This window comes from Agromyces sp. NPDC055520, assembly GCF_053619715.1.
Genome location: NZ_JBSHJY010000003.1, coordinates 112,153 through 168,284, shown reverse-complemented (window position 1 = coordinate 168,284; position 56,132 = coordinate 112,153). Strand labels below are relative to the sequence as shown.

General features: G+C 71.0%; 51 protein-coding genes (2 of these 51 only partly in view). 23 read left to right on the top strand and 28 right to left on the bottom strand.

Annotated features, from left to right (window positions below; genetic code table 11):
• Together ACWGST_RS03345 and ACWGST_RS03340 are read right to left on the bottom strand one after the other, a co-directional pair.
• Nucleotides 1–852, bottom strand: the 5' portion of a protein-coding gene (locus ACWGST_RS03345) for a phytoene desaturase family protein (RefSeq protein ID WP_452045224.1). 585 nt of this gene lie to the left of the window's left edge; the window shows 852 of its 1,437 coding nt (coding positions 1–852); the start codon lies at nucleotides 850–852; the stop codon falls past the left edge of the window.
• 4 nt (nucleotides 853–856) lie between these two features.
• A complete protein-coding gene (locus ACWGST_RS03340; protein WP_452045223.1) occupies nucleotides 857–1,597 on the bottom strand; it encodes an NUDIX hydrolase in 741 nt (246 codons plus the stop codon).
• Between the two features lie 64 nt (nucleotides 1,598–1,661).
• Here ACWGST_RS03340 and ACWGST_RS03335 point away from each other — a divergent pair, with 64 nt between their 5' ends.
• Entirely contained in the window at nucleotides 1,662–2,510 is an 849-nt protein-coding gene (locus ACWGST_RS03335; RefSeq protein WP_452045222.1) for an MBL fold metallo-hydrolase, read from the top strand.
• A 175-nt stretch (nucleotides 2,511–2,685) separates the two neighbouring features.
• Here the strand turns inward: ACWGST_RS03335 and ACWGST_RS03330 are convergent, their stop codons facing one another.
• On the bottom strand, nucleotides 2,686–3,258 hold the full coding sequence (locus ACWGST_RS03330) for an NADPH-dependent F420 reductase (protein ID WP_452045221.1): 573 nt from the start codon (nucleotides 3,256–3,258) through the stop codon (nucleotides 2,686–2,688).
• A 101-nt stretch (nucleotides 3,259–3,359) separates the two neighbouring features.
• On the opposite strand from ACWGST_RS03330, the gene ACWGST_RS03325 reads away from it, so the two are divergent.
• Nucleotides 3,360–3,881: a MarR family winged helix-turn-helix transcriptional regulator gene (locus tag ACWGST_RS03325; protein WP_452045220.1), complete on the top strand. Its 522-nt coding sequence runs from the start codon at nucleotides 3,360–3,362 to the stop codon at nucleotides 3,879–3,881.
• Between the two features lie 54 nt (nucleotides 3,882–3,935).
• Here the strand turns inward: ACWGST_RS03325 and ACWGST_RS03320 are convergent, their stop codons facing one another.
• Entirely contained in the window at nucleotides 3,936–4,880 is a 945-nt protein-coding gene (locus ACWGST_RS03320) for a cytochrome b/b6 domain-containing protein (RefSeq protein ID WP_452045219.1), read from the bottom strand.
• A 145-nt stretch (nucleotides 4,881–5,025) separates the two neighbouring features.
• On the opposite strand from ACWGST_RS03320, the gene ACWGST_RS03315 reads away from it, so the two are divergent.
• Both ACWGST_RS03315 and ACWGST_RS03310 read left to right on the top strand, forming a co-directional pair.
• Complete coding sequence (locus tag ACWGST_RS03315; RefSeq protein ID WP_452045218.1) at nucleotides 5,026–5,646, top strand: ClpP family protease; 621 nt, start codon at nucleotides 5,026–5,028, stop codon at nucleotides 5,644–5,646.
• A complete protein-coding gene (locus ACWGST_RS03310) occupies nucleotides 5,643–6,275 on the top strand; it encodes a ClpP family protease (RefSeq protein ID WP_452045217.1) in 633 nt (210 codons plus the stop codon). Before ACWGST_RS03315 ends, ACWGST_RS03310 begins: the two co-directional genes overlap by 4 nt.
• Here ACWGST_RS03310 and ACWGST_RS03305 read toward each other — a convergent pair.
• Together ACWGST_RS03305 and ACWGST_RS03300 are read right to left on the bottom strand one after the other, a co-directional pair.
• Nucleotides 6,257–6,673 (bottom strand): helix-turn-helix domain-containing protein, encoded by a 417-nt coding sequence (locus ACWGST_RS03305; RefSeq protein WP_452045216.1) that lies wholly within the window; start codon nucleotides 6,671–6,673, stop codon nucleotides 6,257–6,259. The two genes, ACWGST_RS03310 and ACWGST_RS03305, sit on opposite strands and share 19 nt — an antisense overlap.
• Nucleotides 6,674–6,937: 264 nt before the next feature.
• Nucleotides 6,938–7,576, bottom strand: a complete 639-nt coding sequence (locus ACWGST_RS03300) for an NAD(P)H-binding protein (RefSeq protein WP_452045215.1) — start codon at nucleotides 7,574–7,576, stop codon at nucleotides 6,938–6,940.
• A gap of 74 nt (nucleotides 7,577–7,650) precedes the next feature.
• Between ACWGST_RS03300 and ACWGST_RS03295 the strand changes: the two genes are divergently transcribed.
• Both ACWGST_RS03295 and ACWGST_RS03290 read left to right on the top strand, forming a co-directional pair.
• The gene (locus ACWGST_RS03295) at nucleotides 7,651–8,124 is read left to right on the top strand and encodes an NUDIX domain-containing protein (protein WP_452045214.1); all 474 of its coding nucleotides are present in this window, start codon (nucleotides 7,651–7,653) and stop codon (nucleotides 8,122–8,124) included.
• Nucleotides 8,125–8,150: 26 nt separating this feature from the next.
• Complete coding sequence (locus ACWGST_RS03290; RefSeq protein ID WP_452045213.1) at nucleotides 8,151–9,077, top strand: hypothetical protein; 927 nt, start codon at nucleotides 8,151–8,153, stop codon at nucleotides 9,075–9,077.
• Nucleotides 9,078–9,102: 25 nt separating this feature from the next.
• Here the strand turns inward: ACWGST_RS03290 and ACWGST_RS03285 are convergent, their stop codons facing one another.
• Both ACWGST_RS03285 and ACWGST_RS03280 read right to left on the bottom strand, forming a co-directional pair.
• Entirely contained in the window at nucleotides 9,103–9,297 is a 195-nt protein-coding gene (locus ACWGST_RS03285) for a hypothetical protein (protein WP_452045212.1), read from the bottom strand.
• Between the two features lie 73 nt (nucleotides 9,298–9,370).
• Nucleotides 9,371–9,973 (bottom strand): class I SAM-dependent methyltransferase, encoded by a 603-nt coding sequence (locus tag ACWGST_RS03280; protein WP_452045211.1) that lies wholly within the window; start codon nucleotides 9,971–9,973, stop codon nucleotides 9,371–9,373.
• 209 nt (nucleotides 9,974–10,182) lie between these two features.
• Here ACWGST_RS03280 and ACWGST_RS03275 point away from each other — a divergent pair, with 209 nt between their 5' ends.
• Nucleotides 10,183–10,995, top strand: coding sequence for an EI24 domain-containing protein (locus tag ACWGST_RS03275; protein WP_452045210.1), 813 nt, complete (start codon nucleotides 10,183–10,185; stop codon nucleotides 10,993–10,995).
• Here ACWGST_RS03275 and ACWGST_RS03270 read toward each other — a convergent pair.
• Nucleotides 10,920–12,065 (bottom strand): epoxide hydrolase family protein, encoded by a 1,146-nt coding sequence (locus tag ACWGST_RS03270; protein WP_452045209.1) that lies wholly within the window; start codon nucleotides 12,063–12,065, stop codon nucleotides 10,920–10,922. The two genes, ACWGST_RS03275 and ACWGST_RS03270, sit on opposite strands and share 76 nt — an antisense overlap.
• A gap of 61 nt (nucleotides 12,066–12,126) precedes the next feature.
• Here ACWGST_RS03270 and ACWGST_RS03265 point away from each other — a divergent pair, with 61 nt between their 5' ends.
• Nucleotides 12,127–13,086 (top strand): helix-turn-helix transcriptional regulator, encoded by a 960-nt coding sequence (locus tag ACWGST_RS03265; RefSeq protein ID WP_452045208.1) that lies wholly within the window; start codon nucleotides 12,127–12,129, stop codon nucleotides 13,084–13,086.
• A gap of 131 nt (nucleotides 13,087–13,217) precedes the next feature.
• The gene (locus tag ACWGST_RS03260; RefSeq protein ID WP_452045207.1) at nucleotides 13,218–16,475 is read left to right on the top strand and encodes a glycosyl hydrolase family 95 catalytic domain-containing protein; all 3,258 of its coding nucleotides are present in this window, start codon (nucleotides 13,218–13,220) and stop codon (nucleotides 16,473–16,475) included.
• Nucleotides 16,476–16,482: 7 nt separating this feature from the next.
• Here the strand turns inward: ACWGST_RS03260 and ACWGST_RS03255 are convergent, their stop codons facing one another.
• Complete coding sequence (locus ACWGST_RS03255) at nucleotides 16,483–17,676, bottom strand: hypothetical protein (RefSeq protein WP_452045206.1); 1,194 nt, start codon at nucleotides 17,674–17,676, stop codon at nucleotides 16,483–16,485.
• 115 nt (nucleotides 17,677–17,791) lie between these two features.
• Here ACWGST_RS03255 and ACWGST_RS03250 point away from each other — a divergent pair, with 115 nt between their 5' ends.
• From ACWGST_RS03250 to ACWGST_RS03230, 5 genes are all read left to right on the top strand, one after another.
• Complete coding sequence (locus ACWGST_RS03250) at nucleotides 17,792–19,927, top strand: galactose-binding domain-containing protein (RefSeq protein ID WP_452045205.1); 2,136 nt, start codon at nucleotides 17,792–17,794, stop codon at nucleotides 19,925–19,927.
• Nucleotides 19,928–20,153: 226 nt separating this feature from the next.
• Nucleotides 20,154–21,278, top strand: a complete 1,125-nt coding sequence (locus ACWGST_RS03245) for an ABC transporter substrate-binding protein (RefSeq protein WP_452045204.1) — start codon at nucleotides 20,154–20,156, stop codon at nucleotides 21,276–21,278.
• Nucleotides 21,278–22,198: an ABC transporter permease gene (locus ACWGST_RS03240; protein ID WP_452045203.1), complete on the top strand. Its 921-nt coding sequence runs from the start codon at nucleotides 21,278–21,280 to the stop codon at nucleotides 22,196–22,198. Before ACWGST_RS03245 ends, ACWGST_RS03240 begins: the two co-directional genes overlap by 1 nt.
• Complete coding sequence (locus ACWGST_RS03235) at nucleotides 22,195–22,992, top strand: ABC transporter permease (protein ID WP_452045202.1); 798 nt, start codon at nucleotides 22,195–22,197, stop codon at nucleotides 22,990–22,992. The genes ACWGST_RS03240 and ACWGST_RS03235 overlap by 4 nt, the downstream gene beginning before the upstream one ends.
• Complete coding sequence (locus ACWGST_RS03230; RefSeq protein WP_452045201.1) at nucleotides 22,989–24,068, top strand: ABC transporter ATP-binding protein; 1,080 nt, start codon at nucleotides 22,989–22,991, stop codon at nucleotides 24,066–24,068. Before ACWGST_RS03235 ends, ACWGST_RS03230 begins: the two co-directional genes overlap by 4 nt.
• Before the next feature lie 62 nt (nucleotides 24,069–24,130).
• On the opposite strand, the gene ACWGST_RS03225 is transcribed toward ACWGST_RS03230, so the two are convergent.
• Nucleotides 24,131–24,505, bottom strand: coding sequence for an ArsR/SmtB family transcription factor (locus tag ACWGST_RS03225; protein WP_452045200.1), 375 nt, complete (start codon nucleotides 24,503–24,505; stop codon nucleotides 24,131–24,133).
• Between the two features lie 100 nt (nucleotides 24,506–24,605).
• Between ACWGST_RS03225 and ACWGST_RS03220 the strand changes: the two genes are divergently transcribed.
• The 3 genes from ACWGST_RS03220 (at nucleotide 24,606) to ACWGST_RS03210 (ending at nucleotide 26,362) form a co-directional block, all read left to right on the top strand.
• The gene (locus tag ACWGST_RS03220; RefSeq protein WP_452045199.1) at nucleotides 24,606–25,544 is read left to right on the top strand and encodes a class I SAM-dependent methyltransferase; all 939 of its coding nucleotides are present in this window, start codon (nucleotides 24,606–24,608) and stop codon (nucleotides 25,542–25,544) included.
• A gap of 32 nt (nucleotides 25,545–25,576) precedes the next feature.
• Nucleotides 25,577–25,813 carry a hypothetical protein gene (locus ACWGST_RS03215; RefSeq protein WP_452045198.1) on the top strand — a complete coding sequence of 79 codons (237 nt, stop codon included), beginning with the start codon at nucleotides 25,577–25,579 and terminating at the stop codon, nucleotides 25,811–25,813.
• A 180-nt stretch (nucleotides 25,814–25,993) separates the two neighbouring features.
• A complete protein-coding gene (locus tag ACWGST_RS03210) occupies nucleotides 25,994–26,362 on the top strand; it encodes a hypothetical protein (protein WP_452045197.1) in 369 nt (122 codons plus the stop codon).
• 92 nt (nucleotides 26,363–26,454) lie between these two features.
• Here the strand turns inward: ACWGST_RS03210 and ACWGST_RS03205 are convergent, their stop codons facing one another.
• The 6 genes from ACWGST_RS03205 to ACWGST_RS03180 form a co-directional block, all read right to left on the bottom strand.
• A complete protein-coding gene (locus ACWGST_RS03205; protein ID WP_452045196.1) occupies nucleotides 26,455–27,390 on the bottom strand; it encodes an aldo/keto reductase in 936 nt (311 codons plus the stop codon).
• Complete coding sequence (locus ACWGST_RS03200) at nucleotides 27,390–28,943, bottom strand: ATP-dependent DNA ligase (RefSeq protein WP_452045195.1); 1,554 nt, start codon at nucleotides 28,941–28,943, stop codon at nucleotides 27,390–27,392. The genes ACWGST_RS03205 and ACWGST_RS03200 overlap by 1 nt, the downstream gene beginning before the upstream one ends.
• Nucleotides 28,944–29,005: 62 nt before the next feature.
• The gene (locus ACWGST_RS03195) at nucleotides 29,006–29,896 is read right to left on the bottom strand and encodes an alpha/beta fold hydrolase (protein ID WP_452045194.1); all 891 of its coding nucleotides are present in this window, start codon (nucleotides 29,894–29,896) and stop codon (nucleotides 29,006–29,008) included.
• 54 nt (nucleotides 29,897–29,950) lie between these two features.
• A complete protein-coding gene (locus ACWGST_RS03190; protein WP_452045193.1) occupies nucleotides 29,951–30,826 on the bottom strand; it encodes an LLM class flavin-dependent oxidoreductase in 876 nt (291 codons plus the stop codon).
• 146 nt (nucleotides 30,827–30,972) lie between these two features.
• Nucleotides 30,973–31,686, bottom strand: coding sequence for an NUDIX hydrolase (locus tag ACWGST_RS03185; protein ID WP_452045192.1), 714 nt, complete (start codon nucleotides 31,684–31,686; stop codon nucleotides 30,973–30,975).
• Nucleotides 31,687–31,814: 128 nt separating this feature from the next.
• Nucleotides 31,815–33,209, bottom strand: a complete 1,395-nt coding sequence (locus ACWGST_RS03180) for an amidase (RefSeq protein WP_452045191.1) — start codon at nucleotides 33,207–33,209, stop codon at nucleotides 31,815–31,817.
• 54 nt (nucleotides 33,210–33,263) lie between these two features.
• Between ACWGST_RS03180 and ACWGST_RS03175 the strand changes: the two genes are divergently transcribed.
• Nucleotides 33,264–33,911: a TetR/AcrR family transcriptional regulator gene (locus ACWGST_RS03175; protein ID WP_452045190.1), complete on the top strand. Its 648-nt coding sequence runs from the start codon at nucleotides 33,264–33,266 to the stop codon at nucleotides 33,909–33,911.
• 20 nt (nucleotides 33,912–33,931) lie between these two features.
• Nucleotides 33,932–34,942 carry an NAD-dependent epimerase/dehydratase family protein gene (locus ACWGST_RS03170; RefSeq protein WP_452045189.1) on the top strand — a complete coding sequence of 337 codons (1,011 nt, stop codon included), beginning with the start codon at nucleotides 33,932–33,934 and terminating at the stop codon, nucleotides 34,940–34,942.
• Between the two features lie 127 nt (nucleotides 34,943–35,069).
• Here the strand turns inward: ACWGST_RS03170 and ACWGST_RS03165 are convergent, their stop codons facing one another.
• From ACWGST_RS03165 to ACWGST_RS03145, 5 genes are all read right to left on the bottom strand, one after another.
• Entirely contained in the window at nucleotides 35,070–38,144 is a 3,075-nt protein-coding gene (locus ACWGST_RS03165; RefSeq protein ID WP_452045188.1) for a sugar-binding protein, read from the bottom strand.
• 132 nt (nucleotides 38,145–38,276) lie between these two features.
• Nucleotides 38,277–39,095, bottom strand: coding sequence for a carbohydrate ABC transporter permease (locus tag ACWGST_RS03160; RefSeq protein WP_452045187.1), 819 nt, complete (start codon nucleotides 39,093–39,095; stop codon nucleotides 38,277–38,279).
• Nucleotides 39,092–39,997, bottom strand: coding sequence for a carbohydrate ABC transporter permease (locus ACWGST_RS03155; protein ID WP_452045186.1), 906 nt, complete (start codon nucleotides 39,995–39,997; stop codon nucleotides 39,092–39,094). Before ACWGST_RS03155 ends, ACWGST_RS03160 begins: the two co-directional genes overlap by 4 nt.
• Entirely contained in the window at nucleotides 39,990–41,345 is a 1,356-nt protein-coding gene (locus ACWGST_RS03150; RefSeq protein WP_452045185.1) for an ABC transporter substrate-binding protein, read from the bottom strand. The genes ACWGST_RS03155 and ACWGST_RS03150 overlap by 8 nt, the downstream gene beginning before the upstream one ends.
• On the bottom strand, nucleotides 41,342–42,466 hold the full coding sequence (locus tag ACWGST_RS03145; protein WP_452045184.1) for a carbohydrate kinase family protein: 1,125 nt from the start codon (nucleotides 42,464–42,466) through the stop codon (nucleotides 41,342–41,344). Before ACWGST_RS03145 ends, ACWGST_RS03150 begins: the two co-directional genes overlap by 4 nt.
• Nucleotides 42,467–42,582: 116 nt before the next feature.
• On the opposite strand from ACWGST_RS03145, the gene ACWGST_RS03140 reads away from it, so the two are divergent.
• Entirely contained in the window at nucleotides 42,583–43,332 is a 750-nt protein-coding gene (locus ACWGST_RS03140) for a DeoR/GlpR family DNA-binding transcription regulator (RefSeq protein ID WP_452045183.1), read from the top strand.
• Nucleotides 43,329–44,654, top strand: coding sequence for a 6-phospho-beta-glucosidase (locus tag ACWGST_RS03135; protein WP_452045182.1), 1,326 nt, complete (start codon nucleotides 43,329–43,331; stop codon nucleotides 44,652–44,654). Before ACWGST_RS03140 ends, ACWGST_RS03135 begins: the two co-directional genes overlap by 4 nt.
• A gap of 25 nt (nucleotides 44,655–44,679) precedes the next feature.
• Here the strand turns inward: ACWGST_RS03135 and ACWGST_RS03130 are convergent, their stop codons facing one another.
• The 3 genes from ACWGST_RS03130 to ACWGST_RS03120 are packed head-to-tail and all read right to left on the bottom strand — an operon-like array spanning nucleotide 44,680 to nucleotide 48,258.
• Nucleotides 44,680–46,041 carry a serine hydrolase domain-containing protein gene (locus tag ACWGST_RS03130; protein WP_452045181.1) on the bottom strand — a complete coding sequence of 454 codons (1,362 nt, stop codon included), beginning with the start codon at nucleotides 46,039–46,041 and terminating at the stop codon, nucleotides 44,680–44,682.
• A 9-nt stretch (nucleotides 46,042–46,050) separates the two neighbouring features.
• Nucleotides 46,051–47,643 (bottom strand): carboxylesterase/lipase family protein, encoded by a 1,593-nt coding sequence (locus tag ACWGST_RS03125; protein WP_452045180.1) that lies wholly within the window; start codon nucleotides 47,641–47,643, stop codon nucleotides 46,051–46,053.
• A 21-nt stretch (nucleotides 47,644–47,664) separates the two neighbouring features.
• A complete protein-coding gene (locus ACWGST_RS03120) occupies nucleotides 47,665–48,258 on the bottom strand; it encodes a TetR/AcrR family transcriptional regulator (protein ID WP_452045179.1) in 594 nt (197 codons plus the stop codon).
• A 185-nt stretch (nucleotides 48,259–48,443) separates the two neighbouring features.
• Here ACWGST_RS03120 and ACWGST_RS03115 point away from each other — a divergent pair, with 185 nt between their 5' ends.
• Together ACWGST_RS03115 and ACWGST_RS03110 are read left to right on the top strand one after the other, a co-directional pair.
• Nucleotides 48,444–50,381, top strand: a complete 1,938-nt coding sequence (locus ACWGST_RS03115; RefSeq protein WP_452045178.1) for a S16 family serine protease — start codon at nucleotides 48,444–48,446, stop codon at nucleotides 50,379–50,381.
• A gap of 55 nt (nucleotides 50,382–50,436) precedes the next feature.
• Nucleotides 50,437–50,871, top strand: coding sequence for a DUF4190 domain-containing protein (locus tag ACWGST_RS03110; protein ID WP_452045177.1), 435 nt, complete (start codon nucleotides 50,437–50,439; stop codon nucleotides 50,869–50,871).
• 34 nt (nucleotides 50,872–50,905) lie between these two features.
• Here ACWGST_RS03110 and ACWGST_RS03105 read toward each other — a convergent pair whose 3' ends face one another.
• From ACWGST_RS03105 to ACWGST_RS03095, 3 genes are all read right to left on the bottom strand, one after another.
• Nucleotides 50,906–53,308 (bottom strand): hypothetical protein, encoded by a 2,403-nt coding sequence (locus tag ACWGST_RS03105; RefSeq protein ID WP_452045176.1) that lies wholly within the window; start codon nucleotides 53,306–53,308, stop codon nucleotides 50,906–50,908.
• 140 nt (nucleotides 53,309–53,448) lie between these two features.
• A complete protein-coding gene (locus ACWGST_RS03100; protein WP_452045175.1) occupies nucleotides 53,449–54,117 on the bottom strand; it encodes a hypothetical protein in 669 nt (222 codons plus the stop codon).
• Nucleotides 54,118–54,252: 135 nt separating this feature from the next.
• A protein-coding gene (locus ACWGST_RS03095) for a lamin tail domain-containing protein (protein ID WP_452045174.1) crosses the window boundary here: on the bottom strand, nucleotides 54,253–56,132 show its 3' portion. Its footprint extends 646 nt past the window's final position; the window shows 1,880 of its 2,526 coding nt (coding positions 647–2,526); its start codon lies beyond the right edge, outside the window; its stop codon occupies nucleotides 54,253–54,255.

Below are 56,132 nucleotides of genomic sequence, written 5' to 3'. Positions count from 1 at the left end.
CTTCGCGACGCCCGAGCCGTAGCGGTATCGCCGAAGCGCGCGCGCGTAGCGACCGGGCAGTTCGGCGCTGAAGAGCAGTTCGGGCGAGGTGTCGAGCAGCACGACGCGCGACCCCGTGACCTCGGCGAGCGAGTGCACCGGGGCATCCGTCACGATTTCGCCGCCGCGCGCCCGGAGCTCGTCGGCGAGCGCGTCGGCGATCGTCTGCGAGCCGCCGATCGGCAGGCCCCAGCCCGCTCCGTGCCCGTGCATGGCGATGAGCAACCCGGCCCCGGCCGACGCGAGCGAGGGCATGCCGCCCGCGGCGTGCGCGACGACGCCGCTGAACAGGGCGGGCGCGACGTCGCCGACGAACCGGGTGTTCCACGCCGCGGTGCCCTGCTCGAGCGCGCGCAACCCGAAGAGAACGGCGGCGATCGGGTCGCGCGGTACGCGTAGCAGCTGCGAGCCCGTGAAGTCGACCACGCCGCGGCTGCGGGCCAGGAGCGGGGCGATGAGACTGCGCCAGGCGGCACCGTCGGCCTCGAGACCGTCGACGGTGCGGTCGAGATCTCGCCAGGCGATGCCCGCACGACCGCCGTCGAGCGGGTGCGCGTACGAGACCTCGGGCACCACCCAGTCGACCCGATCGAGCAGGCCGAGCTTCTTGAACACGGGCGAGGCGAGACCGGCGGGATGCACGGTCGAGCACACGTCGTGCCGGAAGCCGGGCAGCGTGAGCTCGACGGTGCGGAGCCCGCCGCCGATCGTGGGCGCCGCCTCGAGCACCCGCACCGAGAGGCCGGCGCGGGCGGCGACCACCGCGGCGACGAGCCCGTTGGGCCCGCTGCCGACGACCGTGACGTCGGTCACGGTCTCAGAACCCGGCGCCGAGGGTGTTGATGTAGATCCACGGCAGCCGATCCATCATGAGCCGGTGGCGATTGCCGTCGGCGTCGGGCCCGTCGTCGGGCACTGAGGGGTCGCGCGCCTCGCGCTTGTGCTCGGCGACGTACTCGTCGTCCTCCTGCCAGAGGATCATGCGGTCTTCGTCGATCACCTTGCCGACGAACGGCTTCACCTCGCCGCTGCGGAGTTCGGCGAGCGCCTCGTCGACGGATGCCGCGTGGCTGAGGCCGTTCAAGGTGACCCAGGTCGGCGGCCACAACGTCATGGCCCCCGCCGCGTGCCGGTCGAGCGCGTCGATCGGGCGCAGCCACGCGGCATCCATGACCTCATCGGGTGCGAGCCGCAGCTCGCCCTCTGGCACGCGCACGGCGAAGAAGGTCGTGGGGAGCCGCTTCTGAGCGCTCTCGGGCGGGGTCCAGTGCGAGAACGGCACGAGCTCGTCGCCGTCGAGCACGAGCCCGACCTCTTCGAACGTCTCGCGCACGGCCGCACGGCGAGCGGCGTCGATGCCGTCGAGCGGCTCGCCCGCGGCATCCGCTTCGTCGACCGCACCGCCCGGGAAGACCCACGCGCCCGCGAACGAACCACGATCGCGCGGCCGTTCGGCCAGCAGCACCTCGACGCCCCGTTCGCCGTCGCGCAGCAGCACGACGGTCGCAGCCGCACCGGTCGCGGCCGGATTCGTCAGTGACTCGAGCTCGCTGTCCATCCCCTCAGACTAGGACTCGACGGGCGCCCGCGCACCGGGCGCCGGGCGCCGATACACTTCCGGCATGGATGAGGCCGCCGGACCCGGCGAACGAGTGTCGACCTTCGCGCGCCGGGTGCTCGCGCCCAACGCCGGGCCGATGACGCTCGACGGCACGAACTCGTACGTGCTGCGGGCGCCGGATTCCGACGGGGTCGTCGTGGTGGACCCCGGCCCGGCCGACGCCGGCCACCTCGCCGCCCTCGCCGCCGCCGGCCGGGTCGAACTCGTGCTCGTCACGCACCACCACGCGGATCACACCGAATCGCTCGGCGCGTTCCATGCCATGACGGATGCCCCGGTGCGCGCGATCGACCGGTCGTACTGCCTGGCCGGGGCGCCGCTGGTCGGCGGCGAACGCCTCCGCGCAGCCGGGCTCGAGATCGACGTGGTCGTGACCCCGGGGCACACGGCGGACTCGGTGTGCTTCGCGCTGCCCGGCGACCGGCTCGTCGGCGGTGCCGACGCGAGCGGCGCCACCAGCACCGGCACCACCGGTAACGACATCGGCACCGTGCTCACGGGCGACACGATCCTCGGGCGCGGCACGACGATCATCGCCGACCCCGACGGCGCCCTCGGCCCGTACCTCGACTCGCTCGAGCGACTGCGTGCGCTCGGCGTGCCGGGGCCGGTCGGTGTGCTGCCCGGCCACGGACCGGTGCTGCCCGACCTCGCGACGATCTGCCGCGCCTACCTCGCACATCGCGCCGAGCGGCTCGACCAGGTGCGGGCGGCGCTTCGTGCACTCGGCGCCGACGCCGAGCCGGGCGCCGTCACCGACCTCGTCTACGCCGACACGGATGCCTCGGTGCGAGGTGCAGCCGAGGCATCCGTTCGAGCACAACTGGCCTACCTGCGAAGTGCAGGCTGAATGACCAACCCGCATCCGTCACAACTGGCCTACCTGCGAAGTGCAGGCTGAATGACCAACCCGCATCCGTCACAACTGGCCTACCTGCGAAGTGCAGGCTGAATGACCAACCCGCATCCGTCACAACCGGCCTACCTGCGAAGCGAGGGTTGACGCAGGAAACCGTCGCGCGGGGTTATGCGACGAGCGCGATGCCGGCGTCCCAGCCGACCTTCTCCTGCACGGCGAGGGTGAGCTGCAGGAACCCGACGGACTCGAGCTCGCGGGCGCGCGAGAGACGACCGGCGTCGACGGCGTTCACGCCGCCGGCCCGCACGACCTCGGCGAGCGCGAGCTTCGCGTCATCGTCGTCGCCCGCGATGAGCACGGTGGTGGGGTGGGCGCCGACGGTCTTCGCGGTGAGCGTCGCGGCGAAGTTCGTGTTGAAGGCCTTCAGCACCTTCGCATCGGGCAGGGCTGCGGCGAGCTCGCTGGCACGCGAACCGTCGGCCGGCACGACGAGCGAGTCGAAGGTCGAGAAGTCGAGCGGGTTCGTGATGTCGACCACGACCTTGCCGGCGAGCTCGGCACCGCGGGCGGCGACGATCTCGTCGATCGCGAAGTGCGGCACGGCGAGCACGACGATGTCGCCCGTGATCCGCTGGGCGGAGTCGCGCCCGATGTACTCGACGGTGTTGCCCCCAGCGGCGACGATGCCGCCGATGGCGGTGCCCATGTTGCCGTTTCCGATGATGCTGACGGTCGTCATGTCATTCCTCCCCGCGCCGTTCGACGCGATTACTTGTTCCGACAACCAATACTGTACGCCCTTTCAGTTGTTGCGTCAACTAATGCAGTAGACTGCGACACATGACGGATGAGACGCGATGGCTGGCACCCGAGGAGTCGGCAGCATGGGTGCGCCTCGTGGCGCTCGCCGAGCTGCTGCCCGGCGCCCTCGACGCGCAGCTGCTGCGCGACGCCGGACTCACGCACTTCGAATACGGCGCGCTCATGGCGATCGCCGCCGCGCCGTCGCGCACGATGCGCATGACCGAGCTCGCCTCGCGCACGAACGCGACGCTCCCCCGCCTCTCGCACGTCGCCAAGCGCCTCGAGGAGCGCGGCCTCATCGAGCGCTTCCCGTGCCCCGAAGATCGTCGCGCCACGAACGCCACCATCACCGAGGCGGGCCTGGCCCTGATCTCCGAGGCGGCGCCCGGCCACGTCGACACCGTGCGCACGAACGTGCTCGACGCCCTCGAGCCCGAGCAGCTCGAACAGCTCTACGTGATCGCGGGCGCGGTGCTCGCGCGGCTCGATCCCGACGCGCGCCTCTCAGCCACGTCGTGCCAGTTCAGCGAGGGTCCTGTCGACCACATCGTGGCCTGACGCCCACCTCGCCCTCGTTGTGCCTGCACTCCGCCCGCTGACCGGCTCCGACGCTCAGCGCGACACGGTGCCCATGCGGCTCGCGAGCGGCTTCAGCACCGCCGGGCGCACCGCGAACCAGGCGCCGATCATGACGCCGAGCGACAGCGCGAAGATCGAGAAGCCGAGCCACGACGCACCGTCGCGGCTCGCGTACATCGCGTCGAGGTTGCGCAGCGCCCCTGTCGCGAAGACGAGCGTGACGTGCACGATGACGAAGGCGATGAACACGAGCATGGCTGCGTGGTGCACGGTCTTGGCCAGTGCCCGAGGGTAGGCCCGGTTCAGGCGCTCGGCCCGCTGCGGCCACAGCGGCGAGAGGCGCAGGCCGGTGACCAGCGCCAGCGGGGCGACGACGAACACGATCGCGAAGTAGCTGAGCAGCTGCAGGCTGTTGTAGTTCACCCAGGCCTGTTCGATCGGCCAGTCGAGCGAGGCGTACTGCAGACCGGCCGAGACGGCGTTCGGCCAGACGTCGGCACTCGTCGGCACGATGCGCACCCACTGCCCGGTCGCGAAGAGCAGCACGACGAAGACGACGCCGTTGAGCACCCACAGGGCATCGACCGTGTAGTGCAGCCAGGCGAAGATGCTGACCTTCCACGGCGGGTTCTTCGTGCGCACGAGCCCCTCGTTGTTCCGCACCCACCGGGCCGGCGGCCGACCGCCCTTGCGGAGCATCAGCCCCGAGCGCACGAGCAGCACGAGGAAGAACGCGTTCAGGAAGTGCTGCCAGCCGAGCCACGCCGGAATGCCGACGGGCGACCCCTCGGGCAACGGCGTCGAGCCCGGGTACCGGGCGATGAAGTCCTGCACCGCGGGCTGGGCGCGCAACCAGATCGCCAGCAGCACGACCGCACCGAGCAGTGCGACCCCGGTGACCACAGCCAGCCCGAGCGGCAGCCACCTGATGCGTCGACGGGTCGCGTGATGCGCGGTCGGGTCGGTGAGGCGGGTCACCGGAGTATTTTGGCATGATCACCCGAGCGATCGCCGAGGGCTGCGACCCTCAGTGTCATGGATGCCGCGGCTCACGCTGCTCACGGCAGCTCTGCCGTGAGCGGCATCCGCCCGACACCGTGCGGGCCGCGCGCAAGCTGGGGTCATGACCGATCACGAGACCCCACCGATCCATCCGATCGACGCCGAGCTCACCCGGCGCCTCTTCCACGAGCGCGTGATCCTGCTCGGCGAAGAGCTCGACCAGGCGGGCGGCAATCGCCTCATCGCGCAGTTGCTCACGCTCGCGGCCGACGACCCGCGCCGCGACATCCGCTTCTTCATCAATTCGCCCGGCGGCTCGGTGCCGGCGATGCTCGCGATCATGGACGTGATGCGGGCCATCCCGAACGATGTCGCGACGATCGCGATCGGGTGGGCGGCGAGTGCCGGCCAGTTCCTGCTCACCGCGGGCACTCCCGGAAAGCGGCTCGCGCTGCCGCACGCCCGCGTGCTCATGCACCAGGGTTCGGCGGGCATCGGCGGCACGGCGGTCGACGTCGAACTGCAGGCCGACGAGCTGCGGTACACGCGCGACGTCGTGCTGGGCATCACGGCCGAGCTCACCGGCCAGCCGATCGAGCGCATCACGCAGGACTCGCTGCGCGACCGCTGGTACACGGCCGACGAGGCCGTCGGCTACGGCTTCATCGACCGGGTCGTCGGCTCATTCGACGACCTCTACCCGAGCCAGCACGCGGCCGCCGGATTGCGGGTGCCCTCATGAGCAGTTACACGATCCCCTACGTCGTCGAGAAGCGCGGCAACAGCGAGCGCTCGCTCGACGTCTACAGCCGGTTGCTCTCGGAGCGCATCGTCTACCTCGGCACCGAGATCGACGACGGCGTGGCCAATGTGCTGATCGCGCAGTTCCTGCACCTCGCCTCGGAATCGAGCGAGACGCCGATCAGCCTCTACGTGAACTCCCCCGGCGGCTCGCCGGGTGCGGCGCTCGCGGTCTACGACACGATGCAGCACATCCGGCCGGATGTCGCGACCACGTGCGTCGGCCAGGCGGGCGGGCCGGCCGCGGTGCTCCTCGCCGGCGGTGCGAAGGGCATGCGGGCGATTCTGCCGCACGGCCGCGTGGTGCTGCACCAGCCGTCGACGCAGGGTCGCGGCGCGATCCCCGACCTCATTCTGCACGCCGACGAGGTCGTGCGGGTGCGCGCCGAGCTCGAGGCCGCCCTCGCCGCCGACACCGGTCGCGACGCCGTGACGCTGCGGCACGACACCGATCGCGACCTCATCCTGCCCGCGGCGGCCGCCGTCGAGTACGGCCTCGCCGATCACGTGCTGACGGCGCAGGTCGACGTGGCGGGCGCAGCGGCAGGGGCCTACGCCGCGAGCAGGTAGGCGACCGGGCCCGCAGGCGTCGCGCGCCCGTCGGGCTCGGCACCGCCGTGTTCGACGCCGACGCGGAACGCGAACGACGCCTCGATCCGCAACAGCTCGCGTCGTTCGGCCTCGCGCCGCTCCGCCTCGCGCCGTTCGCCGAGCGTCGCGCCGACGCGCTGCACGACATCGACGAGGTCGAGCCCGAGCGCCTCGGCGACCGAGCCGAGCACTTCCGACGACGGCTCTTTGCGGCCGCGCTCGATCTCGGAGAGGTATTGCGGCGAGACGCCGGCCGCTGCAGCCACCTCGGTCAGGATCCGCTCCTGCACCTGCCGCTCGCGACGCAGCACTCCGCCGAGCGCATGCCGCCAGAGCGGCTTCGAGGTGACCGGCGTGAACTCGACGACGTTGCCCATGCCGAGAGGTTAGCCGCGGCATCCGCTCGGCGAAATACCGATCCGCTCAGAGCAGAACGGATGCATCGGAACGAGTACTGGCGCTCCCACCCGCCCGCGGGCAGAATGAGGGCACTGACGTGGAGGTGCACGATGTCGATGGAATCCATTCTGTGGACGATGCTCGGAACGTTCTTCGCGGTCGGCGGGCTCTTGGGGCTCACCGCCCTCTGGTCGCTCGTGCGGGAGCGCCGGCACTGACCGAGCCTCGTGCGTGCTGCGAATTCAGCCGAGCGCTTCGGCGATCGGCGTGCCGCCGACGTTGAAGCGGATGGTTCGGCGCACCGTCGCATCGCCCAGCAGCGCCTCGGCGACGACGGCCGCGACATCCGCTCGATCGACGGTGCCGCTGTTCGGCGGGCCGACGTCGATGCGCCCGGTGCCCTCGCCGTCGGTCAGGGTGCTCGGGCCGAGCACGGTCCAGTCGAGCGCGGTGCCGACGAGGTACTCGTCGGCCGCCGCCTTCGCCTCGGCATAGGCGTGGAACGAGTTGCCCTCGGGCACGCGATGATCGGGCGAGCCGAAGTACGACACCATGACGTACCGCGTCACGCCCGCCGCCTCGGCCGCGATCATCGACCTGATCGCCGCGTCGCGGTCGACGGCGAAGGTGCGAGCAGGGTCGCCGCCGCCCGCCCCCGCCGACCAGACCACGGCGTCGTGGCCGTGCAGGATCTCGGAGAGGTCGTCGACGTCGAGCCGTTCGATGTCGGCGACGACCGGTCGGGCGCCCGCCGCAGTGACGTCGGCGGCGTGCTCGGGGTTGCGGATGATCGCGTCGACCTCGTCGCCGCGATCGGCGAGCAGCCGTTCGAGCTTCAGGGCGATCTTGCCGTGGCCGCCGATGATCGCGATGCGCGCCATGGGTTCCTCCTTCGGGTGGCGCGCCCCACGCTACCCCCGACCGCCGACGGCGCGCCCGGACCCGGCGGTGCGGCGTGGCGGTGACGAGCGCGGGGTTGCTGCTGTTCCGCGAGGCGGGCAGCGGGCTCGAGGTGTTCATCGCGCACATGGGAGGGCCGTTCTGGGCGCGCAAGCAGGCGGGCGCGTGGACGATTCCGAAGGGCGAGTTCACCGATGAGGAGCCGCTCGCCGCTGCACGCCGAGAGTTCGCCGAGGAGATCGGCACGCCGGCGCCGGCGGCCGAGGTGCTCGACCTCGGCTCGTTCCGGTACTCGTCGGGAAAGACGGTGCGGGTCTTCGCCTCTCGCGCACCCCACTTCGAGATCGACGAGGTGCGCTCGAACACCTTCGAGATCGAGTGGCCGCCTCGCTCCGGTCTGCGGCAGGAGTTTCCCGAAGTCGACGACGCCAAGTGGACGCCGGTGTTCGAGGCCCGCGAGCTGCTCACGGCGGGCCAGCGCCCGGCCGTCGACGCGCTCCTCGCCGCCCTCGACGGATCGGGGGGCTGAACTCGTGACAGGCAGGACTACTCATGATGGTTGACGCACTCGGCGAGGCCACGACGGAGCTCTACGGGCTGCGCCCCGACGAGTTCACCGCCGCCCGCAACGGGCGGGCGCAGGCCGTCGCCACCGACGACCGCGAGCTCGCCGCGCGGATCCGCGAACTGCGACGCCCCTCCCCCGCAGCCTGGCTCGTGAACCAACTCGTGCGGCACCGGCCCGATGAGGTCGAGGCGGTGCTCCGGCTCGGCGCCGAGGCACGCGGGGCGCAGGGCGGATTCGACGCGGCCGAACTCGCCGAACTCGGCCGGCAGCGCCGGCGCCTCGTCTCGACGCTCGCGCGCGAGGCGGGCGAACTCGCCGAGGAGCTCGGCGCCCCGGTGCGCAACCCGGTGCTCGACGAGGTCGCCCAGACCCTGCAGGCCGCCATATCGGATGCCGCTGCCGCCGACGCCGTGCGAACAGGGCGGCTCGTTCGAGCGCTCGAGGCGGTCGGCGTCGAGGTGGATCTGAGCGATGCCGTGGCGGGCGGCCCCGTGCCCCGAACCGAACCCGATCCCGCGCCCGCGCGCGATCGCGAACCCGATCCCGCGCCCTATCGCGCGTCGCGCGGAACCGGCGGCCCGCCCCAGCCGAGCGCGGCCGCGTCGAAGCGCGCCCGAGCGGAGCGAGAGCGCTCCGAACGCACGGTCGCCGAGGCCGAGAAGCGGGCCGCCGCGGCATCCGCCGAACTCGACGCACTCGACGCCCGGCTCGCCGAGGCCGATCGCGTGCACCGCGATCTGCTGTCCCGCCGCGACGAGCTCGAGGCGGAACTGCGCCGGGTCGAGGCCGAGATCGCCGAAGCCGATCGCGCGAAGCGCCCGCTCACCCGCGAGCGGGATCGTGCTGCTCGCGATGCCGATGCCGCGGAGGTCGACGCCGAAGAGGCGCGCGAGGCACTTGGGGCGCTCGAGTAGGTGCGAGCGCCCTCATCGTCGCGCATCAGCGCTCGATCGAGTCCTGTCCGCCGGTGCGGCCGAACACGCTGCGCAGCACGAAGAACACGATGACCGCGACCACGGCGACGATCACGAGCTTGCCGATGAACCAGAGCAGGCTGAACAGCACGTCGACGAGGAACCACGCGATCACGACCGCGACGATCACGCCGATGACGGTCCAGACGGTGCGGCTCATGTTCCAACGCTAGTCGACGGGCCGCGGATGCCTCGACGCGGCGCCGACACGGTCGAACGCGGCCGGACGCGCCTCAGGGCGCATGGCCGTCGAAGAGCAGCACCCGCACCGGGCCGAACGGCCTCGACCGCACGCGCAGCGCCCGTGCGTCGTCCGCCACGAAACCGGCATCAGCGAGCGCTCCCGCCGTGTCGCGATCCCAGTGGCATCCGTGGTGGAATCTCACGGTGAACGGCGTCGCGATGCGCTGCACGACGCGCTTCACGGTGCGCGGCGGCGCCACGACGTGGTCGATGAAGACCGCCCTGCCGCCCGGCGCAAGCACCCGACGCACCTCGGCGAGCGCGGCCGCCGGGTCGGCGACGGAGCAGAGCACCCAGGTCGCGACGACCGCGTCGACCGAGCCGTCGGACAGCGGAATCGACTCCGCCCTGGCGTCGAGCGGATCGGTGCGATGGCCCCACTCGCGGGCCCGCCTCGCGAGCTCGGCGCGTCGCCCGGCGTCGGGTTCGAGTCCGATCCAGTCGACGCCCGCGTGCAGGGCTCCGAAGTTCTCGCCCTCGCCCGCCCCGAGCTCGAGCACCCGACCGCGAACGCGCCCCACGAACTCGCGCTCGAGGTCGTCGAGGTCGTCGTCATCGATGAGGTCGGATGCCACGGGCATCGGTTGTTCCATTGGGCCATGCGAACACGCCGGCGGGTGCGCGTCAAGGTGAAGCGTCGGAAGAAGCGCGCGACACGCCGCCTCGAGCCATGGCACCTCCGGCATGTGCCGAGGAAGTTCCTGCATTCGGCAGGGCATGGCGCTCAAGCCACCCTTCACCGGACTTTGAAAGAGCCAGGCAAGCAGGGGTGGGAGCATCCATGCGCCAGTAGGCTGAGGCGATGTTCCGGCGATTCCTCTCGGGTGCCGCCCTTCTGCTGCGCGGCTTCGGGTTCTGGGGTCGCCGGCCCGTCGTCATGCTGCTCGGGCTGATCCCCGCGGCGATCGTCTTCGTCGTCGTGCTCGCAGGCCTCGTGGCACTCGGCATCCAACTGCCGGCGATCGTCGAGTGGGCGACGCCTTTCGCCGAGCGATGGGATGCGTTCTGGACGGCCTCGCTGCGCATCGCGATCGCGGCGGTGACGTTCGCGGGAGCCGTGCTGCTCGCGGCCGTGACGTTCACCGCCCTGACGCTCGCCGTCGGCGATCCGTTCTACGAACGCATCTGGCGCGCCGTCGAGCTCGAACTCGGCGGCGACGTGCCCGACCGGGGAGCCGGGTTCTGGCGTGCCGCGGTCGACGCCGCCGCACTCATCGGGCTCGGTCTCGTCTCGGCACTAGTGGTCGGTCTGATCGGCTTCGTGCCGATCATCGGCTCGGTCGCCGCACCGGTGCTGGGCGTCGTGCTGTCGGGATGGCTGCTGGCACGCGAGCTCACCGCCCGCGCCTTCGAGGCTCGCGGCATCTCGTCGACCGACCGCAGGGCGGTGCTTCGCGGACAGCGGGCCCGGATGCTCGGGTTCGGCGTCGCGACCCAGCTCTGCTTCATGGTGCCGCTCGGCGCCGTGGTCGCGATGCCCGCGGCCGTCGCCGGTTCGACGATGCTCGCGCGCGGTGCGCTCGACGCCACGGCCGCGCGTCACGCGCCTCGCAGCGAGGCGAAGAACGCGCGGATGTCGCCGGCGACGAGCTCGGGCACCTCGAGCGCGGCGTAGTGGCCGCCCTGCTCGAAGCGGCTCCAGTGCACGATGTTCGAATTGTCGCGCTCGGCGAAGACCCTGATCGTCTGGAAGTCGTCCTTGAAGACCGCCACTCCGGTGGGCGCGTCGTTGACCTGCGGCTCGGCCTCGGCGCGCGCGTTGTCGAGGTAACTGCGGCTCATGCCGGCGGCGGCATTCGCGAACCAGTTGACGCTCACCTCGGTGATGATCTGCTCGAGGGTGACGAGCGAGGTGCCGTTGCCGAAGGAGTTGAAGAGCTCGCTGTAGGCGAGGAGCGCGATCGGTGAGTCGCTGAGCCCGACGGCCACGGTCTGGGGCCGGCTCGCGTTCATGGTGTTGTAGCCGCCGACCGACTGGAACCACTGCATGTGCTCGAGCCCCGCGTAGTCCTGCGGCTCGAGGTGCTCGAACTCGGCGGGGTCGCCGCTCGGGAACGAGAAGAGCTGCAGCACGTGCAGGCCGAGGAAGCCCTCGGGGCTGGCGAGGCCCAGCTCGCGGGCGACGAGCGCGCCGTTGTCGGAGCCGTGGATGCCGTACTCGGCATATCCGAGTCGGTGCATGAGCTCGTCGTACGCGCGCGCCACGCGCGCCGTGGTCCAGCCGGGCTCGGTGACAGGGTTCGAGAAGCCGTACCCCGGGGCATCCGGAACGACGACGTCGAAGGCGTCATCGGGGCTGCCGCCGTGCGCGACCGGGTCGACGAGCAGGTCGATGAGGTCGAGGTAGTCGACGGATGACCCGGGGTAGGTGTGCGCCAGCAGCAGCGGCGTCGCGCCGGGGTGGGCCGAACGCACGTGGATGAAGTGGATGGGCTGGCCGTCGATCTCGGTCGTGAAGTGCGGCACGGCGTTGATGCGCGCCTCGGCAGCACGCCAGTCGAAGGCACGCCAGGCCTCGACGGCCTCGCGGAGGTAGGAGTTCGGCGTGCCCGTGTCCCAGTCGTCGGCGGGTGCCGGCTGGGGCAGGCGGGTGCGCGCGAGTCGATCCTGGAGATCCTCGAGGTCGGCCTGGGCCACGTCGATCGTGAACGGGCGGATGTCAGTGGGAGAGGTGGTGTTCGTCATATCTCCGACGGTACGGTGCATATAGGAACATCTAGTTCCTAATGAACGACGGAGTTCGCAGATGTCCGATACCGCAGCACGACTGCTCTCCCTGCTCGCGCTCCTGCAGACCCGACCCGACTGGACGAGCACCGAACTCGGCGCCCGGCTCGGCGTGACTCCGCGCACCATCCGCAACGACATCGACCGGCTGCGCGAGCTCGACTACCCCGTCGACGCCACCCGCGGCGCGGCCGGCGGCTACCGCCTCGGGGCGGGTGCGAAGCTGCCGCCCTTGCTGCTCGACGACGAGGAGGCCGTCGCCGTGGCGATCGGCCTCCGAGCCGCGACCGGCATCGCGGGCGTCGAGGAGTCGAGCACTCGAGCGCTCACCAAGCTCGAGCAGGTGCTGCCGTCGAGGCTCCGCCCCCTGGTCGAGGCGCTCGCGACCGTGATCGAGCACGCGCCCGAGAACAACGACACGGATGCCCCCGACCCCGAGGTCGACGCCGCCGTGCTCACGGCCGTGGCGAGCGCCATCCGGGGCGTCGAATGGATCCGGTTCGACTACCGGGGCGAGGCCCGCCTCGTGGAGCCCTACCGCCTGCTGAGCTGGGCCCGCCGCTGGTACCTGGTCGGCCGCGATCCGTCGAGTGAGGAGTGGGGCACGTTCCGCGCCGACTGGATCGAACCGCGCATGCCGACGCGACGCCGATTCGAGCCCGTCGCCCTGCCGGGCGGCGACTACACGGCTTTCGCGATGCGCTCGATCGCCGAGAGCGGTTGGAAGGTGCACGCGCGCCTGCGGATCGCCGCCCCGGCCGACGCGGTGCTCGCGCGCATCCACCATGCGGTGGGCGTCGTCGAGGCCGTCTCCGATTCCGAGTCGGTGCTCGTCACCGGCGCCGACTCGCTCGACACGATCGCCGCCTACATCGGCATGCTCGGCATGGACTTCACCGTGGAGTCGCCCGACGAGTTGCGAGCGCTACTGCTGACGTACAGCGAGCGCTACGCACGGGCGGCCCGCCTCCCAGCCTGAAATCCGGGACTGAAACCCGGACTATACATCTGATCTTTAATTCGGCATTATGGGGCCGTGCGGCCGAATCCTCGCGACACCCGCCGCATTTCCCCATGAAACACCTGACCAATGATGCGCAGGAGATCTCGATGAACTTCAGATTCGACCCACAACGCCGCCGTGTCCTCCAGATCGGCGGCGTCGCCGTGATGGCCCCGCTGCTCGGCGATCTGCTGACCTCCCAGCCTGCCGCGGCCGTGCCCTTCGCCTCGGCGGGAGTCGCAGGCGTCGTCGGCCGAACCCGCCGCGCCGCACTCACCGCGCCCACTCTCTCGCAGAAGTCGCTCTGGTACGGCACCCCGGCGACCGATTGGCAGTCGCAGGCACTGCCCATCGGCAACGGCCGACTCGGCGGAATGATCTTCGCGAACCCCGACGAGGAGGTCGTGCAGTTCAACGAGCAGAGCCTCTGGGGCGGCGTCAACGACTACGACAACGCGCTCATGGGCCAGGGCGACGGCGCCTACGACACGAGCGTGACGGGCTTCGGCTCGTACCGCGACTTCGGCACCCTGCGCTTCACCTTCGCCGCCGGCCCGAAGGTGACCGCGCCGGGCGGCCCCTACCGCACCTCGGGCTCCGAAGGGGTCGACCGCACCTTCGACGGCAACTCGCGCACCAAGTGGTGCATCGACGGCCCGCCCGCCCTCGTGCTGTGGCAGGCTGAACTGCCCGACCCGGTGACGGTGACCGACTACAGCTTCACGAGCGCCAACGACGTGCCTGCCCGCGACCCGCAGGAGTGGACCCTCTCGGGTTCGCAGAACGGCGTCGACTGGGTCGCGCTCGACACCCGCACCGGCGCGCCGTTCGAGAGCCGCTTCCAGGCGAAGCAGTACGCCTTCGCCAACACCACCGCCTACCGCCACTACCGCTTCGCCTTCGTGCCGAAGGCGGGCGTCAGCCACTTCCAGGTCGCCGAGATCTCGCTCGGCGGTGTGAGCCTCTCGTCGGGTGCGCTCGTCTACGTCTCGTCGCCGAGTGGTGCGTCGGCCGGCACGGATGCCTCGACCGACCTCGCCCGCAGCGTCGACGGCGACCCCGCGACCGCGTGGCGCGTCGCCGAACCCGGCGACGGTGCGGCATGGCAGCTCGACCTGCCGGGCAAGACGGTCGCGACGTCGTACGTGCTGACCGCGGCATCCGACACCCCTGAACACGACCCGGTGCGCTGGCGGCTCGAGGCCTCGCTCGACGGCGTCGACTGGGTGACCCTCGACGCTCGCGAGCCCGGCGCGCCGTTCGCCGCCCGCGGCGAGGCGAAGAGCTACACCTTCGCGAACAGCACGGCCTACGCCTCGTACCGGTTCACGTTCGCGACCGCGTCGGCGACGAGCCCGTTCGCGATCGGCGAGGTCGCCCTCGTCGGCCCGTCGTTCGACTCGCGCACCCTGCGCGCCGTGACCGACTACCGCCGCGGCCTCGACACGGCCGTCGGCGTACACGTCACGCAGTTCGACACGATCGCCGGCCGGGTGATCCGCGAAGCCTTCGCGAGCCGCACGGCCGACGTCATGGTGCTGCGCTACACGACGGATGCCGAATCGGGCATCTCGGGCGTGATCTCGCTCGCCTCGGCGCAAGACCAGGCGCCGACGACGGCGACCGGCGGCGGGGTGGGCGCAGAGCTCGGCTTCAGCGGCGTGATGGCCAACGCCCTCAAGCACGCCTGCGCGATCCGCGTCGTCGAGACCGACGGCACGGTCGCCGCCGAGGGTGCGACGCTTCGCGTCTCGGGCTGCCACACGCTGACCCTCGTGCTCGATGCGCGCACCGACTACAAGATGAGCGCGGCCGAGGGATGGCGCGGCGACGCCCCCGAGCCCGGCATCGCCGCGGCGATCACGGCCGCTGCGGGCCGCTCCTTCGATGAGATCCGCGACGAGCACACCGCCCAGGTCTCCGAACTCATGTCACGAGCGACGGTCGATTGGGGCCAGACGGATGCCTCGGTGCTCGCGCTGCCCACGAACAGGCGTCTCGCCCGCTACGCGAAGGGCGACGCCGACCCCACGCTCGAACAGGCGATGTACGACTACGGGCGGTACCTGCTGCTGAGCTCGTCGCGCCCTGGCGGACTGCCCGCGAACCTGCAGGGGCTCTGGAACAACAGCAACCAACCGCCCTGGGCGAGCGACTACCACACGAACATCAACGTGCAGATGAACTACTGGGGCGCCGAGACCACGAACCTCGCCGAGAGCCACACCGCCCTCATCGATTTCGTCGAACAGGTCGCGGTGCCGAGCCGGATCGCGACGCGCAACGCGTTCGGCGCCGAGACCCGGGGCTGGACGGCCCGCACCTCGCAGTCGATCTTCGGCGGCAACTCGTGGGAGTGGAACACCGTCGCGAGCGCCTGGTATGCCCAGCACATCTACGAGCACTGGGCGTTCACGCAGGACAAGCGCTATCTGCGCGAGACCGCCCTGCCGTTGATCACCGAGATCTGCCAGTTCTGGGAGGACCGCCTCGAAGAGAACGCCGACGGGCAGCTCGTCGCGCCCGATGGCTGGTCGCCCGAGCACGGCCCGCGTGAAGACGGCGTCATGTACGACCAGCAGATCATCTGGGACCTGTTCCAGAACTACCTCGACTGCGCCGAGGCGCTCGGTGTCGACGAGGAGTACCGCGCGCGGGTGGCCGACCTGCAGGCCCGCCTCGCGCCCAACAAGATCGGGCGTTGGGGGCAGCTGCAGGAGTGGCAGCGAGATCTCGACGACCCGAACGACATCCACCGGCACACCTCGCACCTCTTCGCGGTGTACCCGGGTCGCCAGATCACCGATGCCACGCCCGAGTTCGCGGCGGCAGCGCTCGTCTCGCTCAAGGCGCGCTGCGGCGAGCGCGAGGGCGTGCCCTTCACCGAGGCGACCGTCTCGGGCGACAGCCGTCGCTCGTGGACGTGGCCGTGGCGGGCCGCGCTCTTCGCCCGCCTCGGCGACGGTGAACGCGCCCGCCTCATGCTGCGCGGCCTGCTTCGGTTCAACACCCTGCCGAACCTCTTCGCCAATCACCCGCCGTTCCAGATGGACGGCAACTTCGGCATCTCGGGCGCCGTCACCGAGATGCTGCTGCAGAGCCACCAGAACGTCATCCACCTGCTGCCGGCACTGCCCGAGGCGTGGCGGCCCGAGGGCTCGTTCTCGGGGCTGCGCGCTCGCGGCGGCTACGAGGTGAGCTGTCGATGGCGCGACGGCCGGGTGGTCTCGTTCGACGTCGTCGCCGATCGCGCACCGAATCAGGGCACCGTCGTCGTGCGGGTCGACGGCGTCGATCACCGGGTGAAGCCGGCCAACCCGACGAGCGGTCAGCCGATGCGCGACAACGGCCCGGTCGGCGACTGATCCGCGCTCAGCGGCACCCCTTCGACCGCTCGATGAGCTCGTCGGAGGGGTGGCCGTAGAGCCACTCGCCGTTGCCGTTGGGGTCGGTGTGCCCCTGGCCGATCGCCCAGGCGACCGCCCATGGCTCGTTGTCGTTCGCGTACTCGCCGACGAGCTCGTAGCACTTCGAGGTGATCGCGTGGCCGACCTCGTGCGTGACCAGGGCGACCATGAGGGGGTCGTCCCATTGCTCGGCGATGCTGTTCGAGAGCGTGATCGTCGAGAGGCCGCCCTCCCACGTGTCCCACGTGGCCGTGCCGCCGGCCGAGCCGTTCTCGCCGTAGCCGATCACGATCGGGGCCCAGTCGAACTCGAGCAGCACGCCGCCGGCGATCGAACGCGCGTAGGCCTCGACGGCCACCCGTCGGTCGTAGAGCGGGCCGGCCTTCTCGGCTTCTTCGGCGGCGTGCGTCGACTGCAGGGCTGCGGCGGCGGTGACATAGCCGTCGAGGCGAGCGGATGCATCGAACCCCCACGTGACGCCGCTCGAGAGCAGTTCGACGGCGTTGCGGTACTCGATGCGCTCGACGTTGCGCGCCGAGCCGTTGGCGGCTTCGACCGAGGCGGCGACGGGCGCGACCGCGGCGAGGAACGCCATGCCGGAGTCGGAGGTCGCCTGATCGGCCGCGGCGAGCGCTTCGGCGTGCACGTGCGACGCGCGGGCCTGCTCATCGAGGCGTTCGGTCTCCGCGGCGAGCAGGCCCGACGCGCGGTCGAGGTCGGCGAACCAGATCGGGCGCGACAGCTGCCGCGTCGATGTCACGGCGTCGCTTGCGGGCGCCGCCTCGATGAGCGAGGCGAGTTCGCCGGCGGCGGCCCCGAGGTTCCCCTTGGCCGTCGTGTCGACGAGGCCGTCGGGCGCGGCCAGCATGGCGGTCGCGATCTCGGCGGTGACCTCGGCTTCCCCTTCGACAGCGGCCGTGGCTTCGGCGACGGCGGCCGCATCGGCCAAGGCGACGCGATGGGCGTCGATCGCGGCGTCGAAGCGCAGGTTCGCGATCGCCGTGGCGGCGAGGATCGCCGCGGAGATGAGCAGGAAGAGCGCAGCGCCGACGATCACCCACGCGATCGTCGCGCGCGAGCGCCGCACCGGCGGAACGGGCCCGGCCGGGTCCGGGCCGGCAGGGGCGAGCGTCGCGCTCGCGACTGGTTCGAGGGTCACTCGTGAAGTATCGCCGTTCTGCCTCGAAACAGGCAATCCGGGCAACATCTGTTGGACGCTTGACTGGGACGAACGACCCACAATACGCTGCCTCCAACCGAGCAAGGAGGCTCCGATGGCGATCGATCATGTGCGCCGATACCGTGTCCGTTCCGAACGCACCACCGAGCAGCACATGAGGAGGTGGCGATCGCGAACCCTGGGTCTCGCACTCGCAGCAGCGCTTGCGGCCTCGGTCATCGCGGCGCTGCCCGCCGTCCTCACCGCACCCCCCGCAGCAGCGACCCCCGCCGGCTGGTGGGAACCTGCCAACCGCCCCGCCGAAGACGTCGAGCTGAACGTCACGGGCGAGCCCTTCACCGGTACGACCGAGAACGGCGAAGTGCAGGGCTTCATCGACTCGCACACTCACCTGAACTCCAACGAGGGCTTCGGCGGGCGCATGATCTGCGGCGCCCCCTTCTCGCCCCTGGGCGTCGCCGACGCCCTCAAGGACTGCCCCGACCACCACCCCGACGGCAGTGCCGCACTCTTCGAGAACCTCGTCAGCGGCGATGCCGACGGCAAGCACGACCCCGTCGGCTGGCCGACCTTCAACGACTGGCCCGAGACCGCCTCGATGAGCCACCAGGCCTCGTACTACGCCTGGGTCGAGCGCTCGTGGCGCGGCGGCCAACGCATCCTCGTCAACGACCTGGTCACGAACGGCGTGATCTGCTCGCTGCCGATCATGACGAAAGACCGCTCGTGCGACGAGATGACGGCGATCCGGCTCGAGGCGCAGAAGGCGCGCGAGATGGAGGCGTACATCGACGGCATCTACGGCGGCCCCGGCAAGGGCTTCTTCCGCATCGTCACGACCCCGGCCGACGCACGGGCGGTGATCGAGCAGGGCAAGCTCGCCGTCGTGCTCGGCGTCGAGATGTCCGAACCCTTCGGCTGCAAGATGATCCTCGACGTCGCGCAGTGCTCGACGGCCGACATCGACCGAGGACTCGACGAGTTCGAGCAGCTCGGCATCTCGAGCATGTTCCTCTGCCACAAGTTCGACAACGCCCTCTGCGGTGTGCGCTTCGACTCCGGCACGCAGGGCACGATCATCAACGTCGGCCAGTTCTACTCGACCGGCACCTTCTGGCAGACCGAGACGTGCCCCACCGCCCGGCATGACAACCCGATCGGCAACGCCACGGTGCCCGAGTTCGAGGAGCAGCTGCCGCCCGGCGTCGAGGTGCCCGAGTACTCGGCGGGCAAGAACTGCAACACGCGCGGTCTCACCTCGCTCGGCGCGTATGCGCTCAAGGCGATGATGGCCCGCAACATGATGGTCGAACTCGACCACATGAGCGTGAAGGCGGCCGAGCGTGCACTCGACCTGCTCGAGGCCCAGGGCTACCCGGGCGTGCTCTCGAGCCACAGCTGGATGGACTCCGGCTGGACCGAGCGGCTCTACCGCCTCGGCGGCTTCAAGACCGGCTACCCGCACGACGCCGCCGGCTTCATCGGCGAATGGCAGGCGGGCAGTGCGCTCCGCGCCCAGTACGACAAGGGCTACGGGCTCGGCCTCGACTTCAACGGCGTCGGCAGCCACCCGGCGGCCGGCAGCGCACCGGTCGCCGTCAGCTACCCGTTCACGAGCGCCGACGGCAGCACGGTCGTCGACCGGCAGGTCAGCGGTGAGCGCACCTTCGACATCAACACCGACGGGTTCGCTCACGCGGGCCTGACGCCCGATTACATCGAGCAGTTGCGTCTGGCGGGCGGCGGCGACGACCTCGTCTCAGACCTGATGCGCGGCGCCGAGTCGTACCTGCAGACGTGGGAGGCGACGCGCGAGCACTCGAGCACGACGAACCTCGCCTTGGGCAAGCCGGCTTGGGCGAGCTCGAACGAGAACAACCCGTTCACGAGCTACGCTGCCAGCCGGGCGTTCGACGGACGCACCAACACCCGGTGGGCGAGCGGCAACTGGGGCACGAGCCCCCAGTGGCTGCGTGTCGACCTCGGTGCAACCGAGCCGATCAGCCGGGTCGTCATCGACTGGGAGTCCGCCGCGGCGAAGTCCTACGAGGTCCAGGTGTCGGATGACGCGCAGAACTGGCGCACTGTCTGGGCGACGACGTCCGGCAACGGCGGGCTCGACACCGCGTCGTTCACCCCGACGAGCGCCCGTCACGTACGCGTGCTCTGCACGGTGCGCACGACGAACTACGGGTACTCGATCAAGGAGGTCGGGGTCTTCTCGAACTGAGCCTCTGAACCAGACCTGACGACACGGGCGGATGCCGCGGCGCGAGCCGCGGCATCCGCTCTTCGTCTGCCGTCGCTCGCGACACCGAACCGTTGCCCAGCATTCACGTGCGCATCACCGACTCGGCGCATGCGCGACGGGCGCCGTCCCTACGGTGGCCTCGGTCCCCCCGGTTCAGCACGCCCGTCCCACAGCACGGGCGGCCGGCGGACCAAACGGAGGACACGTGTTGAAGAAGCAACTCACCCTCGCGGCGGTCGGGCTCTCGACCGCGGTGGCGCTCGGCCTCACGGGCTGCGCGGGAGGACCGGCCGACGCCGGCGAAGGCGGCACGGATGCCGCGACCGCGATGAGCCTCGCCGCCTTCGGCGACCTCGCCGCGCTCGAGGAGGCGGCCAAGGCCGAGGGGCAGTTGAATGTCATCGCGCTGCCGCGCGACTGGGCGAACTACGGGGCGGTGCTCGACGCATTCGCGGCGAAGTACCCCGAGATCACGATCAACGAGGCCTCGCCCGACGCGTCGAGTGCCGAGGAGATCCAGGCCGCCGAGACGAACGCCGGCCTCGACACGGCGCCCGACGTCTTCGACATCGGCCTGACGGTCGCACTGCAGAACACCGAGCAGTTCGCGCCGTACCAGGTCGCCACGTGGGACGACATTCCCGCCGAGCTGAAGGAGCCGAGCGGCCTGTTCGTCGGCGACTACGGCGGATTCATGTCGATCGGCTTCGATTCCTCGAAGTTCGAGGCGCCCGAGTCGCTCGACGACCTGCTCGGCGCCGACTACAAGGGATCGGTCGCGATCAACGGCGACCCCACGCAGGCCGGTGCGGCCTTCGCCGCGGTCGGCCTCGCGACCGTGCAGTCCGACGGCACGCTCGACGACTTCCAGCCGGGCATCGACTTCTTCTCGGAGCTGAACGCGGCCGGCAACATGTTGAAGGTCGATGTCACGACCGCGACGGTCGCCTCGGGTGAGACGCCCGTCGTCTTCGACTGGGACTACCTGAACGCGTCGCATCGCGAGGCGAACCCGAACTGGGAGGTCGTGATCCTGCCGGGCACCGGCTACGCGGGCTACTACAACCAGGCCGTCAACGTGGATGCCCCGCACCCGGCCGCCGCTCGGCTCTGGCAGGAGTTCCTCTACAGCGACGAAGCCCAGAACCTGTGGCTCGAGGGCGGCGCCCGCCCGGTGCGCGCCGACGCGATGGCCGAGGCCGGCACGATCGACGACGAGCTCTTCGCGAAGCTGCCCGCAGCGCCCGAGGAGACCGTGGTTCCCACCGAGGAGCAGTCCACCGACGCCGGCACCCTGCTCGGCGAGGAATGGGCGGCGGCGGTCGGTTGATGACCGTCGCCGCACCCGCGGCGCGCGTCGCCGTGGCGGAGCCGGTCAGCCCGGTTCCGCCACGGCGGCCTGCCCGCCCCGGACTCCCGCCGGCGCTCGGACTCGTGCCGTTCGCCGCCTACGTGCTGCTGTTCCTCGCCCTGCCCACCGTGCTCGCCGTCGCGAGCGGATTCGTCGACGGCGACGGCTCCTTCACGCTCGACAACGTCGCCGCGCTCGGCGATCCCGTCATCGTCGCGACCTTCGCGAACTCGGCCTGGCTGTCGGCGCTCACTGCCGTGGCCGGCGCTCTGATCGGCGCCCTCGCCTGCTACGCGCTCGTCGGCCTCGAACATGGCAGGGCCCGCAGTCTCGTCGATGCGGCAAGCGGTGTGCTCGCGCAGTTCGGCGGCGTCATGCTCGCCTTCGCGTTCATCGCGACGATCGGCATCCAGGGCCTCGTGACGGTATGGCTCCGCGACACCTTCGGCATCGACATCTTCGCCGAGGGGGCGTGGATCTACGGCCTGCCGGGTCTGGTGCTGCCCTACATCTCCTTCCAGGTGCCGCTCATGATCATCACCTTCATGCCGTCGATGGGGGCGCTGAAGCCCCAGTGGGCCGAGGCGAACCTCACGCTCGGCGGCACGCGCGCCGGATTCTGGGTGCACGTCGGCATCCCGGTGCTCGCGCCATCCTTCTTCGCGAGCCTGCTGCTGCTCTTCGCGAACGCCTTCTCGTCGTACGCGACCGCCGCGGCCCTCGCGAGTCAGGGCTCGCAGATCGTGCCGCTGCAGATCCGCACCGCCCTCACGAGCGAGACGATGCTCGGCCGCGAGAACCTCGCGGGCGCGTTGGCGCTCGGCATGATCCTCGTGATGACGGTCACGATGTGGGCCTACTCGCTCGTGCAGCGTCGCGCGGCCCGGTGGCAGCGATGAACCGCGGCTTGGCGCCGCACCCGGCCACCCGCTGGGCGATCGGCATCGTCATCGTCGGCCTCTTCGCGATTCCGATCCTCTCGATGGCCGAGTACACGCTCCGCGACGTCGACGGGCATTCGCTCGTGCACTGGGCGGCGCTCTTCGACCCGGCCAATGCGGCGAAATACCGGCCGATCTGGATCGGCCTCGGCAACTCGGTCGTGCTCGCGGTCGTCTCGGTGGCCATCGTGCTGTTCCTGCTCGCGCCGACGATGGTGCTCGTGGCGCTCCGGTTCCCCTCGCTGCGGCGTCCGTTCGAGTTCCTCGTGCTCCTGCCCATCACGATCCCCGCGATCGTGCTCGTCGTCGGACTCGCCCCGATCTACCTCGTGATCGGCCGCACCTTCGGCACCGGCGTGTGGACACTCGCCTTCGCCTACGGCATCACCGTGCTGCCGTTCGCCTACCGTGCGATCCAGTCCTCGATGGAGGCGACCGACGTCACGACGCTCGCCGAGGCGGCCCGGTCGCTCGGCGCGAGTTGGCCGACCGTGCTCCTCCGCGTGCTCGCACCGAACCTCCGGCCCGGCCTCATCGCGGCCTCGCTCATCTCGGTCGCCGTCGTGCTCGGCGAGTACACGATCGCCTCGCTCCTGAACCGGCAGAACCTGCAGACCGGGCTCGTCGTCGTCGGCAAGCAGGATCCCTATGCCTCGGTGATCCTCTCGCTGCTCGCACTCGTCTTCGCGTTCGTGCTGCTGCTCGTCATCGGGCGCGCCGCCCGCCGCCCCCTGAAGGAAGTCCGCCCATGACCGATTCCGTCACCGTCGCCACCAGCGACAACGCGATCCTCGCCGCCCGTGGCGAGGGCACCGCCGTCGAGTTCGACGGCGTCGTGAAGGACTACGGGGCGAACCGGGTGCTGCACGGCGTCGACCTCGCCATCAGGCCCGGCGAGTTCGTGTCGCTCCTCGGCCCGTCGGGCTGCGGAAAGACCACTGCGCTCCGGGTGCTCGCCGGCCTCGAGCTGGCCGACGGCGGCATCGTGCGCATCGGCGGGGCGGATGTCTCCGGCGTGCCGACGAACCGCCGTGACCTCGGCATGGTGTTCCAGGCGTACTCGCTGTTCCCCCATCTCGACGTCGCCGCGAACACGGTGTTCGGCCTGCGGATGCGCAAGGTCGCGAAGGCGGAGGCATCCTCTCGGGTGCGCGATGCGCTCGCCCTTGTGGGGCTCGGCCATCTCGCCGGGCGCTACCCGCACGAGCTCTCGGGCGGCCAGCAGCAGCGCGTCGCCCTGGCACGCGCGCTCGTCACCGAACCGCGGGTGCTGCTGCTCGACGAGCCGCTCTCGGCGCTCGACGCCAAGGTTCGCGTGCAGCTCCGCGACGAGATCCGGCGTATCCAGTTGCGACTCGGCATCACCACCGTGTTCGTGACCCACGACCAAGAGGAGGCGCTCGCCGTCTCCGACCGCATCGCGGTCATGGACGGCGGCCGCATCGACCAGTTCGGCACGCCCGAAGAGCTCTACCTGCGACCGGCGACGGCGCATGTCGCCGAATTCGTCGGCCTGTCGAGCGTGCTGCCGGCATTCGTCGCCGCCGGCGCTGCCCAGGTGCTCGGCGTCACGCTGCCGGTGCTGGATGAGACGGTCGACGGCCCGGCCGAGGCGTTCGTACGACCCGAGAACGTGCGACTCGGCGGCCCGATCGTCGCGATCGTGCAGGAGAGCACCTTCCTCGGCAGCATGCGGCGCACCCTGCTCCGCACCGAAAGCGGCGAGCTCCTGCGCATGCAGCATCCGGCACGCGAGCGGCTGCAGTTCGGCGAGCGCGTGACGGTCGACCTCGATGCCGTGGCGGTGGCGGTGCGGCCGACGGGCTGAATGTCGGCGGCCGCGGGGCGGTCACGACGGGCGAGCGGGATGAGCCGCGGCATCCGCTCGTCTCAGATCGTGGCGCCCACGAGCGCCTCGCCGAGCGGGGTGCGCACATGCATCACCCTCGCGCCGGAACGCACACTCGCGATGAGGCCGCTCTCGCGGAGCACGCGCAGGTGATGCGAGGCGGTCGAGAGGGCGAGGCCGCTGTCGGCGGCGGCCTGGGTCGTGGTGCGCGGGTCGTGCGCGGCGAGCAGGATCTCGGCGCGGGCCGGGCCGACGAGCGCGCCGAGCGATCGCGACGCGGCAACAGGGTCCTTCGCCCACGTCTCGGTGACCCCCTGCGCGGGGTAGACCGCTTCGTCGCGACGGGCACGAGCCGCCTGCGCATGGTGTGCATCCATGCGTCCGACGTCATCGTGCAGGAGTTCGCCGAGGAACACACGGACACCATGCCCTGAGGCTCGCCCAGCGCAAGCACTGAGAAAATCTCAGTGTTCAGCACGGATGCGGCGCCGGCCCTGAGCGCGCACGCTTGCCCCCATGACTGATTCACGCGCCTCGCAGGCCTCACCATCGCCCACCACCAACGCCACCGCCACCGCCACCAACGCCACCGCCTCGCCCGAGTCCGAGTCCGAGTCCGACCAGACCTCGATCGGCCCGACGACGGCCGATCGAGTACTGAAGACGAAACACCGTGCGATGTGGGCGTCGGGCGATTACCCGACGCTCGCCGCCGACCTCATCTGGACCCTCGGCCCCGTGCTCGTCGACGCCGTCGGCGTGCGCCCGGGAGACCGGGTGCTCGACGTCGCCGCCGGCTCCGGCAACGCGGCGATCCCCGCCGCGCTCCGCGGCGGCGCCGTCGTCGCGAGCGATCTGGCCCCCGAGCTCATCGACGCCGGCCGACGCCGCGCGCAGGAGGCGGGTGCCGAACTCGAGTGGCGCGAGGCCGATGCCGAGGCCTTGCCGTTCGACGACGACGCCTTCGACGCGACCATCTCGTGCGTCGGCGTCATGTTCGCACCCCACCACCGTCGCGCGGCCGGCGAGCTGCTCCGTGTGACGCGGAAGGGCGGTCGCATCGGCGTGCTGAGCTGGACGCCCGAGGGCTTCATCGGCCAGATGTTCAAGACCATGAAGCCGTTCGCCGCCCCGCTGCCCGAGGGTGCAGAGCCCGCACCGCTCTGGGGCGACGAATCGCACGTGCGCGAGCTGCTCGGCGACGACGTCGACGAGTTCGAGGCCCGCCGCCAGAGCGTCACCGTCGACCGCTTCGCCTCACCCGAGGAGTTCCGCGACTACTTCAAGCGCAACTACGGACCGACGATCGCGGTGTACCGACGCATCGCCGACGACCCCGACCAGGTTCGCGCCCTCGACGATGCGCTCGTCGAGCTCGCTCGATCCCACGGTCTCCGCACCACCGGCGATGCCCTGCAGTGGGAGTACCTGCTGGTCACCGCCCGCCGAGCCTGACCACGGTCGGCGAACCATCCGGAAGGAAGATCATGTACCTCAGCGAGGACTACCTCGTCTTCGAACTGCACCACCGCGGCGAGGAACGCCTGAACCGCGAACTCGAGCGACGCCGGCTCATCGACGAGCGCATTGCCGAGAACGAAGGGCTGCAGGTGACGGATGTCGCCCGCCCGCCGTTCCTCGTGCGGTGGCGCCGCCGTCTCGCGCTCTCGCTCGACCCCGTGTTCGGGTCGGGCCACGGCAGCGGCCCGGCCGTCGCGTCGTGACGCGGCATCCATGCCGGCACGGGTGCCGAGTCCGGCCGTCGCGGCTGCACTGACTCCGTGGCCGGCGTTCCGCTTACACCCCGATCGTGAGCGCCGCGGTGCAATGGTCGTGCTGTGCGTGGCCGATGAGCGTCCTATGGGGGTTCCCCTCATCCCCTCCGCGGCGAACAATGGAGGCGGGTGCGCACCGACGTACCGCGCAAGCAGGAGAAGGAGCACGACATGGAAGCGAGCCGACGGGAGCAGGGCCGGGCGCGGCTCGACGAGATCGCACCCGTGCTGCTGGCGCGCCCCGACGTCGCGATCGCGCGCATGTTCGGCTCCGACGGCCTCTCGGTACGCGGCAAGTTCTTCGCGTTCATCTCGAGCGGCGGCGATCTCGTCGCGAAGCTGTCGGAGACCCGCATCGAAGGCCTCGGCCTCGACAACATGGTCATGCGCGGCCGCCCGATGCGGGAGTGGGCCGTGGTGCCGTTCGACGACGGCGTCGACCGCTGGCGCGAGGTCGCAGGCGAGGCCTACGCCTTCGTCGACTCGATCACGCCGTGAGCGCGGCGCGGTAGCGCAGTACCGGACAGCGGCATGGCCTCGCAGCACGACGGCAGCGCAGTCGAGCGGATGCCTCAGCCGAACGGCACCCGTCAGGGCACGAGATGCCCGGCGGCGCGGAAGAGCTCGTACCACTCCGCCCGGGTGAGCGGCAGCTCGGAGCCGAGCGCCGCCGCCGCCACGCGCTCGGGGCTCGTCGTGCCGAGCACGACCTGCATGTTCGCCGGGTGACGGGTGATCCACGCGGTCGCGATCGCGATCGACGGCACGTCGTAGGCGGCGGCGAGGCGATCGATGACAGCGTTGAGTTCGGTGTATTCGGGCGCGTCGAGGAAGACCCCGGTGAAGAAGCCGGCCTGGAACGGCGACCAGGACTGGATCGTGATGTCGTTCAGGCGGCAGTAGTCGACGATGCCACCGCCGTCGAGCGTGACCGACTGCGCCTCCGACTGCATGTTCGCGGCGATGCCCTGCGCGATGATCGGCGAGTGGGTGATCGAGAGCTGCAGTTGGTTGGCGACGATCGGCTGGCGCACGTACCGCTTCAGCAGGTCGATCTGGCGCGGCGTGTGGTTCGACACTCCGAAGGAACGCACCTTGCCTGCGGCCTCGAGCTCGTCGAACGCGCGGGCGACCTCTTCGGGTTCGACGAGTGCGTCGGGGCGGTGCAGCAGCAGGATATCGAGGTAGTCGGTGCCGAGCGCGGCGAGCGAACCGTCGACTGACTCGACGATGTGCTCGTACGAGAAGTCGAAGTACGGGCCGTCTTTGACGATGCCGGCCTTCGTCTGGATGGTGAGCTCGGCGCGCTGTGACGGCGTCAGCTGCATCGCCTCGGCGAAGCGGCGCTCGCAGCCGTGCAGCTCGGCGCCGTAGATGTCGGCGTGGTCGATGAAGTCGATGCCGGCGTCGCGTGCCGTGCGCACGAGTTCGCGAACCTCGTCGTCGCTCTTGTCGAAGATGCGCATGAGGCCGAGCACGACGTTCGGTGCCGTGATCTCGGTGCCCGACAGGGTGAAGGTCTTCATCATGCCAGCGTAGGCGTGATGCCGGCGCCTCTCGCATGCAGCAGGCCGCGGAGCGTCTGGATCGTGTCGGCCTCGGCGGCCGTCTTGTCGTCACGGTACTTCTTGACCCGCGCGAACCGCAGCGCGATGCCGCCCGGGTACCGACTCGACCGCTGCACGCCGTCGATCGCGATCTCGACGACGATGCTCGGCTCGACCCACACCGTGTGCTCGGTGCGCCGGGTCTCGATCTGCGGAAATCGCTCGGTCTGCCAACGCAGCAGCTCGTCGGTGAGCCCCTTGAACGTCTTGCCGACCATCACGAAGACGCCGGGCTCGCCGAACTCGCCGATCGGGTCGAGCGCGCCGAGGTGCAGGTTCGAGAGCCACCCGGTGCGCCGGCCCGACCCCCACTCGCACGCGAGCACCACGAGGTCGTAGGTGAGCACGGGCTTCACCTTGACCCAGCTCGCACCGCGGCGCCCTGCCGCATAGGGCGAGCCGATCGCCTTGACCACGACGCCCTCTTGACCCGCGGCGAGCGCGTCGCGCGAGACCCGCTCGGCCGCCTCGGGATCGGCGGTCACCTCGCCCGGGATGCGATGCGCGGGCGCGATGCGCTCGAGCTCGGCGAGCCGGGTCGAGAGCGGTTCGTCGAGCAGGTCGCGCCCGTCGACGTGCAACACGTCGAAGAACCACGGATGCAGCACCGTCTCGCCCACGGACTCGGCGCCGAAGCTCGACATCGTGTCTTGGAACGGACGGGGAGCGCCGTCTTCGTCGAGCGAGAGCGTCTCGCCGTCGAGGATGACGTCGTGCACCGGCAACCGACGCACGACGTCGACGACCTCGGGCAGCCGCCGGGTCACGTCGGCGAGGTTGCGGGTGAAGACGCGCACCTCGTCGCCCGTGCGGTGCACCTGGATGCGCGCGCCGTCGAGCTTGTACTCGACCGACGCCTCACCGGTGGTCTCGAGCGCGGCGGCCGCGCTCGATGCGGTGGCGGCGAGCATCGGCAGCACCGGCCGCCCGACCACGAGGCCGACCGCCTCGAGCTCGGCCTCGGTGCCCGTGAGCGCGAGCCGCGCGGTCTCGCCGAGGTCGCCCGAGAGCATCGCGGCGCGGCGCACCGTCTCGAGCGGCCGGTCGGCGGCACGGGCGACGGCATCCGTGACGACGCCCTCGAGCGCGCCCGTGCGCACCTCGCCGAGCAGCACCCGGCCGATGAACGCCTGCTCTCGGGCGGTGGCGCGGCCGATCAGTTCCTGCAGCTGCCGCGCCCGCTCCCCCGAAGATCCGGCACCGGATGTCGCGGCCAGGCGATCGAGCTCGGCGTCGAGTTCACCGACCGTGAGCGAGGGCTCGGCAGCGGGTGCGCCGGTCGCGGCGGCGACCCCGCGCCATCCGACCCCGACCCGCCCTTGTCGGGGCTTGCCGACCAGAAACCCGACCGCCGGCGCGATCTCGTCGGGTTCGAGCCGGCGCAACAGCTCGGCGAGCGCCGCGATCTTCGCGAGGCGCGAGCGGGTCGAGGCGACGGTGTCGGCGGTCAGCGCGAGTTCATCGAACAGCACGGGGCCAGTCTGCCACCGGCCTCCGACATGCGGCCGGCGTGCGGCCGATGGTTCGCACGGAGTCAGCTCGCCGCCGCAACGCGCTCGACCGCGACGCGCCCAGTCGTTCCGGCGCGGAGGAACCCGTCGACGGCGGCGGCGAACCCGAGCGCGTCGTCGAGCCACGGGAAGTGGCCGGCCCCGGGCAGCACGACGAGCTCGGCGCGAGGCAGCAGCGCCGCGAGCTCGGCGACCATCGCCGGCGGGGAGTTCAGGTCGACCTCGCCCGCGACGAGCAGCACCGGCGCCTCGAGCGACTCGAGGGCGGCTCGCGTGGCATCGGGATCGAAGGCGCCGTCGGCGGCGAAAACTGCGGCTGCCTCGTCGTTGCGATGACGCTCGTCGGCGGCACGATGAGCCTGCGCCGCGGCATCCCATCGCCCGTAGAAGAAGGGATCGATCGACGGCCAGTCGTCGCCTTCGCCGGCCACGACGGCCTGAAGTGCCGCGTATGCCGAGGCGAACCACGGTTCGCCCGAGCGCAGCTGCGCGGCGGTGAGCCGCATCTCGGCGGTCACCGTCAGCCCGAGCGCTGCCGCGCTCGGTGTGGTGAGCACCAGTCGGTCGACGCGCTGCGGGTAACGGGCCGCGTACATGACGGCGAGGTTCGTGCCCGCCGAGTGCGCCAGCAGGTCGAGTCGTTCGAGAGCGAGGTGCTCGCGCAGGGCTTCGACGTCGTCGACGAGGCGGTCGCAGCGGTACGACGAGACGTCTGAGGGCACGGCGGAGGCGCCCGTGCCCCGAGGGTCGAGCAGCACCAGCCGACGGTGCTCCGAGAGACCGCCGAGGTCGCCGAGGTAGCGCGAATTGTGCATCGGGCCGCCCGGCAGGCACACGAGCGGCGTGCCCCCGGCCCCGCCTTCGATCTCATGGAAGGCGAGCTCTGTTCCGTCGAACGCTGCGAAGGTCGGCATCCGATCGATCTTTGCAGCTCGCGGCGATCTGCGGGGAAGTTCTCCACAGACCCGCTACCCGGCGACGACCCGTGCGACCTCGCCGACGTGCCGCATGAAGCCCCCGAGATCGGGCTCGTCCGACGTCGGCTGCAGCACCACGGCGTCGACGCCGACGGCGAAGAACCGCTCGGCGACCGCGGCGACGGTCGCGGCATCGCCGACGGCGGCGAGTCGCTGGTCTTCCGGCATGTTCCACTGCGTGAGCTCATGGGCGACCCGCGCCGAAGCGTCGCTCCCGCCGAACGCGGCCATCACGTAGACGACCGACCGGCTCCGGCCTTCGCGACCGGCGGCAGCGCGCCCGGCCGAGATCGCCGCGATCGCCTCGGCCGCACGCTCGACCGTCGTGCCGCCGGTCAGCACGGTGCCGTCGGCGACCTCGCCCGTGAGCTGCAGGGTCTTCGGGCCCTCGCCGGCAGCGTAGACGAGCGGCGCCTCGGCCGGCGGCCAGTCGAGCCTCACCCGGTCGAGCGTGACGTAGCGGCCGCCGGCGGTGACCTCGTCGCCGGCGAGCAGGCTCCGCAGCGCGGGCACGTACTCGCGCATGAGCGTGAGCGGCGACGCGACGCGGCTGCCGGTCTGCTCCATCCATCGCTGCACGCCGTGTCCGACGCCCGGCATCAGCCGACCCGGGAACATGCGTGCGAGCGTCGCGATCTCCATGGCGGTCACGGCGACGTTGCGCAGCGGCATGGGCGCCACGCCGATGCCGAGCCTCAGCCGCTCGCTCCAGGCGAGCGCGGCGCCCGCCGTGGCGAACGCCGACTGCTGAAAGCAGTCTTCCCAGAGCCACAGCTCGGGCACTCCCCCGTGATCTGCCGCCTCGACGACGGCACGCAGCCGCTCAGGCGGGAACGCGGGCTGGAAGATCGCTCCGATTCGTCGCATGACTCCACTGTGGCAGCACTCGCCGACATCGGCGCCCGGCCCGAGAGTGCGATCCACGTCGAAACGTTGGCACGCGGCCACCCAGCACGAGAACGGGTAGCCGGCCGGGGCCGGCGCACCGTGCACCCGACCGTGCGCCGCGCAGCCTAGAGGTCGTCGCGCTCGACGATGCGCTCGTGATCCCACGGCTCGGCCCAGCCGAGCTCGTCGAACATGCGGGCGAGCACGATTGCGGTGAAGCCCCAGACGAGGCGGCCGCCCACGGTGAACGCCGGCGACCGATACGAGGTGCCGCCGAAGACGTGCTCGGTGTTCGCCCGGTTCGCCGGGTCGAGCATCTCGGCGACGGGCATGCGGAACACCTCGACCGACTCGTCGTGGTCGACCGCCGCGACCTGCGACGGGCGCGTCCACCACGCGGGCACGGGCGTGACGAGGTGGTTGCTCACGGGCACCGGCATCGGCGGCAGGGTGCCGAGCGGCTCGACGCCGTCGACGTCGACCCCGGTCTCTTCACGCGCCTCGCGAATCGCTGCGGCGACCGGGCCGGTGTCGGATGCCTCGAGCCGACCTCCGGGGAACGCGATCTGCCCCGGGTGGCTGCCGAGGGTCGCCGCGCGGCGCAGCAACAGCACGTCGAGGTCGCCGGCGACCGCGGCCCCGCTGCGGGCGTGCACGGCGTCGAGCACCCCGAAGAGCACGAGCACCGCTGCCGGGCGGAGCGCCGCGGCATCCACTCTCGCGGTCGCCGACGAGGGAAGCCACTCGAGCCCGCGCTGGCACAGCGCGACGAGCTCGGCGCGGGCGTCGGCTCGTGCGTCGACTCGCGCGTCGGCGCGTGCGTCACCGGTGTCGTTCACGACTGCCATCCTGCCACTGCGTCAGAGCATTGCGTCAGACGCCAGCAGCCGTCAGCCCGACCGCCCCGACCGCACGAGCCCTGCGGCGCGGTGCGGTGCGGGAGTACGGTGGCGCGGGTGGTGCGGGGTCACAGCGCCGGCCACCAGGCCGGGTCGGTCCAGAGCGCGAGCTCCTGCTCGAGGGCGGCGCCGACGCGGAACACGGTGGCGTCGTCGTAGGTGCGGCCCACGATCTGCACGCCGGTGGGCACGCCGTTCGGCGCGATGCCCGACGGCACGGCGAGCACGGGCACCCGGCCGATCACGTTGAACGGCAGGGTCATGAGCTTCGAGAAGACGTCGGTGCTGTCGGTGCACGGCTCGTCGGCGGCGAGGCCCGTGGTGGCGATCGTCGGGCAGACCATGGCGTCGTAGTCGAGCATGAGCTCGGCGAACGGGCGGTAGAACGCCGTCTCGGCGACGAGCCCCTCGACGAAGTCGCCGCCGGCTGCCGCCTTCGCCGCGAACGCCCGCGTGTAGGGCATGAGCTGGGCCGCGCGGTCGGGGTCGCCTTCGACGATGCTCTCGATGAAGGGGCCCATGACGGCGCCGAAGTGCGGCCACGCGGCATCCGCCACCTGCTGGTGGCCCCACGGCAGTTCGACCTCTTCGACGACCGCGCCCGCCGCGGTGAGCGCCGCTGCGACCGCGCGCGTGTTGGCCTCGATCGCAGGGTCGACGTCGTAGCCGCCGAGGTCGAGGCACAGGGCGATTCGGATGCCGCGGAGCGAGCCGACCTCGCCCGACACCGTCGCGACCTCGCGAAGAGAGGCGGCGTCGCCCACCCACGGCCCCGAGATGACGTTCTGCAGCATCGCGACATCGGCGACGCTGCGCCCCATCGGGCCGTCGGCGCAGAAGGTGTCGGAGTTGAACGGCGCCATGCCGGGCACGCGTGCGAACGGCGGCTTGAAGCCGACGACGCCGCAGAACGACGACGGGATGCGGATGGATCCGCCGATGTCGGAGCCGGTCGCGAGGATCGTCGAGCCGGCGGCGAGCACCGCGCCCGAGCCGCCCGACGAGCCGCCGGGCGAGAACTCGGTGTTCCATGGGTTGCGGGTGACGCCCCACAGCTTGGAGTGCGTGACCGGAGCGCAGCAGTACTCGGGCGTCGTCGTGCGGCCGTGGATGACGGCGCCGGCCGCCTGGATGCGCTCGACGATCGGGTGGGTCTCGTCGGCGATGTTGCCCCGCTCGAGCAGGCAGCCGTCTTCGAGCAGGCGACCGGCGATCGGCTGCTCGTCTTTCAGCATGAGCGGGATGCCCTCGAGCGCTCGCACCTCGTCGCCGGCCGCGAACCGCGCCTCGGAGACGACGGCGGCGGCGCGCGCCTCGTCGATCCACTGCTCGGTGACGGCGTTGATCGTCGGCTCGGTCGCCTCGGTGCGGGCGATCACCGATTCGAGCAGCTCGACCGGGGAGAGCTCCCGGCGCCGGAAGCGCTCGGTCGCTTCGGTGGCGGTGAGCCGATGCAGATCCATGCGAGTGGTGCCTTTCGTGCGTCCGTACAATGTACGGACGATACTGTTGCATGCATGACGCCACGTCAAGCCGTTGCCGAGATTCGGCCGAATCTGACGCGACGCGACCTCACCTCGGCCGCGATCGCGCTCATCGAGCGCGATGGCCTGGGCGCGTTGACGATGCGGCGGCTCGCGGCCGAACTCGACTGCGCCCCGATGAGCCTGTACACGCATGTGCGCAGCCGCGACGACCTGATCGACGCGATCGTCGACGACCTGATCGAGCGGCTCGAGCTGCGCCCGCCGAGCGGCGAGTCGTGGCAGCAGCGCGTGCGCCAGACCCTCGACTCCTACCGCGACCTCGCGGTGCGGCTGCCGAACGCCTTCGAGCTGCTCGCGCTCGCCCCATACGGCTCGTCGCCCGTTGCACCCCACATGAGCAGCGTCGTGGCGAGCCTCGAAGACGCGGGGCTCTCGCCCGAGAACGCTCGGCAGATCCTCGGCATCGTCGACGCCTACGCCTCGGGGTTCCTCGTCGTCTGGGCGCGCAGCCGGTCGATCGAGGCGGCCGACGACGAAGCCGACGACGGCGGAGCCGACGACGGAGCCGGCGATGCGCCCGGCATCGCCGGTATGCGCGATCTCGAGATGTTCGACCGCGGACTCGAGGCCCTGATCGCCGGCCTCGACGCGACGCTCGTACGCGGCGAGCTCCCGTGAGACGGCGAACGCGCAACAGGATGCGCATCTCGGTCACCGGCGCCGCGGGCTTCCTCGGCATCAACCTGCTGAACGAACTGCTCGACCAGGGCCACGAGGTCGTCGGCATCGATCACGGCATCTCGAAGCTCACCGGCGGCCACGACCGTGAAGGCGTGCACTGGCGCGAGGGCGACGTGCTCGACCGCGAGCGCATGACCGAGCTGTTCGCGGGATCCGATCTCGTGTACCACCTCGTCGCGAAGATCAGCCTGCGACGGGAAGACCCCGATGCTTGGCGCCTCAACACGATCGGGGTGCGCACGGTCGCCGAGGCGGCGCTCGCGGCCGGCGTCGGGCGCCTCGTGCACTGCAGCTCGGTGCACTCGTTCGACACCGAGCAGCCCGGAACCCTCGACGAGGAGTCCCCGCGTTCGACGGCGGAGACGAAGCTGCCCGTCTACGACCGCTCGAAGTTCGCGGGCGAGCAAGAGCTGCAGGCCGTGATCGCGCGCGGCCTCGACGCGACGATCGCGAACCCCACGGGCGTGTTCGGGCCGCTCGACCACCCCGCACGGCTCTCGCGCATGAACGGGATCCTGCGAGACGCGGCAGCCGGGCGCGTGCCGGTCGACATGGAGGGCGGCTTCGACTGGGTCGACGTGCGCGACGTCGCCCACGGGCTCACCCTGGTGGCCGCACACGGCAAGACCGGCGAGAACCACCTGCTCGGCGGCGGGTTCCTCTCGATGCACGACGCACTGAGCCTCGCGGCGAACTCGGTCGGCCGGCGGCCGCCGGGCATGACCCTGCCGCTCGGCGTGCTCAAGGCGATCATGCCCATCGCCGAGCCGATCGGCCAGTGGCTCGGCAGCGACGTGATGAGCGAGGCCGCGCTCGGTGCGCTCATGGCGGCGCCGCGCGTCGACCACTCGAAGGCGGCACGCGAGCTCGGGTACGCGCCGCGCCCGGCCGAGGAGACCGTCAGAGACCTCGTCTCGTGGTTCGTGCAGGTGGGCGCGCTCGACCGTCGCCCCGTCGCCGAGTCGTGAGCGCCGAGGCATCCGCTCGCTGCAGCACTGCGCCGCAGCGCACCGCGCCCGCGCCGCGCCCGACCCGCCGCTGACAGCCTGAACGCCCGGCCCCTCGAGTGAGGAGCCGGGCGTTCAGAGCCGAGACTCAGCCCTTGCCGGGCCGGGTCGCCCCGATCGGGAAGCTCCACGCGTTCACGCCGTCACCGGCCGCCGCGTCGCCCGAGGGCTGTTCGGCGTACGAGACGAGGATCTGCGCGCCGTCGGCGAGCGCCGAACGGGTCGTCGCGTCGATCGGCACGCTCAGCTTGCCCGAGCCGGCATCGACCGCCTGCTCGAACGACGCCAGCAGGCGGCCGCTCATGTCGGGCGCCCACGGCGGGGCCGCGCCGTCAGACGGGGAGCAGGCCTCGAAGCCGTAGACATCGCCGGCGCAGCTCGAGGTCCAGACGGGGATGAACGACGTGTCGCCCTTCCACAGGAACACCCGCACCGTTCCGGCGGCGGCCGCGTCATACGAGATCTGCGCCTTCTTCTGCTGGATCTTCACGTCGCCGATGCTCATCGCATCGCTCGGCTGCACGCCCGAGATCGTGCCGCCCCTGATCGCCGACTGCGCGACCGTCTGCGGCGACTGTACGCCCTGCAGGGCGGTGTCGGGGATGATGGCCGCCGACGTCTCGATCGAGCGGTCGGCCGGGGGCGTGTACCCGTCGAGGTACGCGTGGCCCCAGCGGTACGGCTCCGACTGCTGGCTGCCGAACGCCGACCACGCGGTTCGGGTCTGCCCGATGAAGTTCTGCGTGTCGGAGTCGTACGGCGTGACGTTCAGCCCGAGGTACGAGGGGTCGACGTCGTTCAGCGCCGCGTCGCCCTGCGGCGACGCGCTCGTCGGCCCGGCCGCCGCGGGAAGGGCCGCGAGCGGCACCTTCACCTCGATGTCGTACCCGCCGCCGGCGTACGTGCCGTCGGCCTGGCGTGCGACCGAGACCGCGACCTCGACGCCCTCGGCGTTCAGGCCGCCTTCGACCGTCTCGGCGAGCGGTCCGGTCGAGAACCCCTGGTGGTTGTCGGCGTCACGCGACCAGCACGGCCCGTCGGCCCCGTTGCCGTTGGCGCCGTCGGCGTCGTCGGTGAAGGGGAACATGCCGAGCTTGAACGTCGACGAGGTGTCGACCGAGTCGCCGCGCGGGTCGAGCAGAAGCTCGACCGAGTCGACCAGCCAGTGGCCGAAGCAGCGGTCGGGCGTCGCCGCGGCACTCGCCACGTCGTCGGTCACGCGGATCTGCGCGTAGAACGCGTCGTCGTACCAGCCGAGCTTGGCGAGGCTGCCCGCGCCGCAGTCGACGCCGTCGGCGGCGCACGCCGCGCCCTCCCACCGGGTGCCGACGTTCACGGGCTCGCCGACGTAGACGTCGTCGGCGGTGCCGTCGACGGTCGGCGCCGAGGCGAGCTGCGGAATCACGACGGTCGGCACGAGGTAGACGGTCTCGTTCTCGGTCGACGTGCCCGCGCCCGAGGTGGTCGTCGCGGTGAACGTCACCGTGCGACTGCCGGGGTCGGCGAGGTCGGTGTGCGTGACGGTGAACTCGACCGTCGCCGTGTCACCGGCGGCGAGCCCGCTGAAGGGCTTCGACACCGAGTCGACGACGAATCCGGCGGGCACCGCGAGCGACACCTCACCCGACTCGACGTCGGCTGTGCGGTTGGTCACGTCGACCGGCACGGTCACCGTCTCGCCGACGCCGACCTGGCCGACCGCGTTCGAGCGACCGCCGACGTACGCGTCGTGATCGCCGGCCCACTGCTCGTACTCGGCCATGTTGCCCCAGCGCTCGAAGCGGCCCTCGACGGGTGCGACGAGCTGGATGCGCGTGTCGTTGTAGGCGGTGACGCCGTCGCCGGCGAATTCCGCTGCGAGCTTGTACACGGCGGGGGCCGCGTCGCTCGCGGGCGTGACGGTGAAGCTCGCCTGCGTGGCATCCTCATCGCCGATCCCGTCGACCTCGACGGGTTCCGAGACCTGCCAACCGGCGGGCACGACGAGGCTGACCGCGCCGCCGCCGAGCTGACCCGCGCCCGAGCGGAGCGTGACGGTCGCGGTGAAGGGCTCACCGGCGGCCTCGAAGTAGTCCTCGGCCGAGATCGAGAACTCCGAGCCGAGCGGCATGCCGCCCGGGTCGGCGATGACGGCGCCGTAGAGCACCGCGTCGTCGTTCGCGCCGGCCGCAGAGGAGTTCGACTGCATCGGCACGATCGACTGCGAGACACCGTAGCGCTGGCAGGTCGGGTCGACGACGGCGGTCTGCATCGTGCGGGCCTGCGTCGGGTGCGCCCGGCCGCCCTCGCGACCGACCTGCGCCCAGGTCTTGGCCGAGCCCGCGGCCTGGCCGGCGAGGTTGCCGTCGGCCCAGACGTAGGGCGACTCGTAGCCGGTCCAGGTGCCGACGACGGTGAACGGGTTGGTCGCCGCGGGCACGAAGCCCGTGTTGCAGGCGGGGCCGGCGGTGCCGCCCGCGCCCGTCGTCTGGCCGCCGGCGAGGATCTTCTTGACCTGCCACGGGTCGACGGCGCCGACGCCGGTGAGCTGTTCGGGGAACATGCTCGGGTCGGCTGCTGCCGCGGCCGCCTCCCAGACCATGCGGCCCTGGGCGTACTGGTGGTTGCCGTGCCCGGCCGCGAGCGACGGGTTGCCGCCGACGAGGATCTCGGGCTGGGTCTCGCGGATGATCCGCACGGTGCGGCGCAGGGTCTCCTCTGCGTCCCACACCTGCGCGGTCAGCGCCGCCGAGGTGTTGTAGAAGAAGTCGACGCGGTCGAGGTTGAAGATGTCGACCGTGCCCGAGCGGATGTGCGAGGTGCGGTCTTCGTTCTCTCGGCGGAGGCCCAGGTCGGGGCCGGCCTCGGGGCCGACCGAGTTCGAGCCGCCTTCGCCGCGCGTGGCCATGATGATGCCGCAGCGCACGTCGTAGAGGTCTTGCCAGACGCCGCACGGCGTCGTGAACCCGGCGTCGTCGTCGGGGTGGGCCCAGATGCCCATGATGTCGATCTTGCCGCGATCCGTCTCCGCGGCGACCGATGGGGCCCCCACGTCGAACTTCAGCGCCGCGTCCGGCGGGCCCGAGCTGCCGTTGCCCATCGTTGCGGCGACGGCGGTGCCCTGGCCCATGAGGGCGGCGACGGTGATCAGCGAAGTGAGCAGAATTGCGTGATGACGTTTCATCGGTCCTCCGTTGGACACTCGGGCGGCGGACTGCCGACCGATTCCCCTCAAGCTAGAGCAGGTTCGCGCATCTTGCAAGCAGATGCACTCATTTTCACGCAGGATGCTGCGTGCACCTGCGTGATCGCACGATCACTCGCGCACGGCGCCCTCGATCATGCCCTTGATGAAGTGTCGCTGCAGGAACACGTAGAGCAGCACGACCGGCAGTGCGACCATGACCGCGCCCGCCGCGAGCAGGGCGGTGCCCTGCGTGTACTGGCCCTGGAAGAACGCGAGCCCGAGCGGCGCCGTGCGCACCGCACCGTTCGGCGACATCACGAGCGGGATGAGGAACTCGTTCCACGTCCACATGAAGACGAGCAGCACGAGCGTCAGGATCGCCGGCCGCCCGATCGGCACGAGCACCTGCCAGAGGATGCGCATCGTGCCGGCGCCGTCGAGCCGGGCGGCCTCGATGAGCGCTCGGCTCGAGGAGCGGAAGTACGTGCGCATCCAGTACGTGCCGAAGGCGATCGACATCGCGATCTGCGGCAACGCGACACCCCAGACGGTGTTGGTGAGGCCGAGCACCCGCAGGTCGAAGTAGAGCGGCACGATGAACGCCTCGGTCGGCACCATGATGCCGAGCAGGAACACGTAGAACACGAGCGTCGCCCCGCGGAACCGCATCGTGCCGAGCGCGTAGCCCGCGAGGATCGAGGCGAGCACCGAGACGAACACGACGATCGCGGCGACGACGACCGAGGTCAGCATGTACTGCCCGAATCGGCCGATCTCCCACGCCTCGGGGAAGTTCTCGGGGTGGAACACGCCGCCCTCGCGCGCCGCCGAGGCGTCTTTCGGGCCGAAGGCGAGGGTGATGATCACCCCGATGGGGCCGAGCACCACGAGCGCGAACACGATGAGCACGAGATAGTTCGCGCTCCGTTCGATCGGGGAGACCTTCATTTGCGTTCTCCGATCACGTTGACGACGGCGTTGATGGCGAACACGATGACGGTCAGCACGATGCCGACGGCGGTGGCGACACCGACGTCCCCGAGTTCGAAGGCACGACGGTAGATCTCATAGCTCGGCACGGTCGTCGAGGTGCCCGGTCCGCCGCTCGTCGTCACGTAGACGAGGTCGAAGGTCTTCAGCGCCGCCACGATCGTGAGCGTGAGCGCCACCGTGATCTCACCGCGCACGGTCGGCAGGGTGATCGCGAAGAACTCGCGCACCGGACCCGCCCCGTCGAGGCGCGCCGCCTCGTAGAGTTCGCGCGGCACCCGGCTCATGCCGGCCATCAGCAGCACGGTCACGAGGCCCGTGCACACCCACGTGCCGATGAGCCCGACAGCGGGCAGCGTGAAGGTGTAGTCGCCGAGCCACGGGCGGGTCAGCGAGTCGAGCCCGATGAGGCGGAGGAAGCCGTTGAGCGGGCCGTCGGGCGCGTAGATCTGCCGCCAGGTCACGGCGACGACGACCATCGCGATGACCTGCGGCAGAAAGATGACGCTGCGGAAGAAGCCCATCCCGCGCACCTGCGAGCGGGTGAGCAGCGCGGCCAGCAGCAGGCCGATCGCGAGGGGCAGCACGGCATAGAAGAAGACGAGCACGAGGGCGTGCCAGAACGCCTCGCGAAGGCGTTCGTCGAAGAGGATCTCGACGTAGTTGTCGAGGCCGACGAAGGTCGACTCCCCGAGGCCGTCCCACTCGAAGAGGGAGTACTGCGCGGCCCTGCCGAGCGGGAACAGCAGGAAGCCGCCGTAGAGGAGCAGGGCGGGGGCGAGGTACGCCCACGCGACCCAGCCCGATCGGGCGGGGCGCCGAGTGGCGCTCCGCCCGACCGTGGTGCTGCCGTCACTCATTGCTAGCGACGAACTCCGAGTAGTCGGCTTCGAGCTTCTCCGTGAACTGCTTCGGCGTCGCCTGACCCGCGAGCAGGTCCTGCAGCGCCTGGCCCATGGTGTCGCCGAAGGTCGGCGTCGCGTAGTCGAGGTAGGGCAGCAGGCTGCCCTTGCCCGTGACGTCGCCGAACACGGTGAACACGTCGGCCAGCACGCCCGAGCTCGGTGCGAGCTCTGCCGTGCGGTTTACCGGCAGGTTGCCGGTCTCGGCGAGCACGTCCATCGCCTCGTCGTTCGTGATGAAGTCGAGGTACGCCGCGGCCACGTCGGTGTTGTCGGCCGCCGAGGTGATCGTGAAGGGCAGGCCGGTGCCGCCGGTGGTCGCCGGGGTGCCGTCGCCCGTGTTCGGAATGAAGAAGCCGACGTCGTCGCCCATCGCGTCGCCGAGGTCGGCGGCGAGCCACGAGCCGCCGATGAGGAACACGCCGTCGCCGCCTGCGAGCGCCTGCCAGGCCGCGTCGTAGTCGGTGCCGTTCACGCCGTCGTTGAAGTAGCCCGAGTCGACCCAGCCCTGCAGGGTCGTCGCGGCCGCGACGTTCTCGGGCGTGGTCCAGCTCTGGCCGGCGTTGCCGAGGCCGAGGTCGGTGATGACGTCGGCGGCGACGTCGTCGCCCTGCACCGGGCCGAAGACGTGCAGTGCCGGCCACTGCTCGATGTTGCCGAGCTGCATGGGGGTCTCCCCCGCAGCCTTCGCCGCGGCGAGCGCAGCGTCGAACTCGGTCCAGTCGGCGGGCACGTCGAGCCCGAGCGCGGCGAGCTTCGACTTCGAGTAGAAGACGCCGACGACCTCGCCGACCTGCGGCAGGCCGTAGAGGTTGCCGTCGCCGAAGACCTTGGCGTCTTCGCTGTAGGTCGAGTACTGCAGCACCGACGGCGAGTAGCGGTCGAACCAGCCGTAGGCCTCTGCGTAGTCGTCGAGCGGGCGCAGCTGCTCGGCCGCGACGAACTGCCCCATCGTGTTGCGGCCGTTGTTGGCCTGCACCACGTCGGGGGCGTCGGCGTCGGTGAGGGCGAGTCGCAGCGTCGTCGCGAGGTCGTCGAACGACTGCGAGTTGCGGTCGATCGTGACGTTCGGGTACTTCTTCATGAACGCGGCGTTGAGCTGCTCCATCTGCTCGTTCTGGCCGCCGCGCACCTCTTGGTCCCACACGGTCAGGGTGACGTCGCCGACGCCCGAGATGTCGGTGCTGATCGCGCCCGTGCTCTCTTTGGCGTCGTTGCCGCCGCTGCCGGGTGCGCAGCCGGCGATGGCGAAGATGAGCGCGGCTCCGCCCAATGCGGCTGCGCTCAGTCGGGTGTTTCGCTTCATGATGTACCTCTCTTTTCGGGGAACGATTGCCGGGCTGCTGTGGCTCGGTAGTCGGCGAAGGGGAACGTGGATGCCGCTCTGCGGCGACCCGATGCCTCGGGCATCACGTCGGTGAGAAAGCCGAACCGTGCGATCGACTCGCGATCGCCGGCGCGGCGCGTGCGATCCCACCAGTCGGCGAGGTCGCCCCAGCCGGGGGCCGCGAGCGCCCCGCCCGGTTCCTCGACGGCGATGGATGCGCAGAGCGCCGCGAAGGAGAGACGCTGTTCGAGCGGCCAGCCGCCCAGCGTGCCGAGCACGAGCGCCGCGCCGAAGACGTCGCCGGCGCCGGTCGCGTCGCGTGCGTCGGCGGGCACGGCGGCCACCGTCACCTCTTCGCCGCGCGCGGAGTCGATCGCGACGGCGCCGTCGCCGCCGCGCGTGACGACCACGAGCGGCACGCGATCGGCGAGCGCTCGGGCCGCTGCGAGGGCCGAGTCGGTGCGGGTGTAGGCCATCGCCTCCGCCTCGTTGGGCGTGAATGCGAAGCAGTCGCCGAGCGGCGCCAGGTCGGCCGGGTCCCATCGCTCCGACGAGTCCCAGCCGATGTCGGCGAAGATCTTCGTGCCGGCGCGGGCCGCCGGCTGCCACCAGGCGTCGCCGGCGCGCTCGCCGCGCGACATCGCGCCGAGGTCGGCGAAGGTCGCTCGAGCCGAGGGGCCGCCGGCTGCATCGGCCCCGCTCCCGGCGCCGACGAGTTCGCCGACCGACACGGGGCTCGCCGCCTCGTGCGTGACCATGCTGCGGTCGTCGCCCGATGCGATCGAGACGGTCACCGGCGTCGGCCAGTTCGGCACGAGCCGAGACCTGCCGAGGTCGATGCCCTCCCGGTCGCCGAGGAACTCCCAGCACCAGCGCCCGTAGACGTCGTCGCCGAGCGTCGCGGCGAGCGCGGTGCCGAGGCCGAGGCGGGCGGTGGCGACTGCGAGATTGGCGACGCCGCCGGGGCTCGCCACGAGCTGATCGGCGTGCACTTCGGTGCCTGGACGCGGCGCGGCGTTCAGCCCGGTGAAGATGAGATCGAAGAAGACCGGCCCCGTCAGCAGCACGTCGACGACATCGTCATCAGTTCGTTGCGCCACGGATCCTCCTCGATGCGATCGCGTGAGCGATCGTCAATGACCTTTGACTGAACATACTCTCGAATGAACGCTCCTGCGTCAATTCATGCGCGAAGTTGACTGCTACGATCTTCCACATGCTCACAGCAACGCGACAGGCACACATCCTGAACTCCCTGCGCACTGACGGCGAAGTCACCGTCGAAGAGCTCGCAGAGCAGTTCGGCGTGTCGCTCTCCACCATCCGCCGCGACCTCAACGCGCTGAGCGCCGAGGGGCTCCTCCGGCGGGTGCGCGGCGGCGGCAGCATCGAGCCCGACCAGATCCCGTTCACCGACGTCGAACGCCAGCACCACCCCGAGAAGTCGCGCATCGCCGCGCGCGCCGCCGACTTCGTGGCCGAGGGCGACGTCGTCATCATCGACATCGGCACGACGACCGCGCTGCTCGCCCGGCAACTGCGCGGCCGGCGCATCACGGTCATCACCTCGAGCCTCGCGGTCATCGACGAACTGCGCGACGACGACGTGGTCGAGCTCATCGTGCTCGGCGGCGCCGTGCGCAAGAACTACAACTCGATGATCGGCACGCTGACCGAGCAGGCGCTCGCGCAGATCCGCGCGACGACCTGCTTCCTCGGCACGAGCGGCATCCGGGCCGACGGCACCATCTCCGACACGACCGGCATGGAGGTGCCCATCAAACGGGCAATGATCGAGTCGTCGCAGCGCACGGTCGTGCTGGCCGACGCCTCGAAGTTCCCGGGTGTCGGCGTGCTCAGCGTGTGCGGCCCCGAGCAGATCTCGGCCGTCGTGACGAATGAGGGGGCGGATGCCGCGACACTCGAGCTCCTCCGCGAGACCGGCATCGAGGTGAGTGTCGCGTGAAGCTCACCATCATCGGCGGCGGCGGCTTCCGTGTGCCCCAGGTCTTCGAGGCCGTCTCGGCCGACAACGCTCCCGTGCGCATCGACGAGCTCGCCCTCTACGACGTCTCGGCGTCGCGCCTCGAGACGATCGCCGCGATCCTGTCGGGCCTCGCGCGCGAGCGTCGCCACGTGCCGACCATCACGACGACGACCGATCTCGAAGAGGCGCTCCGCGGCGCCGACTTCGTGTTCAGCGCCGTGCGCATCGGCGGCACCGCCGGCCGCATCCTCGACGAGCGCACCGCACTCGACCTCGGGGTGCTCGGTCAAGAGACGGTCGGCCCCGGCGGCCTCGCCTACGCGCTTCGCACCGTGCCGTTCATGACTCGTCTCGCCGAGACGATCCGCAAGGTCGCGCCCGAGGCGTGGGTGATCAACTTCACGAACCCCGCCGGCATCGTCACCGAAGCGATGCAGCGGGTGCTCGGCGACCGCGTCGTCGGCATCTGCGACACGCCGATCGGGCTGATCCGCCGCGCCGCGACCGCCGTCGGCGGCTCACGCGACATCGACTTCGACTACGTGGGCCTCAACCACCTCGGCTGGCTCCGCTCGATGACGGCCGACGGCCGCGATCTGCTGCCGGGCCTGCTCGCCTCCGACGACACGCTCGAGAGCATCGAAGAGGCTCGTCTCATGGGCTTCGACTGGGTGCGGGCACTCGGCGCCCTGCCGAACGAGTACCTGTACTACTACTACTTCACGCGCGAGGCGACCGAACGCATCCGCTCGGCCGCCACGACCCGCGGCGAGTTCCTCGACCGGCAGCAGGCGGCGTTCTACGCCGCGCCCGGCGCCGACCCGCTCACGACCTGGATGAACGCGCGCCACGAACGCGAGTCGAGCTACATGTCCGAGAGCCGCGAGGTCGACGAGAAGCGCCACGAGTCCGACGTCGACGGCGGCGGCTACCACGAGGTCGCCCTCGACCTCATGGCGGCACTCGCCACGGGCCGGTCGGCGACGATGATCCTGAACGTCCGCAACAACTCGCTCGTGCCCCAGCTGCCCGAAGACGCGGTCGTCGAGGTCGGCTGCCACGTCGACGGCGATGGGGTGCACCCGTGGCCGATCGCACCGGTCTCGGGCGAGATGCTCGGCCTCATCACGCAAGTGAAGGCCGCCGAACGACTCGTCATCAGCGCCGTGCACGAGCGGTCGCGCGAGCAGGCGTGGCGCGCGTTCGCAGCGCATCCGCTCGTCGACTCGGTCGGCGTGGCGCGTTCGCTGCTCGACCGCTACCGCGAGGGCTTCCCCGAGATCGGCGCGCTGCTGAGCTGAGCGGCCCGGATCTGAGTCACCGCGCTCAGTTCAGCGCCGCGATCGCGTCGGCTACGAGCTGCACTTCCGACGGTTCGTCGTCGACGTCGGGGGTGAAGCCCATGCGCACGACCACGAGGTCTTCCGACGGCACGATGATGACCTTCTGGCCGTCGTGCCCGTTCATCGAATAGGTGTCCTCGGGCAGTTCGGGCCAGCGCAGGGTGCCGTCGGGCAGCAGGTTGGTGCGAAAACCCATCGCCAGCCCGAAGTCGTCGGTCTCCTCGTAGTCACGGTTCGCGAGCGTCTGCTCCATCCAGTCTTCGGGCAACAGCTGCTCGCCGTTCCACTCGCCGTTCTGCAGGGCGAACTGGCCGACCGCGGCCCAGTCGCGCGGCGCCGCCCACAGGTACGACGAGCACACGGGCGTGCCCACGGCGTCGGGTTCGAACGTCGCCGTCGAGAGGCCGAGGGCCCCGAGGATCGTCTGGCGCGGCAGGTCGGCGCCGAGGCCCGTGCGCTCGGTCAGCACCGAGCAGAGCAGCGTCGTCGAGCCGCTCGAGTACTCCTGCACCGTGCCCGGCTCGTGTTCGAGCGGCAGGCTCGCGACGTAGGCGCCCATGTCGGGCTCGAGGTAGAGCATGCGCGTGATCGGCGTGCCGAGGTCGTAGGTCTCGTCCCACTCGAGGCCGCTCTGCATGCGCAGCAGGTCTTCGACGGTGATGTCGGCGCGCCCGTCGGTCCACTCGGGTCGGAGGTGGTCGTCGCCCAGCGAGACGACGCCCTGCTTCACGAGCATGCCCGTCATGAGCTCCGTGACGCTCTTCGACATCGACCAGCCGAGCTGCGGCGTGGTCTGGTCGAAGCCGTCGGCGTAGCGCTCGGCCACGAGTTCGCCGTCGTTCACGATGACGACGCCGCGCGTGCCGAGCGCCGCCTGGTCGGAGGCGCCGAGCTCGTCGCCGAAGGCACGGCCCATCGCCTGCTCGAGTGCCGCGTCGATCTCGGGCGTGGCCGCCGCGGGCGCCGCGACATCCGTGAATGGATTGCCCTTCGCCTCGATCGCGGTGGCCGCGCCCAACTCGGGCCGGTGGTCGGCGAGGGTGCAGCCGAAGCCCTCGGCGAACCACGCGGTCTGGTGCGCCAGCGCGCCCTTGATCGAGCCGGTGACCGAGCGGGCGTCGACATCGGCGTCGACCTGCAGGTAGGGCACGAGCGGGTTCGAGGGCAGGTCGGTGGCGGGATCGTCGCGGCCGGCGACCTCGGCGACGGCGCACGCGTTGTGGGCGGCGTACCCCGTGCCCGTCAAGAGGATCGGCTGCTGCCAGAGGTAGACGCCCGTGAACGCGGCGATGAGAACGAGGGCGGTGACGGCGATGACGACGATCACCCGACGGAGGATGTGCACGAGCGGATGCTATCCCGAGAGTGAGGGAGAGAACGCATCCCACGCGCGGCGCCGCTCGCTGCGGGGGTCGGATTCCACGCGATCCGAGGCGTCGATCACGAGCGTCGATCTGGTCTGCTCGTCGTAGCGCGGCCACAGCGGCCCCGGCGCCCCGGTCTCGACGAAGGCCAGCCAGTGCTGTCGCATCCGCTCGCCCGCCGCCGCGTACTCCTCGTTGCCGCCGAGGGAGGTCATGACCCTGGCCGCCGGCACGTCGGTTCGGTCGAACAGCGCGAACATCTCGATGCCGTGCGTCGCGTCGAAGCCGGTGAGCCTGAGCAGCCGGGGCGCGACGTCGAACCGGTACGACCAGACCGGCGCGAATCTCGAACAGGTGTCGGCCACGCGAGTGCTCGGGTACCAGAAGCCGAAATCTCCGCCGAAGTCCGCTGCCGGCCGCCGCGCCGGCAGCTGGGGATAGGCGGCGCGCATGGCTCGGCGCGATTCGCCCGGGGCGCGGGCGAACAGCTCGTCGATGCGCTTCTCGCTGCGGGGCAGGATGTCGACGCGCCCCCGGAAGATCGACCCCTCGCGATCGTTGGTGCCGATGATGAGCGGCACCCGGTGGGCACGACCTTCGCGGAAGGCGATGAAGGGGCGCTCGGGCACGAGATCGCCGTCGATCACGGGTGCGAAGCAGAACGCCCCGGCATAGGCGTCGGGCGTGCGCACCTGCAGGGCGACGGATGCCGCGACCAGGTCGTCGACGTTCGCCTCCGCCAACAGCTGCCGGGGCGTCGCCGACGCGACGGCATCGGGTGGCGCGATGTCGTGCGCCGCGGCATCCGCCTCGGGTCGCTCGCGTATCTGCTCACGCAGGATCGCGACGAACTCGGCCGCCCACCTCGCCGTCAGCGCCGTCGGGTAGACCGCGTCGGGCGGCGGACTCTGTGCGATGGCCCCGGCGAAGAGCCCGCGGGCCGTCGGGGTCGCCATGAGCGTCGTGACCGCGTTGCCGCCGGCCGATTCGCCGAACACCGTGACCTGTTCGGCGTCGCCGCCGAACGCGGCGATGTTCTGCTGCACCCACTGGAGCAGTGCGACCTGGTCGCGCAGCCCGAGGTTGCTCTCGAACGTGCGCTGCTCGGTGCTGTAACGCGTGAAGTCGAGGTAGCCGAGGGCGCCGAGCCGGTAGTTGAAGCTCACGTACACGACGCGCCCCGTGCGCACGAAGCTCTCGCCCTGGCCCGAGAAATCGCGCGACGATCCGGCGCTGTAGCCCCCGCCGTGGATGAACACCATCACCGGCAGCAGCGACCCGCCCGCGTCGCGGACGGGTGCCGAGACGTTGACGGTCAGGCAGTCCTCGTCGGCGGCGACGGCGTTCGCCGATGCCCTGAGCCGGCGCCGCGCCTGGGGCGCCACCGCGCCGAACTCTCTCGCGTCGCGCACGCCGTTCCAGGCCGTCACGCGCGCGGGAGCCCTGAAACGCAGCATCCCGGTCGGCGGGGCCGCGTACGGCAGGCCCCGCCACACGTGCAGCCCGCCCTCGCGGATGCCGCGGGCGAGGCCGCCGGTGACCCGAACCTCGAGTCCACCGTGCGTGGCGTGTCGCGCGGTCATCGCCGCCCGCTGCTCATCGCCTCAGTCAATCGCTCCCGCGTCGGCGCCGCCAGTGCCGGAAGGAAGTTTCTCGTCGTCGCCGAGCATGACCGAGAGCAGCGGCGCCGCCCACGGATGCTCGTCGAGGTGCTCGGGAAACCTCATGGCGAGCACGGTGTTCACGAGCAGCCCACGGGCGAGGTAGTCGCGCGCCTCCTCGGGCGTCGCGTTCGTGTGCTCGAGCAGCACCTCGTACATCTGCGAGAGCAGTTCGCGCACGTAGGTGCCCACCGCGGGCACGCTGCACGTGGCGAAGCCCTGCAGCAGCACGCCCATGACGGTGTCGTCGAGCGCGGTGCGCGCGTACCGGGCGTCGAAGTGTTCGAGGTCGAACTCCTCGAGCTGGATGCTGCGCATCTGCTCGACGATCGCATCGCCCGCGCGCTCGAGCACCGCGAGGAACAGCGCCTCTTTCGTGCCGAACAGGTGCAGCACGTAGCCCTGCGAGATACCGGCCGCGTCGGCGATCTGCGACGTCGTGGCGCCGAAGTATCCGCCTCGCGCGAAGACGCGCATCGCGGCGTCGAGCACGAGCTGTTGGCGTGTCGCGCGCTTGAGGTGCGTCGTCTCTGCCATTGCCTGAATTCTACCCTCCCCCGCGTCCCGCCCGCACAAAGTGTCCGGCCGTGCTTCGAGCGTCGGACGCTCTGTGCTTGACAGAACTCAGTGCTGTCCCTGATCTTGTAATTGATTGATTACATCATGATGTCAATCGGGCCATGATTGCCCACCATCCCACACCCTCACGAAGGAGCCCCAGCATGTCCACGACCACGAGACGACACCGGCCGAGAGGACTCGCCGCGATAGCCGTCCTCGCCACGGTCGCCCTCACCGGATGCATCCAGCTGCCGTTCGGCGGCGGCCCGAAGGCGACGCCGGTGCCGGCCGTCGACAAGCGGACCGAGATCACCATCCCCGCGCTGAGCGGCTCCGGCGACGGCGCCGTGAGTGCGATCGACATCAGTGTCTCCCCGAACACGAACGGCGCACTCGCCGTCGAAGTGTCCGAGAACGAGGTCGGGGGCGTCGGGCGCACGCTGCAGTCGTCGGCCTGGAACTCCGCGATCGTCGCGACCCTCTTCACGGGCGCCGATCTCGCGACCGACTACCGCTTCGCGTTCGACGGCTACGTCGACGGACCGAGCGCGGGCGGCATCATGACCGCCGGCATCATGAGCCTCCTGCTCGGCGACGAGATCCTGCCGGGTGTCGCGATGACGGGCACGATCACGCCGACCGGCACGATCGGCCCGGTCGGCGGCGTGCCCGAGAAGATCGCCGCCGTCGGCGAGGCCGGCGAGTACACGAAGGTGCTCATCCCCCTCGGACTGCGCAACGCCCCGAACCACGACGGCACCCCGGTCGACGTGGTGCGTCTCGGCGCCGAGCACGGCGTCGAGGTCGTCGAGGTCGGCGACATCGCCGAGGCGTACACGCACCTCACGGGCGAGTCGCTGCCGGCGCCGACGAGCACCGCGATCCCGCGGGTCGAAGAGCCCGGCTATTCGAGCATCGAGTCCGCCACCAAGAGCCAGATCACCGAATTCGAGCGCAACGAGTCCAACTACCTCTCGCTCTCCGAGTTCGTCCGGTCCGTCGGCGACGAGGCGTACGCCATCGCAGCACTGGATGCCGCGTCCGCACGCGACCTGCTCTCGCAGGGTCTCGTCGGGGGCGCGCTCATGAAGGCGATCGGGGCCAACCTGCTCATGAAGGCGCTGAGCGGCTCGTACCGAACGGCCGACGACGTGCTCGCGCGCGGCATCGACAGCCTGCTCATCCGATTCGACTCGGTCGACCAGGCATCCGACACCTTCTTCAACTACCTCGACAAGCTCGACAACTACAAGGTCGAGACCCTCGCCGACGCCGACGCGCTCATCAACGCGTACGGCAACGCGTTCGACGCCTACTCGCTCTACCTGTACGCGAAGGCGCAGATCCAGGCGATCTACGACAACTCGGGCGGCTACGCCTCGGTCGAGGAGCTGCTCGGCGACTCGCTCGTGCCGCTGCTCTACCTCGAGATCTCGATCGCACAGGTCGAGGCCGCCGAGGCCGTCTTCGAGATCGCGCGCGACGGCGAGGGCCCCGAGCTCTCGCCCGAGACCGACGTCGAGGCGATCGCCGAGTTCTTCCGCAAGGCGGCCGACTCGAACCTCGAGGTGTTCAACGCCGACGTCATCGCGTACCTCGCCGAAGACGCCGGCATCTCGGAGGCGGTCGCGCTCGAGGCGATGGGCAACAACGACCTCGCGATCGCACTCTCGAACAACGCGACCGAGCTCGTCCACGGCATCCAGGCCTACCTCGGCGAGGAGAACCCCAACGCCGCCTACGCCGGCATGGGCTACGGCTGGACGAACTACGCGCGCAACGCGAGCCTCATCGAGAAGTACGGCACGAACGGCATCCTCGACTGGGAGACGGTCACCGTCGTCGGCGTGCAGAGCGACGCACGACTCGTGCACACCCTCGACTTCTCGCGCGGCCAGGTCGCGCAGGCGATCGGCGTGCTCGACGACAACGGCTACTCCACGGTGCTCGGCGTCGGCTCGTTCGAGTCGGCCTCGCTCGCTCGCGAAGGCGACTTCGACGAGAAGTTCACCGCCATCCAGGACTACACGGGCACCTTCGCGCTCAGCCGGGTGCTCGCCTATCTCGGCGGGTTCCAGCAGGCCGAATACGCCGAGTGACCGGCCTGCTCCACCTTTCACCATTCCACCCTGAGAACAGAAGGAAACACGACAAATGACCGACCAGAACCTGCAGCAGCCCCAGCCGACCGCCTCCGACGCGCCCGCCGCGCCCGAGTACGGCGGCGGCGCATCGGCTCCCGCACCGGCTCCCGCGCCGGCCCCCGCCTACGCCGCTCCGCCCGCCGCTCCGCCCGCCGTGCCCGGCAAGGGCCTCGGCATCGCCGGTCTCGTGCTCGCGATCGTGCTGCCGCTCGTCGGCCTCATCGTGAGCATCGTCGCGAAGTCGAAGTCGAAGAAGGCGGGCGTGAAGAACACGCCCGCGACCGCCGGCGTCATCATCGGCGCGATCCTCACCGCGGTCGGCATCATCGTCGCGATCATCGTCATCTCGGTCAGCGCCTCCATGATCGGCGGCGTCGTCGAGATGTGCGCCGAGCTCGGCGAGGGCGTCTGGGAGGTCGACGGCGTCACCTACACCTGCGGCTGAGCCCGGCCCCGCTGAGCCCAGCCCCCCACTGCACTCAGCGCCCCACCGCGAGAAGCGCCGTCGGCCCCTCAGGGTCCGGCGGCGCTTCGTCGTCGATCGTCGCGGCGTTCAGCCGGGTGAGCAGGCCCACCATGTAGCGGGCGATGTTCTCGAGCTCGTCGGCGGTCGGCACCCAGAGCACCGCGCGGGCGACCGCGTCGATCAGCGTGTCGAACTCCTCGGCGAAGTTGCCGTCGAGCGCGCGCACCGAGTAGCCCGCGCTGTCGACGAGGTGGCGCACCGCACGCAGTCGTTCGGTGCGGCCGAGGCAGCCCTCGTCGGTCGCGAGGCCGGCGCGCAGCATCTCGGCCGCGTCGACGAGCCGCGCGAGCTCTTCGTCGCCGAGACCGAGGGTGTCGACGAGTCCGAGCAGGCCGGGATCGTCGGCGATGGCCGCCGGGTCGAGGATGCCTCGTTGCTCGAGCCGCTCGCGCACCGCCGCGAATCGGGCGATCTGCCACGGCGAATCGATCGGAGCGAGCACGAGTTCGCGCATGCGGGGTTCGCGGCCGAGCAGCATGAGCTCGGGATCGCGCGCCGCCTCGCGCTGGTAGAAGTCGACCTGTCTGGCATAGCGGATGCCGCTGATCGCCTCTTCGACGAGGGCGTCGTGCTGCTCGGGTGCGGCCACCGCGAGGGCGTGGCGCGCGGTGAAGCACGCGCACGAGTAGCGGATCTCGACCTCGAGCGACCCGCTCGCGTCCTGCATCCAGCGACGGGCGGCCGCGGCAACGCGGGCCTCGGTCTCGTGCTTGTCGGGCAACCGCGACGACGCGCGTGCCGTGGCCCAGGGGTGAGCCGCGGCATCCGCTCGGGCCCATTCGTCGGCGACGCCCGGCGTGAAGATCACGTACCCGAGCGCGGCGCGTGCGCGCATGCGGGCGAGCACCCGATTCGGGTCGCGGCGCTGCCCGCCGGTCTGGTGCTCGAGCAACTCGATGTAGCGCACCACTGCGCCCCGGATGCGTTCGCGCCGCCGCGCCGCGTCCTCGTCGCCGGCGGCGCCACCGCCGTTGCCGGAGCCGTTGCCGGAGCCGGTGCCGGCGAGATCGACGTACGCCGACCAGTTGCGGGCGGCCGTCAGGTAGGCCATGAGGCTGCGCAGCAGCATCGCGTGCGGCTCGGGCCTCGTCGGGCGCGCACGCCGGCGGGCGTCGATGCGGGTGCGGATCGGTCGCAGCGCGGCGTGCACGTCTGCGGGGTCGAGCCGGTGCCCGCCCGTCGCAGCCGCGGTGCGCACGTAGGTGTGCCAGACCTTCGGCGGCACGTGCTCGAACACCTGCGGTTCGTCGCAGAGCCAGGCGGCCTGGTTCACGATGGGTTCGAGGCGGTCGAGAAAGGCCTCGTGCGCGGCCCGGTCGCCGAGCCCCTCGAAGCGGTCGTACACCCGGTCGTATTCGGCGAGGATGCTCGTCGGGTCCTCTTCGATCGCCCGGCTGAGGTAGTGGCGGTGCTCGGCGCCCGTGGTCATGCGGGCGAGGGCCAGCAGGCCGACCGACTTCCAGCCCGTCGCGCGATAGAAGCCGCGCACGTCGGGGTAGCGTTCGGCCATCGTCATCGCGGTGAAGCCCGCGGCGAGGGCGAGCAGCTTGCGGTGCTGGTCTGCCTCGCCCGTCTCCCACTCGAGTTCGAGTTCGGCTTCGTCGACGGGGCTGCCGTTGCGCCGCAGCGTCGCGATGCCCGAGCGTTCGTCGAGGATCGTCACCTGCAGCATCCACGGCGCCGAGTTGAACAGCACCTGCACGAGCCAGGCGATCGCCGAGGCGATGCCGCTGCCGCTGCGGTCGGCGATCGCGATGAACTCGCCGAGGTCTGGCGTGCTCGGCCGCTCGACGCGTTCGGTGGGGTCGTCGAGGTTCGCGTTGCGCACCTGGTTGAGGGCGTCGATCGACCATGCGGTGTTCACCGAACCGTCGGATCCCATGACCTTGGCGTCGAGGCGCGAACGGCTTGCGAGCCCCGGGCCGAGCACCGCGACCGCGGCGAGCGCGAGCGGCAGCGCGACGACGAGCCAGGCGGCGAAGCCGTCGCTCGCGTAGGCGGTGGCGATCACGATGACGACCGGGGTGAGCGCGACGAGCGACCAGCCGACGGCGCGCAGCGTCGCGCCGGTGCGACGGGTCACCGCGAGGTTGCGAACGCCGGGCATGAGGGCCACGAGTCGGGCGGCGACGGCGAGCACGAGCCAGGCGACGAGCATCGCGAGCAGTGCGTCGCCGAGCGGCACGAGCACGGCGTCGACGAAGGCGTGCCATCGTGTGCCGACCGCGGCGGTCCACGAGCTGAGCGACGAGCCGTCGCCGACCTCGGCGGTGCAGCCGGCGAGCGTGAACGCGGTGCCGGTTGCGAGTATCGCCGCCGACACCCGCACCCGTCGTGTTCCCCTGCGCTGCTGCATTCTGGTCGCCCGCCTTTGCCCTGCGAGGCTCGCTCGTCGCTGTCTGGCGCGAGTCTAGTGAGGCTCCGGCTCGCCGCGACAGGGCCGACACTGAGACATCCTCACCCGCTTTCGGGGGGCGCGACCACCGTGGAACCGACTCAGAACAGGGCAGGGAAGGTGAGCAGCAGGATGAAGCCGCCGACGGCGATGGCGCCCGCGAGGCCGAGCATGATCCACGCCGCGATGTGGTGGATGTCGCGCTGGGCCATCGCCGTGAGAAACAGCACGAGCGCGAACAGCACCGTCAGCAGCGAGTAGTCGTCGCCCCGTTCGGTGTACTCGAGGGCGTCGGCGAAGCGCGCGTCGGCGACGGCCGTGCGCTCGGCGCTCTCCGCGGTGCCGGGCGGCACGTACTCGGGCATCGCGAACGGCCCCTGCTCGACCTCGCCGCCCGCCTGCCACGCGTCGAAGGCCACCGCGAAGTGCGGCGTGAACCGCTCTTCGATCTGCTCGGCGAGCGCCGCCTCGCCCTGCGCGGTCGCGGTCACCCACTCGGCGTAGACGATCAGGTCGACCAGCCGCGCCTCGTTGGCCTGCCCGTCGGCATCGGCCGCCTCGACCCGCGCGGCGGATGCCTCGGCGAACGCGATCGCCCGCTCGCCGCTCCACTTCGAGGCCTGGAACCCGCACCACGCGGTGAGGATCGCCGTGACCGAGAGCATCGCGACCGCAACGATCTCGATGAACGGCCGGTGCCGCCACCGCGACACGGGCGCGCGCGGGGGCGCTGGCGGTGCAGCAGCCGCCGTCGCCGATTCCTCCCCCATGAGCCCCCCTCGTCGCCGCTCGGACGTGCGTCGCTGCTCACAATGGCACAGCTCCCGGCCGGCTGTCACCACCCGCCCCGGTGGGCGGCAGCGAGCGGATGCCTCGTGGCCCGCGACATCCGCTCGCCGCCGCTGTCAGGCGTTCCGCCGCCGTCGGACGAGCAGCAGCATGCCCGCGCCGAGGGCGACCGCGAGTACCGCGAACAGCCCGAGGGTGAGGAGAGCGGAATCGACGCCGGTCGACGCGAGCGCACCGGTCGTTCCCGTTCCCGAACCGGCCTGGCCGTCGCCGGTTCCACCGCCGCCGCTGCCGGGCGTTCCCGGCTCGCCGCCGGGTTCCCCGCCCGGCACCGCGCCCGGCACCGTGCCGGCTCGCAGGGCAGCGGGCTGCTCGCCGTCGGCGAACCACCAGGCGGGGCGTGCCGTCGCCGCGTCCTCCGCGAGCGCGCTCACCCGGGCGACCGGAGCCGCGGCCGTCGACAGCGATGCCGGGGCCGTGGCGAAGCCCTCGTTGTTGAGGTTGGGCATGCCGGCGGGGCGGGCGAAGAGCTCGATCGTCGGCGCCGAGCCCGTGAAGGCGATGCGGGCGCCACGGCCCTCGCAGCCGTTGTCGCAGAGTGCCCACAGCCGGTCGAGCACGGTGTCGTAGTCGAGCGCCATCACGCCGCCGAGGCCGGGGTCGATCGCCGCGATCTGTCGGCTCGATCCATCGGCGTTCAGGGCGTAGGCGTAGACGACGCCGTTGTCTTCGACCGCGACGAAGAAGAGGCCGTCGCCGTGGCCGGGGTACGTGGCCGGGTCGTACGGCGCCGAAGTATTGGCGTCGACGAGCAGGCCGGCGAGCGCGGCATCCGGCACCCACTCGACGGCTTCGAGACCCGTGTTCGCCGCGACCTGCGGCAGTGACGCCGTGAGATCCCACTCCTGCTCGGCGACGACATCGGGGCCCGCGGCCTCGGGGTCGAGCGCGAGGATGACATTCTGGTTGACGCCCTTGTTCGAGTTGTCGCGCTCGGAGGCGATGTAGAGCCGGCCGTCGTCGTCGATGGTGATGCCCTCGGCGTCGGGCCCCGCCGCAGCGGGGTCGTCGGCGTCGCGCTGGAAGCGCACTCGCTTGCCCGCGGTCCACCCGTCAGCGAAGGCGACTGAGCCGTCGGCGCTCGCGTCGAGCTTCCAGAAGGTGCCGGTGCCGTTGTCGACCGCCCAGAGCACGACGCCGTCCGGCGTCTCCTGTGCGTCGAGGCCCGAGGAGTCGCCCTCGAACATCGGCGTCTCGTCGATCACGGTGACCTCGGCGGCACCGGGCCACACGGCGACATCGGGGTCGACCGGGTCGACCGGGCCGTCGCCGCAGGCGTTCGACGCGCCCTTCGTCGCGACGGATGCGTCGCCGAAGTCGCCGGTGCCGTCGGGGCAGCGCGCCCAGGTGAGCGCGGCGTGGTCGGTCCACGCGTACTCGACGACCGTGAGCCCAGCGGCATTGCGGATGGTCGCGATATCCGCCCCGCCCAGGCCGAAGCCGAAGTGCGCGCCGCCGTCGAACACGAAGAATGCACCGGGGGCGAGGGTCGTGCCGGCCGCAATGGGCGTGACGTCGGCGGCGTGGCCGATCGGGTCGCTGTCCATGAGCGTCCAGCCCGAGAGATCGACGGGCTGCGAGCCGGTGTTGACGACCTCGACCCAGTCGGTGGCGTCGCCGTTCGATTCGACCTCGTTGACGGCCACGGCCGGCAGCACACAGGTGTTGGGTTGGCCGGGCGTGACCTCGGCGAGCGCGAAGCTCCCGGTCGCATCGGGGCAGCGCGCCCAGCTCGCGATCGCCTCGTCGCCGTCGATGGCCGGATGCCCCGTCCACGAGTACGTGTCGAGCTGCACGCCTGCGTCGTCGTAGAGCCGGATGGAGTCCGACCCGCCGATGCCGATGGCCGCCTGGAACTGCTGCGCGGCGCCGGCCGCGTCGACACCCGGAGTGGAGGCCTCGACGAGGAGTCGAGCGCCGGCCGCGATCGTCGAAC

Excerpts from the sequence above, each read along its gene's own strand:
- ACWGST_RS03340 (WP_452045223.1), bottom strand. The coding sequence starts at position 1,597 with ATGGACAGCGAGCTCGAGTCACTGACGAATCCGGCCGCGACCGGTGCG.
- ACWGST_RS03335 (WP_452045222.1), top strand. The coding sequence starts at position 1,662 with ATGGATGAGGCCGCCGGACCCGGCGAACGAGTGTCGACCTTCGCGCGC.
- ACWGST_RS03330 (WP_452045221.1), bottom strand. The coding sequence starts at position 3,258 with ATGACGACCGTCAGCATCATCGGAAACGGCAACATGGGCACCGCCATC.
- ACWGST_RS03325 (WP_452045220.1), top strand. The coding sequence starts at position 3,360 with ATGACGGATGAGACGCGATGGCTGGCACCCGAGGAGTCGGCAGCATGG.
- ACWGST_RS03315 (WP_452045218.1), top strand. The coding sequence starts at position 5,026 with ATGACCGATCACGAGACCCCACCGATCCATCCGATCGACGCCGAGCTC.
- ACWGST_RS03310 (WP_452045217.1), top strand. The coding sequence starts at position 5,643 with ATGAGCAGTTACACGATCCCCTACGTCGTCGAGAAGCGCGGCAACAGC.
- ACWGST_RS03305 (WP_452045216.1), bottom strand. The coding sequence starts at position 6,673 with ATGGGCAACGTCGTCGAGTTCACGCCGGTCACCTCGAAGCCGCTCTGG.
- ACWGST_RS03300 (WP_452045215.1), bottom strand. The coding sequence starts at position 7,576 with ATGGCGCGCATCGCGATCATCGGCGGCCACGGCAAGATCGCCCTGAAG.
- ACWGST_RS03290 (WP_452045213.1), top strand. The coding sequence starts at position 8,151 with ATGGTTGACGCACTCGGCGAGGCCACGACGGAGCTCTACGGGCTGCGC.
- ACWGST_RS03285 (WP_452045212.1), bottom strand. The coding sequence starts at position 9,297 with ATGAGCCGCACCGTCTGGACCGTCATCGGCGTGATCGTCGCGGTCGTG.
- ACWGST_RS03280 (WP_452045211.1), bottom strand. The coding sequence starts at position 9,973 with ATGGAACAACCGATGCCCGTGGCATCCGACCTCATCGATGACGACGAC.
- ACWGST_RS03275 (WP_452045210.1), top strand. The coding sequence starts at position 10,183 with ATGTTCCGGCGATTCCTCTCGGGTGCCGCCCTTCTGCTGCGCGGCTTC.
- ACWGST_RS03270 (WP_452045209.1), bottom strand. The coding sequence starts at position 12,065 with ATGACGAACACCACCTCTCCCACTGACATCCGCCCGTTCACGATCGAC.
- ACWGST_RS03265 (WP_452045208.1), top strand. The coding sequence starts at position 12,127 with ATGTCCGATACCGCAGCACGACTGCTCTCCCTGCTCGCGCTCCTGCAG.
- ACWGST_RS03260 (WP_452045207.1), top strand. The coding sequence starts at position 13,218 with ATGAACTTCAGATTCGACCCACAACGCCGCCGTGTCCTCCAGATCGGC.
- ACWGST_RS03250 (WP_452045205.1), top strand. The coding sequence starts at position 17,792 with ATGGCGATCGATCATGTGCGCCGATACCGTGTCCGTTCCGAACGCACC.
- ACWGST_RS03240 (WP_452045203.1), top strand. The coding sequence starts at position 21,278 with ATGACCGTCGCCGCACCCGCGGCGCGCGTCGCCGTGGCGGAGCCGGTC.
- ACWGST_RS03235 (WP_452045202.1), top strand. The coding sequence starts at position 22,195 with ATGAACCGCGGCTTGGCGCCGCACCCGGCCACCCGCTGGGCGATCGGC.
- ACWGST_RS03230 (WP_452045201.1), top strand. The coding sequence starts at position 22,989 with ATGACCGATTCCGTCACCGTCGCCACCAGCGACAACGCGATCCTCGCC.
- ACWGST_RS03220 (WP_452045199.1), top strand. The coding sequence starts at position 24,606 with ATGACTGATTCACGCGCCTCGCAGGCCTCACCATCGCCCACCACCAAC.
- ACWGST_RS03215 (WP_452045198.1), top strand. The coding sequence starts at position 25,577 with ATGTACCTCAGCGAGGACTACCTCGTCTTCGAACTGCACCACCGCGGC.
- ACWGST_RS03205 (WP_452045196.1), bottom strand. The coding sequence starts at position 27,390 with ATGAAGACCTTCACCCTGTCGGGCACCGAGATCACGGCACCGAACGTC.
- ACWGST_RS03195 (WP_452045194.1), bottom strand. The coding sequence starts at position 29,896 with ATGCCGACCTTCGCAGCGTTCGACGGAACAGAGCTCGCCTTCCATGAG.
- ACWGST_RS03190 (WP_452045193.1), bottom strand. The coding sequence starts at position 30,826 with ATGCGACGAATCGGAGCGATCTTCCAGCCCGCGTTCCCGCCTGAGCGG.
- ACWGST_RS03180 (WP_452045191.1), bottom strand. The coding sequence starts at position 33,209 with ATGGATCTGCATCGGCTCACCGCCACCGAAGCGACCGAGCGCTTCCGG.
- ACWGST_RS03175 (WP_452045190.1), top strand. The coding sequence starts at position 33,264 with ATGACGCCACGTCAAGCCGTTGCCGAGATTCGGCCGAATCTGACGCGA.
- ACWGST_RS03170 (WP_452045189.1), top strand. The coding sequence starts at position 33,932 with ATGCGCATCTCGGTCACCGGCGCCGCGGGCTTCCTCGGCATCAACCTG.
- ACWGST_RS03165 (WP_452045188.1), bottom strand. The coding sequence starts at position 38,144 with ATGAAACGTCATCACGCAATTCTGCTCACTTCGCTGATCACCGTCGCC.
- ACWGST_RS03160 (WP_452045187.1), bottom strand. The coding sequence starts at position 39,095 with ATGAAGGTCTCCCCGATCGAACGGAGCGCGAACTATCTCGTGCTCATC.
- ACWGST_RS03155 (WP_452045186.1), bottom strand. The coding sequence starts at position 39,997 with ATGAGTGACGGCAGCACCACGGTCGGGCGGAGCGCCACTCGGCGCCCC.
- ACWGST_RS03150 (WP_452045185.1), bottom strand. The coding sequence starts at position 41,345 with ATGAAGCGAAACACCCGACTGAGCGCAGCCGCATTGGGCGGAGCCGCG.
- ACWGST_RS03140 (WP_452045183.1), top strand. The coding sequence starts at position 42,583 with ATGCTCACAGCAACGCGACAGGCACACATCCTGAACTCCCTGCGCACT.
- ACWGST_RS03125 (WP_452045180.1), bottom strand. The coding sequence starts at position 47,643 with ATGACCGCGCGACACGCCACGCACGGTGGACTCGAGGTTCGGGTCACC.
- ACWGST_RS03120 (WP_452045179.1), bottom strand. The coding sequence starts at position 48,258 with ATGGCAGAGACGACGCACCTCAAGCGCGCGACACGCCAACAGCTCGTG.
- ACWGST_RS03115 (WP_452045178.1), top strand. The coding sequence starts at position 48,444 with ATGTCCACGACCACGAGACGACACCGGCCGAGAGGACTCGCCGCGATA.
- ACWGST_RS03110 (WP_452045177.1), top strand. The coding sequence starts at position 50,437 with ATGACCGACCAGAACCTGCAGCAGCCCCAGCCGACCGCCTCCGACGCG.
- ACWGST_RS03105 (WP_452045176.1), bottom strand. The coding sequence starts at position 53,308 with ATGCAGCAGCGCAGGGGAACACGACGGGTGCGGGTGTCGGCGGCGATA.
- ACWGST_RS03100 (WP_452045175.1), bottom strand. The coding sequence starts at position 54,117 with ATGGGGGAGGAATCGGCGACGGCGGCTGCTGCACCGCCAGCGCCCCCG.